General features: G+C 51.1%; 60 protein-coding genes and 1 other annotated feature (1 of these 61 cut by a window edge). Of the genes, 10 read left to right on the top strand and 50 right to left on the bottom strand.

Annotation, left to right across the window (positions count from 1 at the left end; translation table 11 throughout):
• On the top strand, window positions 1-224 hold a 224-nt coding region (locus tag ACTL32_RS16410), incomplete at its 5' end, for a hypothetical protein (protein ID WP_441342476.1).
• 28 nt (window positions 225-252) lie between these two features.
• On the opposite strand, the gene ACTL32_RS16415 is transcribed toward ACTL32_RS16410, so the two are convergent.
• From ACTL32_RS16415 to ACTL32_RS16510, 20 genes are all read right to left on the bottom strand, one after another.
• Complete coding sequence (locus ACTL32_RS16415; protein WP_441342477.1) at window positions 253-453, bottom strand: YwbE family protein; 201 nt, start codon at window positions 451-453, stop codon at window positions 253-255.
• Window positions 454-544: 91 nt separating this feature from the next.
• Window positions 545-1,834, bottom strand: a complete 1,290-nt coding sequence (locus ACTL32_RS16420) for a DUF2382 domain-containing protein (protein WP_441342478.1) — start codon at window positions 1,832-1,834, stop codon at window positions 545-547.
• 196 nt (window positions 1,835-2,030) lie between these two features.
• Window positions 2,031-2,996, bottom strand: coding sequence for a glutaminase (locus ACTL32_RS16425; protein ID WP_441342479.1), 966 nt, complete (start codon window positions 2,994-2,996; stop codon window positions 2,031-2,033).
• Window positions 2,997-3,052: 56 nt separating this feature from the next.
• The gene (locus ACTL32_RS16430) at window positions 3,053-3,658 is read right to left on the bottom strand and encodes an alpha/beta hydrolase (protein ID WP_441342480.1); all 606 of its coding nucleotides are present in this window, start codon (window positions 3,656-3,658) and stop codon (window positions 3,053-3,055) included.
• 169 nt (window positions 3,659-3,827) lie between these two features.
• Window positions 3,828-4,712 (bottom strand): Hsp33 family molecular chaperone HslO, encoded by an 885-nt coding sequence (gene hslO, locus ACTL32_RS16435; protein ID WP_441342481.1) that lies wholly within the window; start codon window positions 4,710-4,712, stop codon window positions 3,828-3,830.
• A 6-nt stretch (window positions 4,713-4,718) separates the two neighbouring features.
• The gene (locus ACTL32_RS16440; protein WP_441342482.1) at window positions 4,719-4,961 is read right to left on the bottom strand and encodes a DUF896 domain-containing protein; all 243 of its coding nucleotides are present in this window, start codon (window positions 4,959-4,961) and stop codon (window positions 4,719-4,721) included.
• A gap of 18 nt (window positions 4,962-4,979) precedes the next feature.
• On the bottom strand, window positions 4,980-5,462 hold the full coding sequence (locus tag ACTL32_RS16445; RefSeq protein ID WP_441342483.1) for an RrF2 family transcriptional regulator: 483 nt from the start codon (window positions 5,460-5,462) through the stop codon (window positions 4,980-4,982).
• Window positions 5,463-5,594: 132 nt separating this feature from the next.
• On the bottom strand, window positions 5,595-6,128 hold the full coding sequence (locus ACTL32_RS16450; RefSeq protein ID WP_441342484.1) for a chromate transporter: 534 nt from the start codon (window positions 6,126-6,128) through the stop codon (window positions 5,595-5,597).
• Window positions 6,125-6,688 carry a chromate transporter gene (locus ACTL32_RS16455; protein ID WP_441342572.1) on the bottom strand — a complete coding sequence of 188 codons (564 nt, stop codon included), beginning with the start codon at window positions 6,686-6,688 and terminating at the stop codon, window positions 6,125-6,127. Before ACTL32_RS16455 ends, ACTL32_RS16450 begins: the two co-directional genes overlap by 4 nt.
• Window positions 6,689-6,717: 29 nt before the next feature.
• Window positions 6,718-8,322 carry a gamma-glutamyltransferase family protein gene (locus ACTL32_RS16460; protein ID WP_441342485.1) on the bottom strand — a complete coding sequence of 535 codons (1,605 nt, stop codon included), beginning with the start codon at window positions 8,320-8,322 and terminating at the stop codon, window positions 6,718-6,720.
• 60 nt (window positions 8,323-8,382) lie between these two features.
• On the bottom strand, window positions 8,383-9,384 hold the full coding sequence (locus tag ACTL32_RS16465; RefSeq protein ID WP_441342486.1) for an ABC transporter ATP-binding protein: 1,002 nt from the start codon (window positions 9,382-9,384) through the stop codon (window positions 8,383-8,385).
• Complete coding sequence (locus ACTL32_RS16470) at window positions 9,350-10,363, bottom strand: ABC transporter ATP-binding protein (RefSeq protein ID WP_204891197.1); 1,014 nt, start codon at window positions 10,361-10,363, stop codon at window positions 9,350-9,352. Before ACTL32_RS16470 ends, ACTL32_RS16465 begins: the two co-directional genes overlap by 35 nt.
• An 8-nt stretch (window positions 10,364-10,371) precedes the next feature.
• Window positions 10,372-11,934, bottom strand: a complete 1,563-nt coding sequence (locus ACTL32_RS16475) for an ABC transporter substrate-binding protein (RefSeq protein WP_441342487.1) — start codon at window positions 11,932-11,934, stop codon at window positions 10,372-10,374.
• Between the two features lie 18 nt (window positions 11,935-11,952).
• Window positions 11,953-12,840, bottom strand: a complete 888-nt coding sequence (locus ACTL32_RS16480) for an ABC transporter permease (RefSeq protein WP_441342488.1) — start codon at window positions 12,838-12,840, stop codon at window positions 11,953-11,955.
• A 15-nt stretch (window positions 12,841-12,855) separates the two neighbouring features.
• Window positions 12,856-13,797, bottom strand: coding sequence for a nickel ABC transporter permease (gene nikB, locus ACTL32_RS16485; RefSeq protein WP_204891200.1), 942 nt, complete (start codon window positions 13,795-13,797; stop codon window positions 12,856-12,858).
• Between the two features lie 473 nt (window positions 13,798-14,270).
• Window positions 14,271-14,720: an Lrp/AsnC family transcriptional regulator gene (locus ACTL32_RS16490; RefSeq protein ID WP_204891201.1), complete on the bottom strand. Its 450-nt coding sequence runs from the start codon at window positions 14,718-14,720 to the stop codon at window positions 14,271-14,273.
• A gap of 106 nt (window positions 14,721-14,826) precedes the next feature.
• The gene (locus tag ACTL32_RS16495) at window positions 14,827-15,273 is read right to left on the bottom strand and encodes a GNAT family N-acetyltransferase (protein ID WP_441342489.1); all 447 of its coding nucleotides are present in this window, start codon (window positions 15,271-15,273) and stop codon (window positions 14,827-14,829) included.
• Window positions 15,274-15,387: 114 nt separating this feature from the next.
• Window positions 15,388-16,236 (bottom strand): patatin-like phospholipase family protein, encoded by an 849-nt coding sequence (locus ACTL32_RS16500; protein ID WP_441342490.1) that lies wholly within the window; start codon window positions 16,234-16,236, stop codon window positions 15,388-15,390.
• A 15-nt stretch (window positions 16,237-16,251) separates the two neighbouring features.
• Entirely contained in the window at window positions 16,252-16,929 is a 678-nt protein-coding gene (locus tag ACTL32_RS16505) for an SOS response-associated peptidase (protein WP_441342491.1), read from the bottom strand.
• Between the two features lie 64 nt (window positions 16,930-16,993).
• A complete protein-coding gene (locus ACTL32_RS16510) occupies window positions 16,994-17,686 on the bottom strand; it encodes an aspartate/glutamate racemase family protein (RefSeq protein ID WP_441342492.1) in 693 nt (230 codons plus the stop codon).
• A gap of 130 nt (window positions 17,687-17,816) precedes the next feature.
• Between ACTL32_RS16510 and ACTL32_RS16515 the strand changes: the two genes are divergently transcribed.
• Both ACTL32_RS16515 and ACTL32_RS16520 read left to right on the top strand, forming a co-directional pair.
• Window positions 17,817-18,248, top strand: a complete 432-nt coding sequence (locus ACTL32_RS16515; RefSeq protein ID WP_441342493.1) for a hypothetical protein — start codon at window positions 17,817-17,819, stop codon at window positions 18,246-18,248.
• A 127-nt stretch (window positions 18,249-18,375) separates the two neighbouring features.
• Complete coding sequence (locus ACTL32_RS16520; protein ID WP_441342494.1) at window positions 18,376-19,575, top strand: MFS transporter; 1,200 nt, start codon at window positions 18,376-18,378, stop codon at window positions 19,573-19,575.
• Window positions 19,576-20,017: 442 nt separating this feature from the next.
• Here the strand turns inward: ACTL32_RS16520 and ACTL32_RS16525 are convergent, their stop codons facing one another.
• Window positions 20,018-20,206 (bottom strand): hypothetical protein, encoded by a 189-nt coding sequence (locus ACTL32_RS16525; protein ID WP_441342495.1) that lies wholly within the window; start codon window positions 20,204-20,206, stop codon window positions 20,018-20,020.
• Between the two features lie 73 nt (window positions 20,207-20,279).
• A complete protein-coding gene (locus ACTL32_RS16530; protein WP_441342496.1) occupies window positions 20,280-20,759 on the bottom strand; it encodes a metal-dependent hydrolase in 480 nt (159 codons plus the stop codon).
• Between the two features lie 95 nt (window positions 20,760-20,854).
• Here ACTL32_RS16530 and ACTL32_RS16535 point away from each other — a divergent pair, with 95 nt between their 5' ends.
• From ACTL32_RS16535 to ACTL32_RS16550, 4 genes are all read left to right on the top strand, one after another.
• A complete protein-coding gene (locus tag ACTL32_RS16535; protein ID WP_441342497.1) occupies window positions 20,855-21,481 on the top strand; it encodes a YfbR-like 5'-deoxynucleotidase in 627 nt (208 codons plus the stop codon).
• Between the two features lie 112 nt (window positions 21,482-21,593).
• Window positions 21,594-22,874, top strand: coding sequence for a hemolysin family protein (locus ACTL32_RS16540; protein WP_441342498.1), 1,281 nt, complete (start codon window positions 21,594-21,596; stop codon window positions 22,872-22,874).
• A gap of 154 nt (window positions 22,875-23,028) precedes the next feature.
• Entirely contained in the window at window positions 23,029-23,388 is a 360-nt protein-coding gene (locus ACTL32_RS16545) for a YolD-like family protein (RefSeq protein WP_441342499.1), read from the top strand.
• A gap of 119 nt (window positions 23,389-23,507) precedes the next feature.
• The gene (locus ACTL32_RS16550) at window positions 23,508-24,356 is read left to right on the top strand and encodes a YihY/virulence factor BrkB family protein (RefSeq protein ID WP_441342500.1); all 849 of its coding nucleotides are present in this window, start codon (window positions 23,508-23,510) and stop codon (window positions 24,354-24,356) included.
• Window positions 24,357-24,404: 48 nt separating this feature from the next.
• On the opposite strand, the gene ACTL32_RS16555 is transcribed toward ACTL32_RS16550, so the two are convergent.
• The 16 genes from ACTL32_RS16555 to ACTL32_RS16630 all read right to left on the bottom strand — a co-directional run bounded on the left by ACTL32_RS16555 (window position 24,405) and on the right by ACTL32_RS16630 (window position 40,470).
• Complete coding sequence (locus ACTL32_RS16555) at window positions 24,405-25,175, bottom strand: class I SAM-dependent methyltransferase (protein ID WP_441342501.1); 771 nt, start codon at window positions 25,173-25,175, stop codon at window positions 24,405-24,407.
• 11 nt (window positions 25,176-25,186) lie between these two features.
• Window positions 25,187-26,146 carry a dipeptidase gene (locus ACTL32_RS16560; protein WP_441342502.1) on the bottom strand — a complete coding sequence of 320 codons (960 nt, stop codon included), beginning with the start codon at window positions 26,144-26,146 and terminating at the stop codon, window positions 25,187-25,189.
• Window positions 26,147-26,869 (bottom strand): gamma-glutamyl-gamma-aminobutyrate hydrolase family protein, encoded by a 723-nt coding sequence (locus tag ACTL32_RS16565; protein WP_441342503.1) that lies wholly within the window; start codon window positions 26,867-26,869, stop codon window positions 26,147-26,149.
• Between the two features lie 148 nt (window positions 26,870-27,017).
• The gene (dacB, locus tag ACTL32_RS16570; RefSeq protein ID WP_441342573.1) at window positions 27,018-28,499 is read right to left on the bottom strand and encodes a D-alanyl-D-alanine carboxypeptidase/D-alanyl-D-alanine endopeptidase; all 1,482 of its coding nucleotides are present in this window, start codon (window positions 28,497-28,499) and stop codon (window positions 27,018-27,020) included.
• A gap of 384 nt (window positions 28,500-28,883) precedes the next feature.
• Entirely contained in the window at window positions 28,884-29,153 is a 270-nt protein-coding gene (locus tag ACTL32_RS16575; protein WP_441342504.1) for a hypothetical protein, read from the bottom strand.
• 148 nt (window positions 29,154-29,301) lie between these two features.
• Window positions 29,302-30,225: a ribose ABC transporter substrate-binding protein RbsB gene (gene rbsB, locus ACTL32_RS16580; RefSeq protein WP_441342505.1), complete on the bottom strand. Its 924-nt coding sequence runs from the start codon at window positions 30,223-30,225 to the stop codon at window positions 29,302-29,304.
• A 13-nt stretch (window positions 30,226-30,238) separates the two neighbouring features.
• A complete protein-coding gene (locus ACTL32_RS16585; protein WP_204891220.1) occupies window positions 30,239-31,183 on the bottom strand; it encodes an ABC transporter permease subunit in 945 nt (314 codons plus the stop codon).
• Window positions 31,164-32,666 carry a sugar ABC transporter ATP-binding protein gene (locus tag ACTL32_RS16590; RefSeq protein ID WP_441342506.1) on the bottom strand — a complete coding sequence of 501 codons (1,503 nt, stop codon included), beginning with the start codon at window positions 32,664-32,666 and terminating at the stop codon, window positions 31,164-31,166. The genes ACTL32_RS16585 and ACTL32_RS16590 overlap by 20 nt, the downstream gene beginning before the upstream one ends.
• Before the next feature lie 18 nt (window positions 32,667-32,684).
• The gene (gene rbsD / locus ACTL32_RS16595; protein ID WP_204891222.1) at window positions 32,685-33,071 is read right to left on the bottom strand and encodes a D-ribose pyranase; all 387 of its coding nucleotides are present in this window, start codon (window positions 33,069-33,071) and stop codon (window positions 32,685-32,687) included.
• On the bottom strand, window positions 33,068-33,949 hold the full coding sequence (rbsK, locus tag ACTL32_RS16600) for a ribokinase (protein WP_441342507.1): 882 nt from the start codon (window positions 33,947-33,949) through the stop codon (window positions 33,068-33,070). Before rbsK ends, rbsD begins: the two co-directional genes overlap by 4 nt.
• A complete protein-coding gene (locus tag ACTL32_RS16605; RefSeq protein WP_441342508.1) occupies window positions 33,946-34,929 on the bottom strand; it encodes a LacI family DNA-binding transcriptional regulator in 984 nt (327 codons plus the stop codon). The genes rbsK and ACTL32_RS16605 overlap by 4 nt, the downstream gene beginning before the upstream one ends.
• A 134-nt stretch (window positions 34,930-35,063) precedes the next feature.
• Complete coding sequence (locus tag ACTL32_RS16610; RefSeq protein WP_441342509.1) at window positions 35,064-35,423, bottom strand: rhodanese-like domain-containing protein; 360 nt, start codon at window positions 35,421-35,423, stop codon at window positions 35,064-35,066.
• A gap of 72 nt (window positions 35,424-35,495) precedes the next feature.
• Complete coding sequence (locus tag ACTL32_RS16615; protein ID WP_441342510.1) at window positions 35,496-36,896, bottom strand: MBL fold metallo-hydrolase; 1,401 nt, start codon at window positions 36,894-36,896, stop codon at window positions 35,496-35,498.
• A 185-nt stretch (window positions 36,897-37,081) separates the two neighbouring features.
• Window positions 37,082-38,326, bottom strand: coding sequence for a dicarboxylate/amino acid:cation symporter (locus ACTL32_RS16620; RefSeq protein ID WP_441342511.1), 1,245 nt, complete (start codon window positions 38,324-38,326; stop codon window positions 37,082-37,084).
• A gap of 218 nt (window positions 38,327-38,544) precedes the next feature.
• Window positions 38,545-39,531, bottom strand: a complete 987-nt coding sequence (locus ACTL32_RS16625; RefSeq protein ID WP_441342512.1) for a quinone oxidoreductase family protein — start codon at window positions 39,529-39,531, stop codon at window positions 38,545-38,547.
• 219 nt (window positions 39,532-39,750) lie between these two features.
• Window positions 39,751-40,470 (bottom strand): YebC/PmpR family DNA-binding transcriptional regulator, encoded by a 720-nt coding sequence (locus ACTL32_RS16630; protein WP_441342513.1) that lies wholly within the window; start codon window positions 40,468-40,470, stop codon window positions 39,751-39,753.
• Window positions 40,471-40,670: 200 nt separating this feature from the next.
• On the opposite strand from ACTL32_RS16630, the gene ACTL32_RS16635 reads away from it, so the two are divergent.
• Window positions 40,671-41,414, top strand: a complete 744-nt coding sequence (locus tag ACTL32_RS16635; RefSeq protein ID WP_441342514.1) for an SDR family NAD(P)-dependent oxidoreductase — start codon at window positions 40,671-40,673, stop codon at window positions 41,412-41,414.
• Between the two features lie 19 nt (window positions 41,415-41,433).
• On the opposite strand, the gene ACTL32_RS16640 is transcribed toward ACTL32_RS16635, so the two are convergent.
• Window positions 41,434-41,673: a hypothetical protein gene (locus tag ACTL32_RS16640; protein WP_441342515.1), complete on the bottom strand. Its 240-nt coding sequence runs from the start codon at window positions 41,671-41,673 to the stop codon at window positions 41,434-41,436.
• A 13-nt stretch (window positions 41,674-41,686) separates the two neighbouring features.
• Window positions 41,687-42,790, bottom strand: a complete 1,104-nt coding sequence (locus tag ACTL32_RS16645) for a nitric oxide synthase oxygenase (protein WP_441342516.1) — start codon at window positions 42,788-42,790, stop codon at window positions 41,687-41,689.
• 138 nt (window positions 42,791-42,928) lie between these two features.
• Between ACTL32_RS16645 and ACTL32_RS16650 the strand changes: the two genes are divergently transcribed.
• The gene (locus ACTL32_RS16650; protein ID WP_441342517.1) at window positions 42,929-43,720 is read left to right on the top strand and encodes an HAD family hydrolase; all 792 of its coding nucleotides are present in this window, start codon (window positions 42,929-42,931) and stop codon (window positions 43,718-43,720) included.
• A 98-nt stretch (window positions 43,721-43,818) separates the two neighbouring features.
• Here the strand turns inward: ACTL32_RS16650 and serA are convergent, their stop codons facing one another.
• Window positions 43,819-45,405, bottom strand: coding sequence for a phosphoglycerate dehydrogenase (gene serA / locus ACTL32_RS16655; protein ID WP_441342518.1), 1,587 nt, complete (start codon window positions 45,403-45,405; stop codon window positions 43,819-43,821).
• Complete coding sequence (locus ACTL32_RS16660; protein WP_441342519.1) at window positions 45,395-46,564, bottom strand: pyridoxal-phosphate-dependent aminotransferase family protein; 1,170 nt, start codon at window positions 46,562-46,564, stop codon at window positions 45,395-45,397. The genes serA and ACTL32_RS16660 overlap by 11 nt, the downstream gene beginning before the upstream one ends.
• Window positions 46,565-46,644: 80 nt before the next feature.
• Window positions 46,645-46,869 (bottom strand) — a binding site (T-box leader).
• Between the two features lie 234 nt (window positions 46,870-47,103).
• Here ACTL32_RS16660 and ACTL32_RS16665 point away from each other — a divergent pair.
• Window positions 47,104-48,537 (top strand): M20 family metallopeptidase, encoded by a 1,434-nt coding sequence (locus tag ACTL32_RS16665; protein WP_441342520.1) that lies wholly within the window; start codon window positions 47,104-47,106, stop codon window positions 48,535-48,537.
• 48 nt (window positions 48,538-48,585) lie between these two features.
• Here the strand turns inward: ACTL32_RS16665 and ACTL32_RS16670 are convergent, their stop codons facing one another.
• The 8 genes from ACTL32_RS16670 to ACTL32_RS16705 form a co-directional block, all read right to left on the bottom strand.
• Complete coding sequence (locus ACTL32_RS16670) at window positions 48,586-49,761, bottom strand: acyl-CoA dehydrogenase family protein (RefSeq protein WP_441342521.1); 1,176 nt, start codon at window positions 49,759-49,761, stop codon at window positions 48,586-48,588.
• Between the two features lie 62 nt (window positions 49,762-49,823).
• Window positions 49,824-51,002 carry a CaiB/BaiF CoA transferase family protein gene (locus ACTL32_RS16675; RefSeq protein WP_441342522.1) on the bottom strand — a complete coding sequence of 393 codons (1,179 nt, stop codon included), beginning with the start codon at window positions 51,000-51,002 and terminating at the stop codon, window positions 49,824-49,826.
• A gap of 30 nt (window positions 51,003-51,032) precedes the next feature.
• Window positions 51,033-52,451 (bottom strand): SLC13 family permease, encoded by a 1,419-nt coding sequence (locus ACTL32_RS16680; RefSeq protein WP_441342523.1) that lies wholly within the window; start codon window positions 52,449-52,451, stop codon window positions 51,033-51,035.
• Window positions 52,452-52,471: 20 nt separating this feature from the next.
• Complete coding sequence (locus ACTL32_RS16685; RefSeq protein WP_441342524.1) at window positions 52,472-53,164, bottom strand: class I SAM-dependent methyltransferase; 693 nt, start codon at window positions 53,162-53,164, stop codon at window positions 52,472-52,474.
• A 304-nt stretch (window positions 53,165-53,468) separates the two neighbouring features.
• The gene (locus ACTL32_RS16690) at window positions 53,469-54,533 is read right to left on the bottom strand and encodes a tartrate dehydrogenase (protein WP_441342525.1); all 1,065 of its coding nucleotides are present in this window, start codon (window positions 54,531-54,533) and stop codon (window positions 53,469-53,471) included.
• A 48-nt stretch (window positions 54,534-54,581) separates the two neighbouring features.
• Window positions 54,582-55,247, bottom strand: coding sequence for a GntR family transcriptional regulator (locus ACTL32_RS16695; RefSeq protein ID WP_441342526.1), 666 nt, complete (start codon window positions 55,245-55,247; stop codon window positions 54,582-54,584).
• An 86-nt stretch (window positions 55,248-55,333) separates the two neighbouring features.
• Entirely contained in the window at window positions 55,334-56,221 is an 888-nt protein-coding gene (locus ACTL32_RS16700; RefSeq protein ID WP_441342527.1) for an NAD(P)-dependent oxidoreductase, read from the bottom strand.
• Between the two features lie 13 nt (window positions 56,222-56,234).
• Window positions 56,235-56,527 carry the 3' portion of a Fe-S-containing hydro-lyase gene (locus ACTL32_RS16705; protein ID WP_441342528.1) on the bottom strand. It continues 259 nt past the right edge of the window, so the window shows 293 of its 552 coding nt (coding positions 260-552); the start codon falls outside the window, past its right edge; it ends in the stop codon at window positions 56,235-56,237.

Consider the following 56,527-nt stretch of genomic DNA (forward strand, 5'->3'; position numbering starts at 1 on the left):
CCGGCGAAGCGGCGCTTTTTGCCGCACAGCCGGGTTGGCTTATGACCCCGAGAATCTGGGCGCCGGAGACTGGACACTTAGAAAAGCGCAAGCGCCCCGGTAGATTCGACGGGCATAAGACGGACCGGCGAAGCGGCGCTTTTTGCCGCACAGCCGGGTTGGCTTATGACCCCGAGAATCTGGGCGCCGGAGACTGGACACAAAGAAAAGGCTCCACTAGGTGAGCCTTTTCAACAATCTCATATCCGCTCTTTATTTATCGCTTAGAATTTCACACACGCGCCCAACTTGCCCGTCTTGAAGACGGACTTTGATGCCGTGCGGATGCGTCGGCGAATTGGTCAATAAATCTTTAACAATTCCGCGGGTTTTCTTGCCGCTCCGCTGGTCCTGTTTCAAGATGACGTTGACCTCGAGACCGGGTTTGACATCGCTTCTTTTCTTGCCATCCATTGCAACTCCTCCAGACTTCCTCTTCTATTATACGCCAGATGCAGAAAAAAAGACGGGGAGATTTCCCCCGTCCCGGTCCTGCTATTACTTATTACAAACGGCCTTTACGGTTGCGGTCCAAATCGTCTAGGTCGTCATCGCGTTTGTTGAAGGTCGTGCCTTCGTCGATATCCGCTTCTTCTTTGCGGACCGTTTCACGCACTGTTTCCGTATCTTGGACTTTTTTCTTGCCGACAACGATTTCTTCGCTGACAACGTCAGTTTTAGAAACTTCCACACGCTCTTCCGTCAATGGAATGTGGATTGTATCGCCTTCCTGATAAGCCGCAGCGTCCGTTCCGCTCACTTCTTCATCAACCGGGCGCCGTTCAACATACACTTCTTCACGTTCTACCGGCACATCAATCGATTGCTCACTTTCTACAACGTGTTTGCCGACGTTCACTTCGCCTGTCTGGACACGGTCCTTGTTGACATGCAGACGCTCTTCATGAAGGCGCAGACGCTCTTCTTCCGTTGCATCACGGTCCAAGTCATTGTCCCGGAAATCATTGTCTCTGAATTCATTGGTTGTACGATCGTCTCTTCTATTCAAACGATCACTCTCCAAGTCATTATCCCGGAAATCATTGTCTCTAAATTCATTTGTTGCATGATCGTCTCTTCTATTCAAACGATCACTCTCCAATTCATTGGTTGCACTAAAGTCATTCACGTCGCGATCACTTCTTCCATCTACAGAAGCACCTGGCCCTAAGCCAAATCCTGTTCCTGTATCACGCCCTACCCCAGCCGTCTCATCCTCGTCCAGACGACGTGATGCCGCTACATCGTCTGAATCGATCATTCCACGGTCGCGGTGGTAGTTGATGTCATTCGATTCGTTTGTGTCCACTGTCAAGCCATCGCGGGCCACTGTTCCCGAATCGCCATAGCTGCGCGGTTCGCCTGAATCGGCTGCACCGACATATCCTGCAGCTCCAGTAGTGTTGTTCAACGGGTCGCCGTAAACTGAGCTGCCCCGCTGCGTATTGTTGTTCGAGTACGTATCGCCGATTTCCTGGTCGACAAACAAGAGGATCTTGCCATTTTGCACATCTTGGTAATAGCGGTCCGCCTCCTGGTCATCTACACCCATGCCGGAGAATGCTTCACGCACGGGTTCATTTCCGGAAAGGAAGCCCATGAACTTGTCCATCCAGCCGCCTTCTGCAGATTTATAATCCACATCCGTCCGGCCGCGGACCATTGAGAGCTGATCCTTGTCGTGCGCCATAACGTACATATGGTCTTCCGAAATCCCTTGCCCTTTTAAGTCTTCGATTTTTCGCAATACTTCGGTTTCGCTGTCAAACGTCCCCATAAACTTATTGTTGGCCATTTTCGATTCCTCCAATTTTTTATGTGTATCGTTGAAAAACCTTGCTACCTTGAAGATACCCGGACCAAAATTCCTTAAACATTTTATTGATTTTTCAGGACTAATGTATTATAATGCATGAACTTGTCATCTCCATGCAACATTTCTTCATTTCCAATAAAAAAACGGCCTGCAATTGCTGGTTGCAGGCCGTCTTCTAAAATATGCTCAAATCCCATTCCTTGGAAATCTGCCGCAGCATCATGGTGCCCGCCGCGCTATTCCCTTGTACATCGATTGCCGGCCCGTAGACGCCGATCCCGGCACCGGCACGAAATTCATTTGTTTGCGAATGAAGCTTCGGTGGCACGGCCGCCATGATTCCACCCGACACTCCGCTCTTTGCCGGAATGCCGACATGCGCCGCGAAATTGCCGGACGAATTGTACATGCCGCACGTCACCATCAAGACTTTTGCCACTTGGGCAATTTCTTCGGAGAAGTGTTTTTCTTTGGTGATCGGATTGAACCCGTCATAGGCGATAATCAGGCCGATCAAAGCCAGATCTTTGACGCTGATTCGGATGGAACATTGCCGGATGTAGATATCCAGCGCCTCTTCGACTTCGATATCGAGAAACTTCGCTTCTTTCAGGTAATAGGCCAGCGCCCGATTGCGGTGGGAGGTCTTCCATTCAGAATCGTAGACTTCCTTGTCCATTTCGAGCGGATGCCCGACCAGGCTTTCCAGAAACTTCAGCAGGTATTCGTATTTCTTCTGGCTTGTGGGCCCCGGCAGCAACGCGGACACCGTAATGGCTCCGGCATTGATGAATGGATTGAACGGCTTGTTCGGCCGATGGATTTCAAATGGGATGATCGAATTGAATGCTTCCCCGGTCGGTTCGACATCGACACGTTCCAAAACAAATTCCAATCCGTAATGGCAGCTGAGGGCAATGAATGTCAGCGCTTTTGAAATGCTCTGCAGCGTGAATTCCTTGTCTGTATCCCCTGCACAGTAATAATGGCCATCTTCGTCCACCATGCAGATGCCGAGAAGGCTCGGGTCCACTTTGCCAAGCGCCGGAATATACTGCGCAGTTGTCCCAAGCACCGCATGACCTTTGTTTTCCTTGACCCACGCTTCCAATTGTTGTTGGATATGCACATTCTCCTGCATCTTATCCCTCCTCTGAAAAGTTGAAAGGCCCCTCTAACAGAAGGGGCCTTTAATTTTTATAGATTACTGTCATACCAGCGTTTTGCCGCTTCCACTTCCGGCATCGTCAATTGATGGCCGTAGTTTTCCCAATGAAGGTCCACTTTCGCTCCTGCTGTTGCCAGAAGCTGCTGCAGGTCCGTGGATTCCTCCGCCGGACAGATCGGATCATTGGTTCCAGCTGCGATAAACACAGGAGTCCCCCCTAAATCGGGCAGTTGTGCTTCGCGGTTTGGCACCATCGGATGGTGAAGAATCGCGCCTTTCAAGGCATCCTCATGGGTGAACAGGAGATTGGCTGCAATATTCGCACCATTGGAATAGCCGACCGCTACAACGTTTCTACGGTCAAATCCATGCTCTTCTGCCGCTTTCCCGATGAAGTCATACAGCTCTTTTGTCCGGAACTTCAGGTCTTCCATGTCGAATACGCCTTCAGCCAGCCGCTTGAAAAAGCGCGGCATGCCGTTTTCAGAGACATTGCCCCGCACGCTCAGTACCGAAGCTTCGGGATCGATATGGGCTGCGAGCGGCAGCAGATCCTGCTCGTTCCCTCCGGTGCCGTGCAGCACCAAAAAGACCGGTTTTTCTTTATTTGAACCTTGTTTGAATAAATGCTTCATTTTGTTACCTCCCACGTAATCAGGTCGCCCTGTTGGTTACTTTCCCTTTTTGGACTAAGATAAACTTATCTTGAATTCGAGATAATAATAGCATATCGCCTCCCAAATTCCAACCCATCCGCATTCTTAGACAAACAAAAAATCACCTCCGCAGCAGCGGAGGCGCCCTTTAAATGATGGTTTCTTCAAGCATGTCTTCAAGGTTTTCTTTCGTAAACAAGTACTTTTCATTGCAGAAATGGCATTGGGCTTCGGCTTGGCCGTCTGTCACGATCATGTCCTGGATTTCTTCCGATCCGAGGCCGACAATGGCGTTGGAAATCCGGTCTCGCGAGCATTGGCATTGGAAGTTCACAGGCATGGTTTCCAGGAATTTGACGTTCCCCGAGCCTAGCACTTCTTCCAGGATTTCTTCCGGCGTCAAGTCGTCGCGGACCATATTCGAAATCGTCGGGATTTCCGACAGGCGTTTTTCAATACCTGAAATCACTTCTTCGGATGTACCCGGCATCAACTGGATAATAAAGCCGCCAGATGCCTGGATGGTGTTGTCGGGGTTGACAATTACGCCGACACCGACAGAAGAAGGCACCTGCTCTGAAGTAACGATGTAATGGGTGAAGTCTTCGCCCAGTTCGCCGGAGACAAGCGGCACTTGGCCGACAAACGGCTGAAGCAGCCCGATGTCTTTTGAAACCGATAGCGTGCCTTCGGTTCCTACCGCTCTTCTTACATCCAATTTCCCTTTTTCATTCAAATCGAAATGGGTCTGCGGATTGGAAACATAGCCGCGGACTTCCCCTTTGGCATTAGCATCTACCAGAATTGTTCCCAGCGGACCGTTGCCGTTGATCTTGATCGTCAATTTCTCTTCGCCTTTCATCATGGCACCGAGCATGACGCTGGCCGTCATGGAACGCCCGAGTGCTGCTGATGCTGTAGGCCATGTATAATGGCGGCGTTGGGCTTCGCCCACTGCAAGAGTTGTCCGGGTTGCATAAGCACGGATTTGGCCGTCATAAGCCAAAGCTTTTACTAAGTAGTCATTTTTCATTTATTTTCACGTTCTTTCTATTAGAGTGTAGGATTTTGCATTCTTTACGTTTTTAGCTTTTTTAGGAGTTACGTCTTTGCCGAGCGGATCGATGACAGTCATGTTCGTGACCGTGCTTTCGACCTGCCCGCGGATCTCCCGCAAATAATCCTCGCGAAGCACTTGCTGCTCCACTTTTTCCGCATTGGTCAATCCGGTTTCTTTCGCTTTTTTCGAAAGTTCATTTATTCTGGCCAAACTGGCGATCATCTCTTTCCGCCCCTTTCTTTAACATACCATTTTATCTTTCAGCCATTGCTCAAGCATTTCAGTCTGCTGGAGGAACCGCTGTTCCTTCATCTTTTCCGCAAGCAAGGCAATGGTTTCACGCTGCATGACCTTAGTCCAGGCCGTTTCTGCCTCTTCCATCAAACCGGCTAACAGGCAGCTATCCTCTTTTGTTTCCAGATTCAGCATATCGCCCAGAATCCCGCTTGGCGAGTAAAGCGATTGCTGACCTTCCACTGCAAGGTAGACGTCATATACACAGATCTCTTCGGGCCGCTTCTGCAGCTTGAATCCGCCTTTGGCGCCCGGCACTGATGCGATGAGGCCGGCGCTTACCAGCTTTCTCAATAGTTTCTGGAAATAAGTCGGCGATGCATTCAATTGCTGGCTGATGGCTTCGCCCGGCAGCACGGCTTTGCTTGGCAGCATATTCAGCAGAAGAATCGCATATACCGATTGTTCCACTCCCGTTTTCATGTGCAATAGTTCCACCTCAATCCCATGCTAACGCGGATACTGTTTGTCCGCTTTGGATATCATAATTTATCTCGAAACAATAGTAAAATAATCTGCTCAACATAAAAACCACCTGCAGGATACAGGTGGTTCTGCTCATTATATGAGCCCGGAAATGCCTCCGTAAGCGAGGGCGAGCAGTATGACGAATGCCGGATGGATTTTCCGGATTTCGAGCATCCAGTAACTGACGGCTATGAGCACGATGGTCTGCACACTTCCTGAAGTTTCATAGGAAGCCAGGAAGAACTGGAGCGTCATTGCGCCCAGCAGCACAGCGATGATCGGCCGGATCATTTTGGTGATGTTTTTGACTTTCGGTGAATCTTTATACTTCATCAATGTCATCATCAGGCCGATCATAAGGATCAAAGACGGTGCCACGGAAGCGAACAAACCGATCATTGACCCGAGAATGCCGCCTTCCATATAACCGATGTATCCCGCCATTTTAGTGGCAATCGGGCCAGGCAGCGCATTGCCGAGCGCCAGCACTTCCCCGAATTCCTGTGTCGTCATCCAGCCATAGCGGTCGACGACTTCTTTTTCCACCAACGGGATCGATGCCGGTCCGCCCCCATACCCCAGAATGCCCGGAATGAAAAAAGCGAGAAAAATGGACCAATAAATCATTTGGCTGCGCCTCCCTTCCTGAATCCGATCAACACAAGGAGAAGCACGCCGACAATCAGAATGACCGGATGGACGTGCAGTACTTCCATCAGAAGAACGGATACAGCGAGCAGGAACAACGCCCTTGGCCAGCCGAGCGACTGGCCGGATTTTTTGATGAAGTCCCAGGTCATGACCGCGAGCATGACGCCGACAACAGGCACCACTGCTGCAGACATACTGTTCACCCATTCAACGCCTTTGAATTGCTGCAAAGCGCCCAAGAGCAAGATCATCAATAATACAGTCGGCACGGCGACGGCAACCAAGGCGATGATGCAGCCGATGATTCCGCCGACCCGGTAGCCGATATAGCCTGCCATCTTGGTGGCAATCGGTCCGGGCATGGTATTTCCCAGCGCCAGCGTGTCCCCGAATTCGTCTTCCGACATCCATTTATACTTCTTGACCGCTTCTGCATGGAAAAGGGGAATGGCCGAGGGCCCGCCTCCGAAACCCAGCATACCGACACGGAAAAAGGCGGCGAACAAGTCGGTATTCGTTTTCAGTCCAGCGCCCATGCCCGGTTTCACCCGGTTTTTCCCTTCGGTTACCAAACAGCCACTGCTCCGTCCGTACGAGATTCTGTGCCGCCTGCCAGAATGCCCGTTTCAGGATTTCGCCAAATGATCTGGCCGCGGCCGAATGCGCCGCCGTCGGTAGCTACTTGAATCGCATGGCCTTTGCGGGCAAGGGCCTGCGCCAAGTAATTCGGGAAGTTTGGTTCCACCAAAATCGTCTTGTCCCCCATCCATTGCCATCTCGGCATATCAAGCGCTGCCTGCGGATTCAATAAATAGTCGATCGTATTGGTGACCACCTGGAAATGCCCTTGCGGCTGCATATAGCCGCCCATGACACCAAACGGGCCGACTGCTTTCCCGTCTTTTGTCAGGAATCCTGGAATAATCGTGTGGTAAGTACGTTTCCCACCTTTTAAAACATTTGGGTGCTGTTCTTCAAGCGAGAAATCAGCGCCCCGGTTCTGAAGGCCGATGCCTGTTCCAGGGATGACGATTCCAGAACCGAAGCCCATATAATTGCTCTGGATATAGGAGATCATATTGCCTTCTTCATCAGCAGCCGACAAATACACCGTTCCGCCTTTCGGCAATTCGTAAGGAACCGGCTGTGCCGCTTCTTCCCCGATAGTTCCCGCACGCTCTTTCGCATATTCTTCCGACAGCAAATGCTCCACACTAACCGGCATCGCTTCCGGCTCTGTGATAAATTCTTTGCCGTCTGTAAAGGCGAGTTTCATCGCTTCAATCTGCTCATGGTATGTCTCGGCATTTTGCCATTTCGGCTCACTGAGGTTTTTAAAGATGTTCAGGGCCATCAACGCTACCATCCCTTGCCCATTCGGCGGGATTTCCCAAACGTCATAGCCGCGGTAATTGGCTGACACCGGCTCAACCCATTCCGGCTTGAACGCAGCTAGATCCTCTTTTGCCAAGAAGCCATGATGCTGTTTCATGAAAGCATCGATCTTGTCGGCAAGCGGTCCTTCATAAAAGGATCGGCCATCGGTTTCGCCAATCTCACGCAGCGTAGAAGCATGGCCAGGCGATGACCAGACCTCCCCGATTTCCGGCGCCTTCCCATTCGGCGCAAACGTATCGAACCAAGCTTGGTATTCTTCCGTTGTGAATGAGGTCTTGAACTTCTCATAAGCAGCTTTCCAGTATTTCCCGAGAATCGGCGTCAATGGATATCCTTCTTCTGCGTATCGGATTGCCGGTTTCAAAGCTTCTGACAACGGAAGCTTCCCGAACTTGCTCGATAATTCCGCCCAGGCCGCTGGAACACCAGGAACCGTTACAGGAACCACGCCATGTACGGGCATCTTATCATGGCCTAGCGATTTCACCGCTTCTACTGAAATGCCTCCAGGTGCAGGTCCTGAACTATTCAATCCATGAAGCTTGTCCTTCACCCAAACCAAGGCAAATGCATCGCCCCCAATTCCATTGGATGTCGGTTCTACGACTGTCAATGCTGCCGCTGTGGCAATTGCCGCGTCGATTGCATTGCCTCCGTTTTGCAGGATTTCAATGCCGGCTTGAGCTGCAAGCGGCTGTGAAGTTGCTACCATGCCTTTTTTAGAGAATACCGTATGCCTTTTTGATTCGAAAGGGTGCTGTAAATAGTCCATTGAAATTCCTCCAGTTTCAGAATAAAAGCCAGCTGCCAGGGGTTTTCCCCAGCACCCGGCTCATAGTTTGCCTGCGAAATGGCATGCTGCAAAATGACCTTCTTCATGTTCCACAAAAGCCGGTTTGTCCACCCGGCAAACTTCCTGCGCAATCGGGCAGCGTGTATGGAAAGGGCAGCCCGAAGGCGGATTTGCCGGGTTCGGCATATCTCCGACCAGGCGGATGCGCTCCCGTTTGGCGTTGACTGTCGGCCTTGGAATCGCGGACAGCAGCGCTACAGTATAGGGGTGAAGCGGGTTATTGAATATCTTTGATACATCGCTCATTTCCACGGTATTCCCCAGGTACATGACCAGCACCCGGTCACAGAAGTAGCGGACGACGCCCAAATCATGGGAAATGAACATATACGATAGATTATACTTTTCCTGTATCGTTTTCAGCAACTTCAAGACTTGCGCTTGCACCGAAACGTCCAGCGCTGACACCGCTTCATCACAAATGATGAAGGAGGGATTCAAGGCAATCGCCCTTGCAATCCCGATGCGCTGGCGCTGCCCGCCGCTGAATTCATGCGGGTAGCGGTCGTAATGCTCCGGCTTCAGCCCCACTTCCCTTAACAGGCTCAGGACGGCATCTTTGCGCTCTCCTGCTGACATATCCGTATGCATCTTGAACACTTCATCAAGTGCATGGCCGATCCGCTGGCGCGGATTGAGTGAGGCGTACGGATCCTGGAAAATCATCTGCATTTCCTTGACGAACTTCTTCTTTTCTTTTCGGCTCAGATCTTGGATTTCCTGATGATCGAAACTGATTTTGCCATCTGTCAGCTCTTCAAGCCCCAAGATTGTACGGCCGAGCGTCGATTTACCGCAGCCGGATTCACCGACGACACCCAAGCTTTCGCCCTTATACAATTGGAGGGAAACAGATTCAACAGCTTTGACGTTTCCTACCACGCGTTTCAGCACGCCGCCTTTGATCGGAAAATACTTTTTGACGTTTTCCAATTCCAGCAGGACTTCAGGCTTCGACGGCAACTCTTCCACTGTTTTCATCTTTTTCACCCTCCTTTTCGTTCAGCCAACATTTTGCCGAATGGCCTTTGGATATTTCGAAATCAGGTGGTGACACCACCTTGCATTTGTCCATTGCAAATTTGCAGCGCGGATGGAACCGGCATCCTGAAATCTGTTCATTCAAGCCAGGCATATTGCCTGGGATCGGTTCAAGTTCGAATTCCGGATCGTCGACATTCGGAACAGAATTCAGCAAGCCGATTGTGTACGGATGGCTCGGATTGTTGAAAATCTCTTCTACCGGCCCTTCTTCAATCTTTTTGCCGGCATACATGACCATTACACGGTCCGCAACTTCCGCCACGACGCCCATGTCATGTGTGATCATCAGAACGCCCATGTCCAATTTTTCTTTCAAATCGTTAATCAAATCGAGAATCTGCGCCTGGATCGTCACATCGAGAGCCGTTGTCGGCTCGTCTGCGATCAGCAGGGTCGGATGGCAAGCGAGGGCCATGGCAATCATGACCCGCTGGCGCATGCCTCCGCTCAACTCATGGGGGTATTGGTTCAAGCGCTTTTCTGCATTCGGAATGCCGACTTGCTTCAGCAATTCGATGCTTTGTTTCGACGCCTGGGATTTTGAAACTTTATGGTGCAGCATCAGCGGCTCCCGCAATTGGTAGCCGATTGTCAGCACCGGATTCAGGGCCGTCATCGGCTCCTGAAAAATCATAGACATTTTATTTCCGCGGATTTTCCGCATTTGTTCATTAGAGAGATTCTGGAGAGGTTCGTTGTTCAACAGAATCTCTCCGCTTTCAATTGAACCGTTCGAAGGCAACAAGCGCATCACAGATAACGAAGTAATACTTTTTCCGCATCCGGACTCTCCGACGATGCAAAGCGTCTCCCCTTTATCCACATGGAAAGAAACATCTCTGACCGCTTGCAATGTGCCTTCGGAAGTGCGGAACGACGTCACCAGATTATTTACTTCAAGCAGTCTCTGTGCCATATTCTTCCCTACTCTCTTGTTACGTCTTTCAAGCTCCATTGGCCGTTCGGATCCACTTTCAAGCCTTTGATCGATTTGTCTGTCGCAGATGTCACCAATCCGTGGTACATCACTACAGCTACGTCATTGTTGAGCATGTACATATTCGCATCGTGCAAATGTTTTTCGCGTTCTGCCTGATCAACTGTTGTACGGGATGCTTCCACCAATTTATCGAATTCAGCATCGCTGTATTGTGCACGGTTCGAGTTGCCGACGTTGTCGGAATGGAAGTTCGGGTACAGCATTTCAGAACCGTCGCTTGTTACGTTCGACCAGCTAAGGAATGTCAGGTCATACTGTCCTCCGCGGGCTGTATCAAGGAATGTCGCCCATTCCATCATTTCGATTTCAACGTTGAAGCCGGCTTCTGTCAATTGCGATTGAACAATCTCAGCCATCAAGACAAAGTTGTCGCGGTTTGCAGCAAGCAATTTGATCGGCTCATCGCCGAATCCGTTTTCTTCAACCAGTTGCTTCGCCAATTCCGGATCGTATGGTGTACCTGCTTTGTCTGCCTCTTCGTTATAGCCGAATACTTTCGGTCCAAGGACGCTGTCGCTTCTTACGCCCAAGCCGTTCAATTTTTCAACGAATGCATCACGGTCGATTGCACTCGCAACCGCTTTGCGGAAATCAGGGTTCTGGTTGCGCTCTTGTGAATGGTTGAACGTCAAGTAGTAGACTGGCGTTCCTTCCTGCTTTGTCACTTCTACGTTTTCAAGGCCTTCAATGCGTGAAATCTGTTCCGGCGGCAATGCATCAAGGAAAGAAACTTCCCCTGTCTGGAGCATTGAAATCGCGGTTGAAATTTCAGGGACGATTTTGAATGTCACTTTATCCAAGCCGACTTCGCCATCCCAGTAATCTGCATTCTTTTCAAGTACGATCTGGTTTCCTTGTTCCCAGCTTACGAATTTGAATGGGCCTGTTCCTACCGGGTTCTGCATCAAATCCTGCTTTTCGTCAGCTGTCGGGCTGATGATCGCTGCGTTCGAGTGGGAAAGGGCTGCAAGCAATGGTCCGTACGGGTATTTCGTTTTGATTTCTACTGTTGTTTCATCAACTGCCGTAACCGTATCCACCGGCTCTAAAAGAGAAGCACGCGGTGCGCCGGTTGCCGGGTCCCGCAATTTATCGAATGAGTATTTTACCGCTTCAGCATTGAAAGGAGTGCCATCCTGGAATTTGATGCCTTCTTTCAATTTGATGACCCATGTCAGTTCATCCGTGTTTTCATAGGATTCTGCGAGTTTAGGCTCCAATTCCATTGTTTCAGGATTGCGCTCAAACAGGTTTTCATAAATCTGCGTCATAACGTTCGAAGAAACGGAATCGTTCGTCATCGTCGGAGATAATCCGACTGCATCCGATGTGGAGGCATAAATGATTTCATTTTCTCCGCTGCTTGCAGAAGGTTCAGCATTTGAATCCGAACCTTGCTCGCCTTCCGGAATCGTGCTTCCGCCGGAACATGCGCTTAAAATCAGTACGCCGATCAATGTCAATAAAAGCAGCCAGTGTTTTTTCATTTAAATTCCCCCAATAGTTTATTGTTGTAAATCCATGTTCGGGTCTAGCGCGTCGCGCAAGCCATCACCAAGGACGTTGAATGCAAAAACCGTCAGCATGATGGCAATACCAGGGACGATCGTCAAATGCGGAGACGACCACATGAAATCTTGCCCCTGGGAAATCATTGCGCCCCACTCCGGCGTCGGCGGCTGTGCGCCAAGCCCAAGATAGCTGAGTGAAGCTGTCGAAAGAATGGCGGTCGCCATCCGCATTGTCGCAAAAACAATGATGGGTGCAGTGGCATTCGGCAGAATATGGCGTGCCATGATCCGCAGGTCGGATGCCCCCATCGAGCGCATCGCCATGATGTACTCCTTTTCCTTGATCGAGAGGACCGAGCCCCTGACAATGCGGGCACAGGTCGGAATCGACCATATGCTGATGGCGATCGCCACGTTCACCAAGCTAGTTCCAAGGATTGCAATGATCAGCATTGCAAGCAGAATGCCCGGGAACGAGAACAGCAAATCAACGATGCGCATGATGACGGCATCCAGTTTCGGATAGAACCCTGCAAGCATTCCGAGAACCACTCCGCCTATCAGGCCCAGCGAAACTGCTACAATCCCTACGACTAGTGAAATCCGGGCGCCGTATACGATGCGGCTCCAAACGTCCCGCCCGTAATTGTCAGTTCCGAGCCAATGCCCTTCGCTGAAGACCGGCAGCTCGCTGTTGGCCAAGTTCTGCTTGATCGGATCGTGTATCGTGATCATCGGCGCGAATATCGCCATCAGTATTTGCAGGATGACGATGATCAGCCCGGCTACTGCCAGCTTATTTTTGAACAAGCGCCGAATCGTCGTGACATAATATTTCTCGCGCTTTTTTTCTTTTACTGTAACTGTTTCAGCGGTTGCCATTGGGTTCCCCCCTTTTTAATCGTATTTGATCCGCGGATCAATATAGGTGTAGATGATGTCGACCAGCAAGTTGACGACCACGAATAAAGTCGCGACGAGCAGGACCGACCCTTGGACCATCGGGAAGTCGCGTGCTGCAATCGCATCGATCATCAAACGGCCTACGCCGTTGATCGCAAACACTTTTTCCGTGATGATCGTGCCGCCGAGAAGAAAGCCGAAGTTCAAACCGATTACAGTGATGATCGGGATCATCGCATTTTTCAATGTATGGATCCAGATTACATCTCTTTCTTTAACGCCTTTGGCGCGTGCAGTCCGTACATAATCAGCGCGGATGACTTCAAGCATCGAGGAGCGGGTCATCCGGGCAATCATGGCAGCTGAACCGGTCCCGAGTGTGATTGCAGGCAAAATCAATTGCTTGATTCCCTCAATTGTATAGAAGGGACTCGAAAGGCCGCCGACCGGCAGCCATTGAAGATTGACCGCGAAAATCAGGATCAGCAATGCTCCTAGCCAGAAGTTCGGGATGGAAATGCCGGCTAAGGCGAATGTCGTAGCCGAAGCATCCAGCCAGGAATTCTGCCGCAGTGCGGATATCAGCCCGGTAATGATTCCTATGATGACGGCGACCACCATGCTTGCAATGGCCAGCTTCAATGTATTTGGAAACCGCACTGCGATAGCTTCAGCTACCGGCTGGGATGTCTGGTACGAATAGCCGAAATCTCCCTGTACGGCATTGGAGACATAGCGGACATACTGTGTAAGAAACGGATCGTCCAAGCCCAAATTCGCTTCGATTGCTGCGATGTCGGATGCAGTTGCCGTGGGCCCTCCGATTATAGCTGCCGGATTTCCGGGCGCTATATACATCGAAGAGAAAACCAGAAACGATATTCCGAATAGCAGAAAAGCCAATTGGAAGATCCGGCGGATAATTAAAGCAACCATTTTTCCTCCCCCTTTATCATTTGTTAAGAGAAAACTTTAAATCGATTAACAAATGCAAACTTTTTAATAAATCTGATTATAGAACATCTAATTCCAAAAAGCTACATGAATTTTCAAAAAAGTACTATTTTCTTAGTTTAGCGATACAAAAAACTAGAAAACAGGGACTTCCTCTTTCTTTTTGTCTATTTTTAAATGTATAAGCGTTCTTTTCGAAACCCTTGGTTCTTCCAATTACCAATATTTCGGAAGACAAAAAGAAAAGCCCGCAGCGTCATGCTGCAAGCTTTAGATTATTGGAAAGATATAAAACACTTGTTTCTTAAACGATATTCCGCAAAACAGCTGCAAAGCTATTGTCTTTGTTCTGCCCAAAGCGCCGAAGCAAAATAAGAAGTTTAATTTGTTTATTAACTTATCTTTAGACATTTTCTCAACAACCTGAAAAGCCTGCAGCGTCATGCTGCAGGCTTTCAAAGCTTCAGTCCCGCACGGCTCTTGAAGCGCCGCAATAGGATATGGCTCTCTACCCGGGTAATCCCTTCAAGGGCATATAATTCTTCATTGATGAACTTTTCCAAATCGGTGAAGTCATCCACCAAAACATGCATATGGAGCGTCGACGGCCCTGTCATCTGATAGCAGCTCGCCACACTTGGGTTGTCCGCTAATGCTTCCGCCACTTCTACCAAGGATGACGGTTCGCAATCCACTTCAAAAAATCCGGATACTTTCTTTCCTACTTTTTCGCTGTTGATCACTACAGTGAACTTTTCGATCACGCCGGCTTCTGTCAGCTGATGGACCCGTTCTCGGACGGCCACACGCGAAAGATTCAACTCTTTGCCGATGTCGACATAGGACAGCCGCCCGTTGACCGTCAGCAGCTCCAATATCCTTTTATCTGTTTCATCCATTTTCATTCCAACACCTCGAAACTATATTTTTGATTATGATTATATGACTTTTGATTACGTTTTGAAAGTAAAAATTTATAAAATACGCCATATCGGAATCAAATGATTCTTATTATCTACTTTTCATAAACTCCGTACACCATATCCCCGGTTCCGGTTCGAATACCCGCAGCTCTTCAAATCCGTATTTCCGGTACAGTTTTTTCGCAGGTTCATTTGCCGAACCGGTACTCACTAAAAAATCCCGCCCCTCAAATTGCCGGAAAAGGCCTTCCAATAAATCTGAAGCGATGCCTTGCCGGAAGTACTCCGGTGCGACAGCCAGCCGGTGGATGTCAATCAAGTGGCCAACTTCTTTATAGGAAAGGAATCCTTTTAGCGGATTTCCGGTGTGGCCAAGGAAGGTTTCGTCCGCGTTCTGAATTTCCAGCACCGACTCTTTCAATTGCGGTATTCCTTCAAACCCCATCAATTCCGCTTCGATCCGGTAAGCAGATTGCTGGATTTTCCGGATTTCTTTCGCGTTTTTTTCCAGGCGGTGATTCAAAGCAATGATCATATGCATGCACCTCAATCAAATAGTAGCATAATTCCATCTATTGCAGGCGCCAAGCTTTGTCCAAAATAAAAAGAAACTGCCGGCATTCGGCAGTTTCTTCTGAATGTTCAGCTATCATTTTTCGATAAATCGCCGAATATCGTCCATCTTCAAATCTACGTCCTGATAGCCCTGGTTATAGAGCTGCGTAAGCTTTTTGGGATCCCGCTCCATACCGTTCACTTTGAAATGTACGGAAGGCTGGATCACCAGCACTTTCCCTTCCGCTTCCAGCCCTTCGATCATTTCCATCGTCTCGTTATAGCGGTCCGCCCAATTCTCCAGGCTCGCAATAATTCCGGGAAATTGCCGGTAAAAGGCTGGCACGATCCGGGCGAAGGAATTTCGTTTTTTGCGGTACCCTTTTTCCTTCGTCAAGATGATGATCGGTTTGGTCACCCCGTCCGAGAGCGCTTTTCGGATCGGCAAGGGATCTGCCAGCCCGCCGTCCATCAGCAGGCGCCCATGATATTCTACGGGCTGAGCCATCAGCGGAATGGAACTGGACGCACGGACGATGGTCAAAAAGTTTTCTGTATGGCCATGTTTTTCAAAATACACGGCTTCCCCGGTCATGCAATCTGTCGTGCCGACGAAAAATTCTTCAGTGGCGTGATGAAAATTCGAATAATCGAACGGCTCCAGCAAGTTCGGTATCTCATCAAAAATCAAGTTCATGCCGAAGAGCTCGCGCTTCAGCAAAAGGTTCTTTACCGAAATATAATCTGGATGATGGACATAGCCGATGGTCACTTTGTGGTTCCGCCCATTCTGCCGCGATACGTATGAAGAAGCATTGCACGCCCCTGCAGACACCCCGACGATATAATCGACAAACAGTTTTTCTTCGAGCAGCTTTTCAAGTACGCCGCCGGTGTAGACGCCGCGCATGCCTCCCCCTTCCAAGACCAAGCCGCTTTTCATCTGGAATCCCCCCTGTCATCCCACTTTCTTGATCAGTTCCGGTCCATTATGCTTTGGCGAATTGACAGCATCCGATACTTCATAAGCTTCCATTTCAGTGGAATCAAACGGTTTCAGCAACTTCCCAAGAACTTCAGGGTCCTCGATCCGAGGGTCCAGCCATATCTTTTCTCCTTCTTTTGATAAGACCACGGGCATCCGGTCATGGATTGTCCCCATCAATTCGTTCGCTCCGGTCGTCAAAATCGTGCAAGTGTTGACCGTTTTTCCATCCGGCGACTTCCAGGATTCCCACAGCCCCGCAAAAGCGAACGGTTCCCCCGATTTCAGTTTGACGAGCATGGGGATTTTCCCTTCATCTGTCCTCTGCCATTCATAAAAGGAATCCGCCAGAATAATGCAGCGTTTTTTCTTGAAGGCGTGGCGGAAGCTCGGTTTTTCCGCTGCGGTTTCCGCCCTTGCATTGATCATCTTATAGCCGATTTTTTCATCTTTGGCCCATGGCGGGACCAGCCCCCATTTCAGAAAGCCAAGCCTGTTTTTCGTTCCATCGTTCACGACTGCCAGCACTTCCTGGGAAGGCGCTATATTATAGCTGGCTGTGTAATCCGTTTCTTCGATTGAACTTTCCTCGATGCCGAAGCGGTCGAGTAGCGTCCGGTAATCCGTATATAACGAATATCTGCCGCACATATCGGTCACCTCCTCTATAAAGCTCCTTACATATAATATAACAGAATTTTCGAACTATGGTCTGTTATTTGCCCAGCGCTTTTTCCATGGCAGCCAAGGCGTGGATAGCTGTCGTATCAAAGAGCAGGGCGTCCGTATCTTCCGATTTGACCAGCAAGCCGATTTCCGTACAGCCGAGGATTACACCTTCTGCCCCTCTCTTTTCCAAATTGCTGATGGCTTTTAAATAGTACGCTTTCGATGTCTCCCTGATTTCGCCCAGGCATAATTCTTCGAAGATGATCCGGTTGATTTCCTGCCTTTCGCCTTCTTCCGGGATTATAGCTTCCAGACCGTGCGCCTCGAGCCGCGACTTATAGAAATCCATCTCCATGGTATAACGGGTGCCCAAAAGCCCGATTTTGCGGATGCCTGCGCCTTTCACTTTCACAGCGGTGGCGTCTCCAATATGCAAAAGGGGAATTCCGACATTCTGTTCAATGGTTCCCGCTGCTTTGTGCATCGTATTCGTACAGATGACAATGAATTCAGCCCCCGCCCGTTCGAGCGACTCCGCAGCTGCGCCCAGCACCTCTCCGGCTTCCTGCCATTTCCCCTGAACCTGCAGGGCTTCAATCTCTTCAAAATCCAGGCTGTACAAGATGCACTTGGCTGAATGCAAGCCGCCCAGCTGCCGCTTTGCTTCCTCGTTCAAGATCCGGTAATACTCGGCGGACGATTCCCAGCTCATGCCGCCGATCAAGCCGATTGTTTTCATAAATGCCCCTCCCTTCATTTTATCTTTCCTTCCTTCTTACGGCCCTTTGGCCCCCTGGGCCGCCATTCCCCCATTTTTGCGGAAAGAATGGTATACTTAAAGGACAACGAGCTTTACAAGGAGGAATTACATGGCTACTGCACGAGAAATGAGTCTGGTTAACAAGGATTTCCTGGTAGATGAATTAGGTCTGAAACAGCAAGGCAACTCTTCGGTATTCACGAGTGAAGATTGTTTTGTCCTGTCTCCATCAGTCCAACGGTATGAAAAAGGTTTCGATATCAGTGAATTCAGTTTGGCGAAATTCGACCCGGAGCGTCAGCAAGGCTTTTTGATCGTACGGTATATGGATACCTTTTTGATGGCCAAACTCGAAAGTTTCAAAGAAAAAATGATGCCGCCTGAACTTCAGATCAAAAAGAAAAACACCAAGCCGCATTGGAAGTTCACGGTTGCCGAAAATCCGGCTTACCATCTGGTGAACACGCAGAACAAAGAACTGCGTTACCGGCTTCAAGAACCATCCAAAAAACAGATCATTTCTTTTTTCAATAAAATATAGAACGGGCCCGCAATGGATTGATTGCGGGTTTTTTTCACGCTTTTTTCTTTCGGCATTCCAGCCTGGAGACGTTTTTTCCAGTTTAGTGGTAGACTATTGGTAATAAAATGAGAACGGAAGTGATCCCTTGGAGCCGAGACCCTATACTTCCAAAGACCGTGCGTTTTGGAAGATCATCTTCAGTTTGCTGCTTGCTTCGCTTTTTATATTTTCCAATCTGTATGCCGTCCAGCCGCTGCTGCCGTTGTTCGTCTCTGAATTCGGGGTGTCCGTTTCGGAGTCGAGCCTGTCGCTGTCGCTGGCGATTATCGGGCTGATCATCGGCCTGGTCGTCCTGGGCTTTTTTTCCGACCGCAACGGCAGAAGATCCTACATCATCTATTCTCTGCTCGGCTCGGCACTTCCTTTTTTTCTGATTCCGCTTTTCGAATCGTTCACGTGGCTGTTGGTGCTGCGTTTTATCCAAGGGTTTGCCCTTGCCGGAGTTCCGGCAGCTGCGCTCGCCTACATCAGCGAAGAAATCGACCGAAAAAACATCGGCTTTGCCACCGCTCTCTACATATCCAGCAATGCGCTCGGCGGAATGGCCGGCCGGGTGCTCTCCGGCTATTTGACGGACCATTTTTCCTGGCAGGTTACGTTTATCGTATTCGGTGCAGCCGGCTTGCTGTTGTTCGGCGCCGTTTACATGCTGCTCCCAAAATCCCGCCGTTTCGAGCCGTCGAATGCCAGTTTCCAAAAAGACCTCACCGGCTTCTTCTATCACTTGAAAAACCCGGCATTACTTGTGGTCTTCGGCCTCGGCGCCATTCTCCAGATTTCCTTCACAGGCGTCTGGACCTATTTGCCGTTCCACCTCGAGGCGCCGCCGTATTCGCTGCGGCTCCAGACGATTTCCTATTTCTTCTTCGCCTACGGCATCGGCATTATCGGCTCGCCGCTTGCCGGACGTGCAGCTGAAAGATTCGGCCTGCGCCCGGTCCGGCGGGCAGGCGTGTTCATCCTGTCGGCTGGCATCCTGCTGACGTTAAGTTCTTCTGTTTGGCTGATCGCCGCCGGGCTCTGCACAGCCTGTCTCGGATTTTTTATTGCCCACTCGCTGACTGCGGCTTCTGTCAGCCAGCAGGCGGAGCACCATAAAGGCAGCGCCTCCAGCCTCTATCTGGTCGCCTATTATATCGGAGTCGCCGCCGGCAGCTCGCTGCTCAGCCCGCTGTGGGGCGCCGGCGGTTGGACAGGGTTGGTGCTCACGACCGCCCTCCTCCCGGTCCTCTACTTGGCGGGATTGTCCATTTACCGGAAAAATGCCGCCTCGGCTTCTCGCTGAGGCGGCATTTTTTTGGCTGTCGAGAAACTTTCTAGAAAGTGAGTTCATAAAAGAAATGAACTGTTTACACCGCTTCGGTCGCTTGGGGCATGGCTTCCGCCATGAGCCGAGAAAGGCACTCGTCTCATAGCTTCGCCCAGCCCACGGACGCGCCGGCGCTGGATAAACTCTCTAGAAGAGAGAGGTACTTAATATCCTCTTGGTTCATTAGCTTCTCTTAGATATGGAGCAAAACAGCGGAGACACCTTCGGGAGCAGCGTAGCGACGAAGTGACGAGATCCACTCGGGCTGATAGCCCGAGTTAGCTCGGCGCGAGCCCGCGGTAAGCGTAGCTGTTTTGCGGAATATCGGCTTTTCATTTTAAAAGAAATAAAATTAATACTTTTCTCAACAAGTTGAAAAATGCCGCCTCGGCTTCTCGCTGAGGCGGCATTCTTTTAATTATTCTTCTTCTTTTTCCCTAATCGTATTCTGTTCATCGCCGATGCCCAAATTGCTGTGGGCGCTGTCATGTTCCATCTCGATTCCGTCTTCCTGCGACTCCTGCTGGATGCTCTCGAACTCTTCCCGCTCCCTGCGGTTTTGCTGCGGGGAAGAATTCCGGCGATTAGAAAAATCATCTTTTCCCATCGTTTTCGCCTCCTTAAAAGACTCTATGTGGAAGCTATTCCCCACTCTGCAGAAACAAAACACGGAATTGCCTTTAAAAATAGATGGAGAAGGCGCTGTAGCCATAATAGACCGCCAGCACAGAAAGCGCGGCAAAGACGGCGTGTTCCGATAAACCGCCTGTTGTGGCAGTCACGGGAAACCGTACAGTCACCCGCAGCGGGAAAAACAATTTGATGCCATTTTTGGTCGCCATATCCAAGATCAAATGGCTTGCCATCCCGACCAGAATGCCTGCAGCTGCTGCTTCGTTTATAGAAAGGGCATTCAGCAGGACGCCGGCCAGCAAAAGGAACAGCAGGCTATGGGTGAATGTCCGGTGGCCGAACAGCGTATTGATGATTTTGGACAACGCCGGGAACGACCTGCCTATTTTGCTTCCTCCATGGCAGATATCCGGCAGCAATGCGCCGATTGTCCCTGCGCACAGCAAGATGACCGGGTCATAGTTGGTGATCTGGGCAAATGCAAGGCTTGCTGCAATGCCGCCTGTGATGTGAGTTTTTCCAGTCATGATACGAGTTCTCCTTTTTTCGTGGTTCGCCTTTAATTATACGCAAAAATGGGTATGATGAGGGTAGAGAAATATAATTAAAGGAGTCGAGGGATTTGGGAATACATAAATTTTTCACCTCATTGAATGATTTGGAGCGGATCATCCGTGCTCCAGGCAGATTTAAATTCGAGGAACACAATGTCGCTGCCCATTCATGGAAGGTCAGCCAGTACGCCATGTTCTTTGCAACGATCGAAGAGAGAGCGGGCAAGAAAGTGGACTGGAAATCACTATATGAGAAAACCATTAATCATGATTTCGCGGAGGTTTTCATCGGCGACATCAAAACGCCGGTCAAACATTCCTCCCCTGAATTGAAAGAGATGATCGCCCGCGTCGAAGAAGGGATGATGGAGAAATTCATCTACCGGGAAATTCCCGAGGAATTCCAGGAAGTCTTTTTCGACCGGATGAAAGAAGGCAAAGATGCCACGACGGAAGGACGGCTGCTCGAAATGGCTGATAAGCTCGACCAGTTCTATGAGTCCTTTGCCGAATTGAAGCGGGGCAATTCCGATAAGGAATTTGTCGCTATGTACCGCATTGCACTGAAGAAGCTGCTTGCCATTCCACTCAAGGCAAGCGTCACCTATTTCCGCGATGAAATCCTCGAAGACGTCATGAACGAAGATTCAATCACCGATATCCGGAAAATCACCCGGCAGGTGCTCGCCGACTGACGAGAGCTTGTTATATGTTTTAGGCATAATTTATGGTAAATTTATAATAATACCAAAAAAACCCGGAGGTGAATCCCTTATTTAAGGGAATTTATTGGACCCCATACTCTTATTGAATTTAGCTTTACTCATCTTATTAATCGCGTTGACCGCTTTTTTTGTCGGCGCAGAATTCGCCGTTGTCAAAGTGCGCATGTCACGCATCGACCAATTGATCGAAGAAGGCAATAAAAAAGCCGTCCTGGTCAAAAAAGTGGTCGGCGACCTGGATTATTACCTGTCCGCCTGCCAACTCGGCATCACAGTCACTGCGCTCGGCCTCGGCTGGCTCGGTGAACCAACAGTCGAGCGGCTCTTGCATCCTTTGTTCGACACGCTTGGCGTTCCGTCTTCCGCGTCTTCGATCATTTCGTTCGTCCTTGCCTTTTCCCTTGTGACGTTCCTTCATGTAGTCGTAGGTGAAATGGCGCCGAAATCACTGGCGCTTCAGTTTGCCGAACGCATGACGCTCCTTTTGACGCCGCCCCTCTACTGGTTCGGCAAGATCATGGCGCCGTTTATCTACACCCTGAACGGGTCCGCCCGCATCATCCTGCGCATTTTCGGCGTGCAGCCGGCTTCAGAAGAGCAGGCGCATTCGGAGGATGAATTGAAGATCATCATGGCCCAAAGTTTCCAAAGCGGCGAAATCAATCAAACCGAATTGTCGTTCATGCAGAACATCTTTGCATTCGATGAACGGAGCGCCAAGGACGTCATGGTGCCGCGCACCCAGATCATCGCTTTCCCTCAGGACCTGAGCAGCGACGATTTGCTGGGAGAACTCCGCGAACACCGCTATACGCGCTATCCGATTGCCAATAATGGCGACAAGGATGATTTGATCGGCTTTATCAACGCCAAGGAAGTGCTGACCCATTATGCCATGGAAGGCGATGTGCAGATGCGTGACTTGATCCACGACTTGCCTTACTTCCATGAGACGACCCCGCTCCAGACGGCGCTCATGAAGATGCAGAAAGACCGCACCCACATCGCTCTGGTGATTGATGAATACGGCGGGACTTCCGGCATCATTACGATGGAGGATATCTTGGAGGAGATCGTCGGCGAGATCCGCGATGAATTTGATGATGAAGAAGAAGCTGAAATTATAAAAGAAAGCGATGACCACTACATCCTCAACGGCCGTGTGCTGTTGAAGGATCTGGAAGAACGCTTTAATTTGGAGTTCGAAGACAGCGACGACATCGATACGATTGCCGGCTGGGTCCAGCATCAGCTGATCGAAGCGGAAACGGGCGATATCGTCGCGAAAGAAGGACATCGCTGGACCATACTCGAAATGGAGAATCACCATATCGTCAAAGTGGCACTGGAGATCATCCGCTAATAAGGGAAATAGGCTTATCCAATTGCAGTTGGATGGGCCTATTTTTTTGTTGCTGCGCTTTAATTTTTCCGATTCGATTTGACCAATCTCCTTCTCTTCTATAAAATGAGAACAAATGTTCTTATAAATAAAATTTGAAGGGGAGGGATTTGCAGTGAAACTGAACAAATACTTGAAAGCAAAAGGGCAAATCAAGGACAGGGGGCGCATCAAATGGACAGCGATGATGCTGCCGGAGCATGTGCAGATGCTCCGGGAATGGCAGCAGGAAGACCGCTATAACGTGAAGCCGGATCTGGATGAATTCGATCTGGAGGCGGTGCATGAAGAAATCGGGCTGGCATATAAGCGACAATGTTCGGTGGAAGTCCGGATCTGGCAAGATGGAATCCGGAGCTTTTCAGGGATTGTAGCGGCTATCGACCTGCAGCATGGGCTGCTCCGCCTTGATACCGGCTCCGGCATTGAAACGCTCTTTTTCAAGGACATCGTAGGAGCAAAAACATTGGAATAACGCATCGAAAAGAGGGGCTGTTCTATGAGAATGGCCCCCTCTTTTCGATTTTTAAGGTTAAACAACCTTTATTTTGGGGATATAAAGAATAACCAAGTCTAACTATGGAGGTTGAGTATATGAGCAAAGCTGTATCATACGCCAAGGAAGTTGTTGGCGAAATCAAAAAAGACAGTGCAACGACACTTGCTGCTGCACAAGCTTATTATTATCTGCTGGCGATTGTTCCTTTACTGATTTTGTTATTATCAATCCTGCCTTATTTGCAGATCGACCCGCAGCGTGCTGTCGATTTTATCGGCACCATCCTTCCGGGAGAAGTCGCGAGCACTTTCGAGGAAACGATTGTCAGCGTGGTTACGACACCATCAGGCGGCCTATTGACATTCGGTATTCTCGGGACGCTTTGGTCCGCTTCAAATGCGATGAGCGCATTTATCGAAGCGACCAACCAGGCATACGACGTAGAAGAGACACGTTCGTTCTTCGTCAAGAAAGGGATGGCGATCGTCCTGACGCTATTCATGCTGGTAGCCGTCATCGTCGCGTTGGTACTGCCGATATTCGGCGGCGCCATCATCGATACCATCAGTTCGTTCCTGAACCTCCCGCAGCAGACGGAAATCATCTTCCAGGTACTGCGCTGGGTCATTTCAATCGCGGTTATGAGCATTGTCTTGGCGTTCCTTTACAAGTTTGCGCCGAACAAGAGTTTCCCGTTCAAAGAAGTTATCATCGGCGCATTGATCGCCACTGTCTTGTGGCAGCTCGTTTCCCTCGGCTTCTCGTTCTATGTGGCGAATTTCGGAAGCTATTCCGCTACGTACGGTAGCCTGGGCGGATTGATCGTCCTGATGCTCTGGTTCTTCCTAACAGGTCTGATCCTTGTGATAGGCGCCGAAATCAATGCAGTCTTGCACAAGCGGAAACACACTAAAAATGCACCAGCTCAAGTTTACGAAGAATAAGACAACACACGAAAGCACCGGACCGATCCCAAGGATCAGCCCGGTGCTTTATTTTTCGTATAACGCCATCCATTCATCAATCACAAAGCTTTCGATATGCCCGTCATGCGTTTTCAATTGGAAATACGCCGCAGTGCTTTCGTCCGCGTCTAAAAGATGCTGTTCCACCTTGACCTTCTGCGCTTCGCTTTCTGCGGTGCGCGCTACCCAGGATGGGAATTGGAACGTCTTTTTGCGGTCCAGTGCAGCCAGCTCTGAAAGGCCGTTCTCCTTGAAAAGAGCTTGCCATTCGCTTTTCGGCAGGCAGCGCGCATGGCTTGTGTCCCGCAACTTTTCCGTCGTGTTCATGAACCGGCCAAGCTCCGGGTCTTCCGGCGCTACGTTGTCGATGAGCACAAATTTGCCGCCCGGCTTCAACACACGGGCCGCTTCTGCCACGAAAGCTTCCGGATGCGGGAAATGGTGAGGCGCAATCCGGCATACTGCTGCATCAAACGTGCCGGCTAAAAACGGTAGGTCTTCCGCATCCGCAATGACATAGAGGATATTGTTGTGCTCGGGCTTCAAGTGCCTTGCGGTGTTCTCGAGCATTTCTTCGGTTAAATCGGTGGAAATAACGGTGCCGGCATGCGGCGCGAGCGCCTTTGACACATGCCCGCCGCCGGTCGCAATATCGAGCACCAGCCAGCCCTCTTCCGGCTTGAGCCAGTCGACCAGCAGCGGAAGGTCATCGCCTTTTGCGTGGATCGGGCTGCTGACATACTCCTCCGCATTTTTCCCGAATACTTCTTTCACTTTCTCCTTCAGATTCTCTTCCATGGAATTCCTCCTTATTTCCGCATGCCAGGACGGTGGTTTAGGAAGTTCCGGTATGCGAAGCCTTCGACTTCCTCTTCCGAGAACTGCTTTTGGAGTTCATTAATCAAGTTCTGGAACTTCGAAGCATTTTCCAGGTTTTTGATGTGCGCGGAAATTCCGTCGAAATCCGAACCGATCCCGATTTGCTTGACGCCGCCGAGGCTGCAGAAATGATCGATGTGCCTGATCAGGTCTGGAATGACAACTTCTTTCGGATCCGCTTTGATAAAGTCCAGGCAGAACACCACATCGATCATGCCTCCCTTTCGGAACATCGCTTTCGCCTGGCCGTCATCCAGGTTTCTCGGATGCTCGCGCAGCGCCCGGGCGTTCGAATGGCTGGCAATGGGATAATCGGCAAGTTCCATGACGTCCCAGAAGCCTTTCACCGACAAATGGGAAACGTCCGTGAACACCCGGTGTTCGTTGTTGAGCCGCACCACGTCCTTGCCGAGCAGCGTCAGCCCTCCGCCTCTCGGTTCCCCGGCGCCATCTGCGCAGAGATTGGCATTGTTCCATGTCAGGCCGATGGACAGGACGCCCAGCCGGTACAATTGGCGAAGTTTCATCAAATCGTTGCCGAATGCATCCGCCCCTTCCAGCGTCAAGACTGCACCGATCTCACCTTCCTTCAGTGCATCGATGTCTTCCCACCGTTTGATGTGCTTCATTGCCGGATTTTTGCCGATGATTTCGGTATAGAACAAATCCACCTGTTCCAGGGCATGCTGCCATTTTTCATCAGACGGCAAGTCCGGATAGAGGAAAACCGCAAAAAACTGCACTTTTACACCGCCGGCCTGCAGCCGGGCGAAATTCGTTTCGATTTCTTCAGCGCTGGAGAAATCGAGCGGCTCCTGCTTGTAGAAAGCGCCTCTTTTGGCCAATTGCAGTTTCAACAGCGCGTCGCAATGCGTATCGATGATCTGCATTTATTCATCCCCTTCTTCCGTGCACGCTTCGATAAACCCTTTGAAAATGCCGAGGGAAGGTTCGTCTCCGGCAATCGCCATGTTTTCCGGATGCCATTGCACGCCGAGAACAAATTGGTGGCTCTTGCTTTCGATCGCTTCAATCACGCCGTCGCTTGCAGTCCCGCACACCAGGTAGGTTTCCGGCACATGGCGGTTGGCCTGATGGTGGCGGCTGTTGACCCGCAGCTTCATGGTTCCTGTCAGGCGGTGCAGCAGCGAACCTTCCGGAATATGCACAAAATGCGATCCGTGGGATTTAGGGGCTTGCTGCTTATGCTGCAATAACGGCCCTTCCATTTGTGTATTGATGTCCTGGTACATATCTCCGCCTATAGCAATGTTCAGAATCTGTGCGCCGCGGCAAACAGCCAGAATCGGCTTGCCGAGTTCCAGGACTTTCCGGATCAGTGCAAGCTCGAACGCGTCGCGCGAAGGAATGATAACGCCCAGGTTCGGATGCGGCTCTTCACCGAACAATGTCGGATCGATATCGTACCCACCCGCTGCAAACAGCCCGTCAATCCGATTGGCGATTTGGTCGATATCCTTGTCTTCCAGCAAATGCGGCAGCATAATCGGCAAACCGCCAGCTTGCAGGATAGCTTCCGTATCCGCCATTTCAATTGCATATTCTTCCCGCCCCAGTTCTTTGGATGCAGTGATTCCGATAATAGGTTTCATAATCATTTCCCCCAGTTCTCTATTTTTTACTGAATACATTAAACATACAGAATTGAACGTGAAATTGCCAGGACCCTTTTTCAACTTTGCAGACGCCATCCAGCCAAGAAAAATTCCGGCAAGCGCAGCGGCCACCGGAACTAAGGGATTATTCTTTTTCGTATTCCGCAATTGCCGTGGCAATCGCATCTTCCACAGGCGTCACGGTAGCCAAGTCATTGTTGATGACGATTGAGAAAATCAGTTTTTCCCCGTCGCCTGTCTCCGCATAGCCGGACAATGAAGAGACGCCCGTCAACGAGCCGGTCTTTGCCGTCACATTGCCCGCAGCCGCACTGTTTTTCATGCGGTTCCGGAGGGTGCCGCCGACAAAGCGCTCAGGCGCGCCAGCAACAGGAAGCGAATTGACGAAAGCGCCGTGCCATTCCTCCTCTTGTCCGCCATACAGCAGCGCTGAAATTTCATTTGCCGGAACCATATTGACGTGCGACATGCCGGAGCCGTCGCGGAGCAAAATTGTGCCCGTATTCACACCAAGGTCGGCCGCCAACTCCTCGACTACTTCGAGCCCTGCTTCCCAGCTGCCTTCATCTGAAACCACACGCCCCATCTCTTTGACAAGAACTTCTGCGTGGCCGTTGTTGCTGAGCTTCATGAACGGGATGTAAAGCTCCCGCAGCGGCATGGACTGGCGTTCTGCAAGCAGCGTGGTGCCTTCAGGCGCAGCGCCCATCTTCAGCTCTGAATCGCCGATCAATTGAATGCCTTCGGCAATCAATGCGTTCTCGAAAAGATCGAGTGCATAACCCGATGGCTCCGTCACTGCAATCCACTCCCGAGACCGCGATCCGCCAAGCGGCATTTCCCCTTCAATGATGATGTCGTTCGAACCGTGTGCGCGGATGATGGAAACGGTCTTCTTGCTTCCTGCTGCCACTGTTGTCGTATTGTTGATGACATTGACATAATCCGTATGCGGTGCAAGTGTCACTTTCGTCTCCGCACCTGCCGCGTCGCCCGGGTTCACTTCGACGATGACGGAGCCGGCATCGTAATCTTCGTTCGGCGACGCCGTCAATGCTGAAACTTCCGCCCCGTAATAATAGCGCTCGTCTTTCCAGGTGATGTCTTCTGACAGGCGTTCATCGTCGTACCAGGTATCATCGCCGACCAGGTCGCCCTTCACTTTATGGATTCCCTGGTTCTTCAGCTCGGCTGCGAATGCTTCGAAGTCCTTTTGGAGAAGCGTCGGATCGCCTTTGCCTTTCAAATAGAGGTTCCCTTGCAGCACTTCACCGTTGATGCGGCCATCCGTATGTACTTCGGTGCTGAAGCGGTAGTCTTCGCCCAATGTATCGAGTGCTGCCATGCCGCTGAACAGCTTCATATTGGAAGCCGGCGTCAGGCGAGAATCCCCAAAATGGTCATAGATCAATTCCCCCGTATCCGCTTTCCGGATGCTTACGCCTGTGGTAGCGCCTTTAATGCGCTCATCCTGTAAAATCTTGTTGATGTCATTTGCCAGGGCTGCGTATTCGCCGTCCGCTCCCGCCGACTGTCCGGCATCATTCAATTGCACCGGTGATATTACGAGTGCAGCTGCCAGCAGCAAAGGTACCCCCCACTTGATCGACTGTTTCTTTTCCACTTTCCCATCACCCTTTTCCTTTAGATGAAAAAAGCATAGCATAGCGGGAGAAAGAATTTTCTGATTTTTTAACAAATGATTCCAAAAGCATAGATTGATTTTCAATAATAGGAAATTTATCCATTAATTTTTTATTTAATTCTAGCGAAATCTCTGTTCTGCCATCCTAAAGCACCCATCTGCGTTCGTGAAGGGAGTCGACTTTTGGCGAACGCAAATAAATCTTTTTAAACGCAAATAAAATCTGCTAAACGCAAATAACATTCTCCATTTACCACAATACTCTTATTAAGGCTGTAAAAAAGAGGCTTTCCGTGAGCGGAAAGCCTCTGCTTTATTCTCTTAATATCCATTCCCCCGCAGCAGCTACATGTCCCATTGCAGGTCGGTCGAATACATCAGCTGCTCCCCGATGAAAATGCGGGCGCGGGTGTTCGGGCATCCCGGCGCGAGCGAAACTTTGATGTCTTCGAATTCGCCGTCATCGTTTTGCAGCTTGCCCAGCAGCCGTGAGCTCAGGTGGAAACCAACTTGTTCGTCCTGCAGCACCCCGTCGACATAAAGCTTATCGCTCATCCAGGAGTTCTCCACTTGTATGCTGTGCGATCCGTACTTCAGCTTCCAGACATTTCTCATTCCTTCGCCTCCGTTCCCTCGATTACCCAAAGTATAGCAGAAATCGGGAAAAGACCGGGAGCGGAACGTGCTGCCCTGCGAACCAAATGCTCTTGGCAGCTCCATCAAAAAACCGGCATCATAGAAGCGTGATGCCGGCCGTCCAAAATTATTGTTTGATCAATTCCAATTCAACCGGAATCGATGCTTCCACTTCTTCGCCTTCCAGCGACTTCACTGCTGTTTCGACTGCCATTTCACCGATCATTTCCGGCTTCTGTGCAACCGTTCCGGCCATGCGCCCTTCTTCTACCGCTTTGACGGCATCTTCCGTAGCGTCAAACCCGACTACCGTAATGTCTTTTCCGGCAGCTTCGATCGCTTCAAGCGCTCCAAGGGCCATTTCGTCGTTGTGTGCGAACACGCCTGTGATATCCGGATTGGATTGCAGGATGTTCTCCATGACAGTCAACCCTTCCCCACGGTTAAAGTTGGCTGTCTGTTTTGCAACGATGTCCAGTTGGCCTTCTGCCACGTTATTAAAACCTTCGCCGCGTTCATTGGCTGCGGAAGAACCAGGTACGCCTTCAAGCTCAGCCACTTTCGCGCCTTCACCAACCAATGATACTAGAAGCTCCCCTGCCATTTCACCGCCGGCCACGTTATCAGACGCGATGTGAGAAACCACTTCGCCGCCTGAAGCGCTGCGGTCAACTGTGATGACTGGAATGTTTGCTGCATTTGCTGATTCGACTGCCGCTGCAACCGCTTCAGAATCGACTGGATTGATCATGATCAAGTCAACGCCTTGCTGGATCAAATCTTCAACATCGCTTGCCTGTTTTGCTGCATCGTCCTGTGCATCTACTACAGAAACCGTAGCGCCGAGCTCTTCAGCTTTCGCTTCTGCCCCTTCGCTAAGCGTTACGAAGAACGGGTTGTTCAATGTGGAAATCGAAAAACCGATGGTGTAGTCGCCGCCTGCTTCGCCTCCGCTTTCAGCTTCCTCATCCCCTGAACCTGGTGCTTCCATTGAACATGCCGCCAAAATCATCATGGCCAACAATACCAACAACAATTGAATCTTCTTCATTTCTCAACACTCCCTATGCTGTTTTTTTACGGTCCAACAGAACCGCGAATAATATAACTGCACCTTTGACCACTTGCTGGAAAAAGGATGAAACCCCGATCAAATTCAAACCGTTGTTCAATACCCCGATGATCAACGCACCGATCAGCGTGCCGACAATCCATCCGCGTCCGCCGGTAAGGCTTGTCCCGCCTAGCACAACTGCCGCAATGGCATCGAGCTCGAACATTTCCCCGGCAGTCGGCTGGGCCGAGTTCAACCGGGAAGTCAGAATCAGCGACGCCAATCCTGCCAGCAAACCGACCAGTGAATAGACGTAGATTTTGATGCGGTCCGCATTGATCCCTGAGAGGATTGATGCTTCTTCATTGCCGCCCACCGCGTAGACACGGCGGCCGAATGTCGTCTTTTTCAGAATGAAATATAAAATGGCAAAGCTGATGATCATTGTTACGACCGGAACCGGAATCCCAAGGAAATATCCTTTTCCGAGCATCTGGAAAGCGACGCTGTCGCCTAAGCCCGAAATCGGCCGGCCTTCCGTATATACGAGCGTCAGCCCGCGGTAGATCGTCATCGTTGCAAGCGTCGCGATAAACGGCGCCACTTTCCCTTTCGCAATGATGACGCCGTTGATGGCACCGAGGATGGCGCCGAGCAGCAAGCCGACCAGCATTGCCAGGACCGGATCCATGCCGCCGGACATCAACCCTGCCGTAACGGCACCTGTCAGTGCCAAAATCGAACCGACCGATAAATCGATGCCTCCGGTCAGAATGACGAACGTCATTCCGAAGGCGATCAGCGCGTTAATGGAAACTTGGCGGAACACATTCAGCAAGTTATTTACCGATAGAAAACTCGGATTCAAAATCGTAATGATGACAACAATAGCAATCAAACCGATGAACGGCCCGATTTTTTGGAGCAGCGATTGGTTACTGGCCTTCAACTGCATGTTTTCCACCTCCTGTAGCAAAATGCATGATCTTTTCTTGTGTAAGTTCATTTTTCGGCAAGTCTGCCGTCAATTTCCCTTCGTGCATCACCAGCACACGGTCCGCCATGCCAATGACTTCCGGCAGCTCCGACGAAATCATCAGGATGGCCACGCCGCGGCTGGCAAGTTCGTTGATGATCGAGTAAATCTCTTTTTTCGCGCCGACATCCACGCCGCGGGTCGGCTCATCCAAAATAAGCAATTCCGGTTCAATTCCCAGCCATTTGGCGATGACCACTTTCTGCTGGTTGCCGCCGCTGAGCGATTTGGCGGTCTGGGTCGGCCCCGAGGTCCGGATGCCGAGCCGTTTGACCATGCGGTCATAAAGCGACCGCTCCTTATCCCGTGAAATCAACCCGTTCTTGGAGATCGACGAGAAATTGGTCATGCTGACGTTTTCTTCGACCGTAAAGTCGACAATCAGCCCTTCCGACTTTCGGTCTTCTGTGACATAGCCGATGCCAAGTTCTTTGGCCGCTTTCGGGCTGTCGATCTTCACCGGCCGGCCATCGACCTGGACCGTTCCGGCGTCCGCTTTCTTATAGCCGAACAGCGACTGGGCCACTTCGGTCCGCCCGGCGCCCATCAAGCCCGCAATGGCCAGCACTTCGCCTTTCCGGAGATCAAAGGATACATCTTCAAAGCAATCTTTCCGCGTAAGCCCTTTGACGGACAGCTTCACATCTCCAATTGCCGAACTGCGTACCGGGAAGCGTTCACCCAATTCGCGCCCGACCATCATCTGGACGATTTCCTCAAATGATGTTTCCGAAATCCGCTTATCGCCTACATATTCGCCGTCCCGCAGGATGGTGATGCGGTCGCACAGCGAGAAAATCTCTTCCATGCGGTGAGAGATGTAGATGAACGATACGCCGCGCGCCTGCAATTCGCGTATGGTGGCGAACAGCGTATCGATTTCACGGTCGGTCAGTGCCGCGGTCGGTTCGTCCATGACGATCACTTCCGCCTCCACCGCAAGCGCTTTCGCAATCTCGACAATCTGTTGCTGGCCGACAGAAAGCGAGCTTGCCGGTGCGGCAGGGTCGATGTCCAAGCCAAGATCCAGCAGCGCTTTTTTCGTCTTCTGCTCCATCTGTTTGGTCTTGATGATTCCTGTGCGCCCGAACGTCTCTTCGTTGCCTAAAAACATATTGTCCGTAATCGACAAATGGGGCAGGATGTTCAGTTCTTGGTGGATTACTGCAATTCCGGCCTCTTCCGCCTGCTTCGGCGAAGTGAAATGGACTTCCTTGCCTTTCACTTCCACCGTTCCGTTGTCGCGTGAATAAATGCCCGTCAGAATTTTCATCAATGTCGACTTGCCGGCTCCGTTTTCGCCCATCAATGCATGGATTTCTCCCCGTTCCAACGAAAACTGGACATTTTTCAATACCTGGTTGCCGCTGAACGACTTGGATATATTGGTCATTTTGATCATTGGGGTTCACCTGCCTTTTTAAAAGATCACTCCAGAACGGAGGACGATATTGGCGTATGGCGTCGCTTCACCCGTCCGGATGATCAGCTTCGCTTCTTTGCTCATTTTCTTCAGTTCGTCATGCGTTACGTAAGCGGCATTCACTTGTTCGAGGATACCTGCTTCGACTTCCGGGTTCTCTTCGGATATTTCCCGGGCAATAAACCCGGCTTCCGCCTGAAAATCTTCCAGAATTGCCTGAAGCACCGTTAGAAATGAAGGTTCGCCGATACGGTAGGATAAATCAATGCACTGGACCCCTTTTGGTACCGGCAAGCCGCAATCAGCGATGACGAGAAGATCCGTATGGCCGAATGCAGCCAACGCTGCCGCTATGTCACGGTTGATCATGCCATGCTTTTTCATTTTCCGTCATCTCCCATGCGCTGCAGCACTTCCTGCCGAGACGGCATTCCGCCCTGGGCGCCAAATTTCTCAACTGACAACGAAGCCGCCGCATTGGCAAAGCGCACCGCTTCTTCAAACGGCATCGCTTCTTCTAGCGCGACAGCGATTGCTCCGTTGAATGTATCGCCTGCGCCTGTCGTGTCCATCGCTTGCGTTTTAAACCCTTCCACTAAGACGTGCTTTTGGCCGTCGAAGTAGCGGGCCCCTTTGCTGCCGAGCGTCACAACGAGGCGGTTCGGGTATTTTTCAAGCATGTGTTCCCAATCAGGCCCGAACAGCTCTTCTGCTTCGGTTTCATTCGGCGTCATGTATGTAGCATAGGGGAGGAATTCTTCAATAAACCCGTCTGCCGGCGCCGGATTCAAAATTACCGGCACGCCGTGCTGATGGCAAATTTCCAACGTCCGCTGGACAACCGGGATCGGCATTTCCAATTGCATGACGACGATGCCGCTTTCCTTCAGCCCTTTCTCAAATGCAGCCATTTCCTCGGCTTTCAGGCTATGGTTGGCGCCGGGCACCACGATAATGCGGTTGTCTCCGTCCGACAAAAGGATGTTCGCGATTCCGCTTGTGCCTTCTGCCCGTTTAATAGAAGCTGTTCCGACGGATTCCGCCTCCAGATTCCGGAGCAGTTCGTCGCCGAATGCATCGGTTCCGACTGCGCCGATCATGTTTACTGAACCGCCAAGCCGGGCGGCCGCTACCGCCTGATTCGCACCTTTTCCGCCTGGCACTGTCGTATACAGGTCGCCGAGTGCTGTTTCCCCCTGCTTGGGAAAACGGGCGGTCCGTACAACAAGATCCATATTGATGCTGCCTACTACTGTTATCATTTTTCCACACTCCTTGTCGTTCCCCGAAGTTTCAGCTGCACCGGCACTTCGTAGAAATGCTGTTCAATTTCCTGGTGTTCAATCCGTTTGATGAGAACCCGGGTGGCGATCGCCCCCATTTTATATACGTCCTGGGCGATGGTCGTCAAGCCCGGAGACAGCATCTCGCCCATTGCGATGCCGTCAAACCCGACAATCTGCAATTCTTCTGGCACCTGGATGCCAAGGGTCACTGCCGCTTTTAACGCCCCTGCCGCCGAGACATCGCTGCTGGCAAAAATGCCGTCGATTTCTTTATGTTCTTTCAAAAATCCCTCGACAATCTTTTCCGAGTCCGCAAAGTGGAACGGACATGTCACGACGTGATAGTTTACGCCAGAATCCGTAATCGCTTCCATAAATCCTTCGAAGCGGTCATTGGCCGGGTTCAACTCTTCCGGCCCTCTTAGGAAGAGGATGTTCTTGCACCCTCTTTCCAATAGCGCCTGCGTTCCCATCACGGCCCCTTCGCGGTTATTGGAAGAAACCGTCGGGATCCTGTCATTGATCGCACGGTCCAAGGCGACAATCGGCAGCGCCATATTCGCATAATGCGGCGCGTCGAGCTGATTCGACGTTACGATAAAGCCGGCAATATATTTTTTCTTCAGCGTTTCCAGGTAATTTCTCTCTTTTTCCGGATTTTCATCCGAGTTGCACAGGATGACGGTATACCCGTAAGTCAATGCGACATCTTCCACGGCACGGGCAAGTTCCGGGAAGAACGGGTTGGTGATGTCCGGGACGATCAAGCCGATCAAATGCGATTGTTTCGTATTGAGCGACCGGGCCACCGGGTTCAGTTCGTACTTCAATTCATCCACGGCATCCGTTACAGCTTTGGCAGCGTCTGCACTCACGTAGCCGCTTCCGTTGAGGAAACGGGACACTGTCGCCACTGATACGCCTGCTTTTTTCGCTACATCTCTGATGGTGGTCATATAAGCAGCTCCGTTCTCGGTAAATGTGTAACCGGTTACACAAAATATACATGGCTGTTTCTTTGTTGTCAATGTGAAGATTTTCCAGAACGAAAAAAGAGGCCATCGCTACCCGACGGACTCTTCTCATACTATTAATTGCACGGGACGTGCATATCGCCATTGTCTTTTTCCACTAAGCTGTAGCTGACTACTTCAAAACCTTTTCTTTGCAAAAAGCGTGCGCCCAGATTTTTTTCCAATGCATCTGACGCCATCAGGTGGATCGGCTGATCCGGTATTTCCTTATAGTTCCGCATCAGGTAAGCATACGGCAGGTTCATAGCGCCAGACACTTCTTCGTTTGAAATATTGTAAGGACGGACGTCCAGAATTGTAATAGCTCCGGCATCCACGTGTTCGAGGCATCGTTTTTCCATGCCGTGCATCGGCATGAATCTTCGGTAGCTGCTGCCTGCAAGCAACAGCGCCAATAAAGTCATCGGTATTGCCATATTTATTCACCTGCTCCTTTTCATCTGAAAACTACCGGAACAAGATTCCGGCGGTTCATTGAAATGTGCGAGTTACGCTTTTACTTCAGTCGACCATTTTGAAAATCCGCCCGGCATGTTGACGATGTTATCGATCCCGTTCGCTTTCAGCAGGCTCGCAGCAATTGCTGAACGTGCGCCTCCTTGGCAATGGACGATGACCGTCTTGCTGGCATCGACTTCTTCGAGACGGTTTTTCAATGTCCCGACCATGATGTGGTCTGCATTTTCAATATGCCCTTCATCAAACTCGGTCTGGTTCCGGACGTCGAGTACGTTGGCTTCATCATTATTGATCATTTCTTTCGCTTCTTCTACCGTTACGTTATCGTATTTATCAAGCTTGTCTGCTTCGCCGATGATTGCCTCTGCATCCGCATAGCCAAGGACCTGGTCGATGCCGATTGAATGCAGAGCGGTGATCACTTCATCAAGCGAATCAGGATCTACAAGAATGTAAACCGGCTTTTTATAATCAACGACCCATCCTGCCCAGTTTGTGAAGGATTTATTGAACGGGATGTTGAGGGTTCCCGGGATAAAGCCTTGGCTGAATGCATCCGCCGGGCGCAAGTCGAGGACTTGTTCGCCAGTTTCCAGCAAGCTCTTAATATCAGCAAACCGATCGATTGGCTTGAGCTCCGGCAAATTGGCAATCAGTTCCGGACCGATTTTATTGACGGATTTCATGACTGCGAAATAATAAGGCGGTTCCGGCTGCCCTGCAAGCAGCTCGTCCATGAACGATTTTTCATCTTTGAACTGCATTGCCCAGTTGAACAGCTTTTCATATCCGACAGTCGTTGACGGCACTGCACCCAACGATTTTCCGCATACGCTTCCCGCGCCGTGCGCCGGCCAGACCTGCAAATAATCCGGAAGTTCTTTGAAGCGTTCGATCGATTGGAACATCGCTTTCGCTCCGGATTCCGAAGTTCCCTGGATGCCCGCCGCTTTTTCAAGCAAGTCCGGACGGCCGACATCACCCACAAAGACAAAGTCGCCTGTGAAGATGCCAAGCGGCAGATCGGCCGCTTTTGTATCCGTCAAGATGAACGAGATGCTCTCAGGTGTGTGGCCAGGTGTATGCACCACTTCGAAGATCAAATTGCCGATATTGAATTTGTCGCCTTCTTTCAGCAACTGGTGGCTGACATTCTCCAGGTTCTGGTATTTCCAATCTTTATCGCCTTCATCTGAAAGATACAGCTTTGTTCCGAAACGTTCAGCCAGTTCGCGTGAACCGGAGACGAAATCAGCATGGATATGGGTTTCAAGCGCCCCTACAATTTTCAAGTTTTCTTTTTTAGCAAGTTCAACGTACGGGAGAATATTGCGCATCGGGTCTACCACTACCGCTTCCCCGGTAGCCTGGCAGCCTACGACGTAAGATGCGTGCGCCAATTTATCATCATAGAAATATCGTAATAACATAGAATGATTCCCCTTTTCGTGTGGTTTGTTGTTGTTGTTAACCACAATATACCCTAAGGGGTATAAAAAGTAAACTAATCTGCTTCATTTTTTTCTATTCCTTTTATCTTTCGTTCTGATATGAAAAAACCCCGCTTTTTCCTGGCCGGGCCGGCAAGGAAAAAGCGGGGTTTTACTATTGATCATTACGCTTCTTGTTCTTGTAATGCTTCGGTGCGATTTTTCTCGGTTTCCGCTACATATACCGCACAAGCGGCATCGCCGGAAATATTGATGGCTGTCCGTGTCATATCAAGCAAACGATCGATTCCGAGCACAAGCCCGATTCCTGCTACCGGCAGACTTACACTGCTAAGGACCATTGCCAGCATAATCAGGCCGACACCCGGTACGCCAGCAGTCCCGATGCTTGCAAGTACCGCCGTCAGGACGACCGTCATCAATTGCGTCATTGTAAGATCCACGCCGTATGCTTGAGCGATAAACATGGTTGCCACGCCCTGCATGATGGCGGTGCCGTCCATATTGATGGTGGCGCCAAGCGGCTGGACAAATGAGCTGATCGATTTCGGAACGCCCAGGTCTTTTTGTGCGACGTCCATCGATACAGGCAAGGTGGCTGTACTGCTTGATGTACTGAATGCCACACTCATGGCCGGTGCAAATTTCTTGAAGAACCAGACCGGATTTTTCTTAGCCAATAGCCCAATGGTTCCGCCATAAGTGAACGCGGCATGGATGAAGAGCGCCGCGACGACAACGACCATATACGCTCCCATCGCTTTGATTGCAGAGAGTCCTTGCGAGCCGATCGCAGTCGCAATCAACCCGAAAGTTCCGTACGGGGCGAATTTCATGACGATGCCGACCAGATACATCATGACTTCGTTCCCCTGCTCCACCAGGTTCAGAATGCCTTTCGTCTTTTCCCCCAAGGCAGTGAGCGCCAAGCCGATGAACACGGCAAACACGATGATCTGCAGCATATTGCCGCTCGTCAATGCTTCAAGCGGATTTTTCGGGATGATATTCAGCAGCGTTTCTGCAACTGACGGCGCTTCGTCCGCTTCGAAAGTTGCGCTTTCTAGATCAAAATCACCCGCCAGCCCCGGCTGGATGACAGCCGCCAAACTCAAACCGATGGCGATTGCTATCGTTGTGGTGATCAGGAAATATGAAATCGTTTTCAATCCGATCCGCCCCAATTTCGCCGGATCCCCCAGCCCTGCGGTTCCAAGAATGATGGACAGGAATACGAGCGGGACGACCAGCATGCTGATCAGACTTAAAAATAGTTGGCCAAGCGGCACAAATAAATATGTATTTATAGGATCAAATGCTTCCGGTGCCAGTAAATTGATGAGCAAGCCTACAACAGCACCCAGGAGAAGCCCGGTAATTACTTTCACAGTCAAACTTTTTTTCTTCATGTATCTCATCCTTTCATGTGACATAAACAATAGTTTAACTGAAAAGGCTGAAGATTTATAGCATTTAGTGAGCTGCACAGACACAGCCATTAAATATACTGAAATAGCATCAGAAGCTGCTTTAGGAAATTGGAATCAGTTTTTTCCCTTTTTATTCGGACGTGTAAACATCTAAAAACCGGCGCTCTCCTATTGAAAGGAGAGCGCCGGCAGAAAGCTCATGGAAGCAGCAGAACCTTTCCGAAACTCTTGCGGCTTTCAATATGGGCATGCGCTTTCGCTGCCGCAGCCAGCGGATACCGTTTCGAGATGACGATATTCAAGGATCCTTCGAGCATCAATTTGGTAATTTCCTCCGCTGCTTCGTGGAGGAATTCCGGACGGTGTTTGCGGTAGGTGCCAGTGCTGTAGCCGATGACTGAGCGGCAGCTCGAGTGGAGCTCGGTCGTTTTGACCCGGCCTGGTACTGAACCTTCATTGGCATGGCCAAAAGAGATGATCCGGCCGAAAGGAGCCAAGCAGTCCATGCTTTTTTCGAAATTCTCCCCACCTACCGTATCGAGGATGACATCGGCGCCTCTGCCATCCGTCAAATCGTTCACGATGGCCGCAAAATCCTGCGTCCGGTAATTGATGGCGTGGTCAGCGCCGAACTCTTTCGCCATGATCGTCTTTTCGCTACTCCCCGCAGTGCCGATAATTGTCCCTGCCCCGAAATACCGGGCGAGCTGAATGGCTGTAGACCCAACACCGCCGGCAGCAGCATGGATCAGGATCGTCTCACCGGGTTCAAGCTGCGCCATTTTGCGGATGACGTTATAAGCTGTGATTCCCACTGTCAGAGAGGCCGCCGCCGTTTCAATCGGCAATTCATTTGGTACCGGAAACGTCAACACTTCATCCGCTTTGACGAATTCTGCATACGATCCTTCTTTCGGAAATGCCATAACCCGCTGCCCTTTCCGGAAACGGGTGACTTCACTTCCAATTTCGGCGATTTCTCCGGCACAGTCAAGCCCTGGCGTAAATGCCTCTCCCGATACAGTGCCGTGGTACTGCCCCTGCCTCGACTTGATATCTGCAAAATTCACACTGATTGCCTGGACGCGGATCAATACTTGATGCGGTGCAATTTCAGGAACCGCAGTTTCCTGAAGCTTCAATACATCCGGAGCTCCTAGCTCGCTTACAATTATCGCTTTCATCGGCACGCCTCTTTTCTACTTGGAATGTGGTCCGTTTCCTGGGAGAACCGGTCAGCTGCTATTCTCCGATTCAGAACAACCACTTCCAAATCAGTATAGATTTTATTGTACCGCCAGACAAGCGAGTTGTCGGACTAATGAAAAATTTCGTCGGATGCGTTCTCATTGAAAAAATAAAAGCCTTCGCCAACCGGCAAAGGCTTCTCGTATCCATTTGTTTTATTCGCCTAGATCGACGTTGTGATAGACCTGCTGCACATCTTCCAAATCCTCGATTGCATCGATCATCTTCTCGAACTGCGCCTGCGCGTCTTCCGGCAGCTCCAATTCGTTCTGTGCGAGCATCGTCAATTCCGCTACAGTGAATTCCGTGATTCCGGCATTCTTGAATGCTTCCTGGACAACGTGGAACTGGTCCGGTTCTGCATAAACGATCACCGAATCTTCTTCTTCGGTTATGTCACGGACATCGACATCCTCTTCCATCAGCAATTCAAGCACTTCATCCGCTGTCTTGCCTTCGACCCCGAAAACAGCAGTGTGGTCGAACATATACGAAACCGATCCGCTGACGCCCATATTGCCGCCGTTTTTGCCGAAAGCTGCACGGACATCCGAAGCCGTCCGGTTGACGTTGTTCGTCAGCGTATCGACGATGACCATCGATCCGTTCGGCCCAAAGCCTTCATAGCGAAGCTCATCAAAGCTTTCTTCAGAACCGCCTTTTGCCTTGTCGATTGCCCGGTCGATGATAGCTCTTGGCACGCTGTATGTCTTCGCACGTTCAAGCACGACTTTCAGCGCCTGGTTCGACTCCGGATCCGGCTCGCCCTGCTTTGCCGCCACATAGATCTCCCGCCCGAATTTTGCATAGATCCGGCTTGTATTGGCATCTTTGGATGCTTTTTTTTCTTTGATATTATTCCACTTGCGTCCCATAGGGTTTCCCACTTTCTCTCAACTTTGAATGTGAAGAACGTTCACTATCTACTATTATATAATAACTTCCCCGTTTCTATCGACTGCCAGCCGGAAAAAATTCATATCCTGTCAGAAGCTAATATCTTTAATTCGAGATAAAAGAGGTGTATGCTTAAATTGTAGCAATAATTCCAAATAATCTTGAGGAGGAACTTAATATGGCAGAAAACAAAGCAATTATCATCACCGGCGGAGCGAGTGGGATTGGCCGGGAAGCGGCTTATCAATTGGCTGAGGCCGGCAATGCGATTGTTGTCGCTGATTTCAATGAAGAAGGCGCAAAAGAGACAGTCTCCGCCATCGAAGCAAAAGGAGGCAAAGCAGCAGCTTTCAAAGTCGATGTTTCCAAAGCCGAAGAAGTGGAAGCCATGGTCGATTTTGCAGTTGAGACCTTCGGAACTTTGAACGGCATTTTCAATAACGCAGGCATCGGACTCGTAAAACCGCTGCTTGAGATGGACCCGGCATCTTATCATAAAGTTATTGACGTCGATCAGCACAGCGTCTACTACGGCATCTATTACGGAGCCAAGAAAATGGTGGAGCTCGGCACTAAAGGAACTATCGTCAATACTGCTTCCATCTATGGTTCAATGGCTGCAAAAGGAAGCTTTAATTATAATGCGGCCAAAGCAGCTGTTGTGATGATGTCCAAGTCCGGCGCACTTGAGCTTGCTGACTACGGCATCCGCGTTGTCGGCGTTGCCCCAGGGTTTATCGACACGCCGATCCTTGGCAACGATCCGGAAATGAAAAAAGCGTTGTCCGCACTCCATATGCATAACCAATTGATCCAGCCTGAAAAAGTGGCCAGCGTCGTGAAATTCCTGTTCTCCGAAGAAGCTGCAGCCATCAACGGTTCAACGGTTGCAGTTGACGACGGTTTCCTAAGCTTTAAATAAATCCGAATAAAAGCCGCCTTCAGTCGAAGGCGGCTTTTTTTGGTCTCTGCTTATCCACACGGAAATATTCGGATAGTTGGACCACCCGCACATTCCGTGTATGGAGTTCATGGTAGATGCCTCTGCTGTCGGTGAACGAAATGTATTGATCCCGCTCACTGCGGACCAGCGCTTCCGCTTCTTCCTGCGACTCCACATGGATAAACCTGCGGATATAATGCTCCTCGTCAAAGAAATACGTGATTTTGAATTCTTTCATATCCATCCACCCCTTACGTAAGATAGGGAGCCTTCTGGTAAAAGTAATTCGGCTTCACCAGACTGTTATTATACGGTTTATGGAATATATGCGTCGTTGCCGGCGACAGCGGCGGAATGAGCCAGGCCCAATTGCCGGTGACAGCCCGGTCGGCCGCGGCTTCCTTTTTCTCGAAACTGCTGAACTGCTTGGCGGCGGTGTGGTGGTCGACAATCGTCACGCCTGCTTCCTGGAACGATTCCAAAACGGCGATGTTCAGTTCCACAAGCGCTTTGTCCTTCCACAGCGACCGGTTCGATGCCGTATTCAGCCCCATCATTTCCGCCACTTCCGGCAACAGGTTGTAGCGGTCTTCATCGGCCAGGTTGCGTGCCCCGATTTCCGTGCCCATATACCAGCCGTTAAAAGGCGCCAGCGGGTAGTGGATGCCTCCGATTTCCAGCTTCATCTCCGAAATGATCGGCACGGCATACCACTTCGCGCCCAAGTCCTTGAATTCCGGCCATTCCGGATGGCCAATTTCCACTTCCAGCGCCTCTTCTTTCGGCAATTCGAAAAAGCGCGGCGCCTCCCCTTTTACTTCAATGACAATCGGCAGCACATCGTAATGCGTGCCGGCCCCTTTCCAACCGAGCTTTTCACATGCCTTCGTGAATTGGAGCGAAGAAGAGTCCCCAATGACCTTCCCTTCCTGCTCATAGCCGGCATAACGCACCAATTGATGGTTCCATACCCGCACCGGTTCTGAACTTTCAAATGCAGGAGGGAATACCGTGATGGCTGGCCGGATCTTTCCGCCATTCGTCGCAAAGCGGATATGGTCCACCAGCCGTTCGAATACGCTCTCTGCTGTGGGCGTTTCCCGTTCATCAAAGACGGCAAGCGTATTCCAGAACAGGCGCCCGATGCAGCGGTTGTTGTTGCGCCAGGCCATCCTGGCACCATGTTCCAGTTCTTCGAATGTATGTGAATAACTGCCCGTTTCTTCTATCACCTGGGCAACGTCCATTAATCTTTTATTCAATTCCTGTTCACTTTTCCCCAATTCCTTGTAGCATTCCGTCAAAAACTCCGTGGCTTCCCTAAGCAAGGTGCTTGGCGCGCTGGCAGCATTCAATTTTTTCACTCCTCGTGAACATTCTAACACCGTCCGGCTGCTCCTTTCATGCGAAAAGCGGCTGGCTGCTATGCTTTTTGTGGCGATTCAAGTACACTTGGAAAAAGAGGATATTTAGGCATAAGGAGACGCGAAAAGATGGTAAAAGCGATTTTTTTCGATTTGGACGACACCCTGTTATGGGACAAGAAAAGTATAGCGACAGCTTTCCAAAAAACATGCGAATTGGCCGAACAGGCAAGCGGGAAAGATTGCAGCAGCCTTGAAGAAGCTGTACGCCTTGAAGCAACCGAACTTTATGCTTCCTACCCTACATTTCCGTTCACGCAAATGATCGGCATCAACCCGTTTGAAGGGTTATGGGGCACATTCGACGATGAAGGGCCGGATTTTCAGAAACTGAAGACCTTGGCTCCCTTGTACCGGCAGAAAGCATGGACTCAGGGCCTCCGGAGAATTGGCATCGACAATCCCGCACTCGGGCAGAAATTAGCGGACTTTTTTCCGGAGGCCCGCAAGCAGCATCCAATTCTCTATGACGAGACGCTGCGCGTTCTTGACCAATTGAAGGGCCGCTACGAACTGCTCTTATTGACGAATGGCTCGCCTGGCCTGCAGCGGAACAAGCTGGAGATTACGCCGGAAATCGCGCCTTACTTCGACCATATCGTCATTTCAGGCGATTTCGGAAAGGGCAAGCCGGATGCCGGCATCTTCGAGCACGCCCTGGCCCGTTTCGGCTACGGGCCGCAGGATGCGCTGATGGTCGGCGATAATCTCCTGACCGACATCCTCGGCGCGGAACGGGCAGGCATCCGCTCGGTCTGGATCAACCGCGAAGAAAAAGCGCCGCATGAATCCATCATTCCAACCTATGAAATCCAACACCTCGAAGAACTGCTGCAAATCCTGGAGCAGGAACAGCTTTAATGAAACAAACGGCGCACCGGATTCATCCCCGGTGCGCCGTTTGTTTTTCTTCTATATCAACAGAGTGGACCAAAACTCTTCCCCATGCCTTTTGTGCCTTACAAGCTGATGGCTTTCACCTTTTCGATTTCCGTAAGCTTTTCGAGCTGATCGAGGCTTCCCTGCTCTGCCGCTTTATCGATTGTCAGCAGCATGATGGCGTCTCCGCCGGCGTTTGAGCGCCCGACCTGCATTGTTGCGATGTTGACGTTTTCTTCTCCGAGCAATGTGCCGACCCGGCCGATAACACCCGGCCGGTCATTATGGCGGATAAAGAGGATATTGCCTTTCGGCGCCACATCGACCAGGTAATCGTCGACTTTGACGATGCGTGCGCCTTGGCCGTTCAACAGCGTCCCTGCCGCTTTCCGGACGCCCTTGGCTGTCTTGATTTCGACTGTGATCAGATTGGTGAATCCTTTGGTCGCAGTGGACTTGCTTTCAGTCACGGTGACGCCTTTCAGCTCTGCAAAATAAGCTGCGTTCACGTCATTGACGATTTCCCCGAGATAGCGTTTCAAAAGCCCTTTCAGCATATTGCGCGTCAGCGGACTGACTTCGATATTGGCAAGTTCCCCTGCATATTGGATGTTCACTTCTTCTGCGGTGCCGTCTGCCAGATCGGCCAGAAAAATGCCAAGCCGTTCGGCGAGATCGAAATACGGTTCGATCTTTGCCATGACCTCTTTCGGAACCGACGGCAAGTTGACCGAGTTTCGGACGGTACCGGTCGTGAAATAGCTGATGACGTCATTGCTGACATCCACTGCTACTATTTCCTGAGCCTCGACGGTGCTTGCCCCGAGATGTGGCGTGGCGACCACTTGCGGCAGGTCCAGCAGCCGGAAATCGACCATCGGCTCCTGCTCGAAAACATCGAGCGCCGCCCCTGCCACTTTCCCGGACTGGATGGCATCAAACAAGGCATTTTCATCGATGATGCCGCCCCGTGCGCAGTTGACGATCTGGACGCCCGGTTTCATCAGGCGGAAAGCTTCCGCGTTGATCAAATGCCGCGTCTCCTTCAGGAGTGGAGTATGGACCGTAATAAAATCAGCGGCCTTCACCACATCTTCGACACTTCCGAAATCCACACCCATCTTCTCCGCTTTTTCCGGTGTCAGGAACGGGTCATATGCGATGACGTTCATGCGCTGCCCTTTTGCACGCGCCGCAACTTCCGCCCCGATACGGCCAAGGCCGATGACGCCGAGCGTCTTGTTCTTCAGTTCCACGCCGACAAACGATTTGCGGTCCCAGTTCCGGTTGCGCAGCGCATAATATGCCTGCGGGATCTTCCGCGCCATCGACATCAGCATTGCCATGGTATGCTCGGCTGCCGAGTTCGTATTGCCGTCCGGCGCATTGACGACGATGATGCCGTGCTCAGTCGCCGCTTCAAGATCGATGTTGTCGACCCCCACACCGGCGCGGCCGATGATTTTCAAGTGCTTGGCCTTCTCGATGATTGCACGCGTCACCTGGGTCTGGCTTCTGACAAGCAGGGCGTCGAATTCGCCAATCCGCTCCCCCAGTTCATCCGGCGTCATTTTGGTTTCCATCGTAATTTCAAAGCCGTCTGCCTGGCGCAGCGGGTAGATGCCATCTTCGCTTAACGGGTCGCTGATGAGGATTTTATAAGTCATTCTGCGTCTCTCCTTCGCTTAAGTAGATTTTCTGAGCGGCTCCTACACCCTTGCCGAGTTCAATGTCTTTTCCGGATTTGATGATTCCGATTTCCATCGCAGCAATCGCCTGCAGCATATCCGCCGGCGAGCAATACCCCATGTGGCCGATGCGGAAAATCTTCTTTGCCAATTCCTGCTGGCCGCCGGCGAGTTCCATCGCGAATTCCTTTTTCATCACTTTCCGGAAAGCTTCCGGATTAAAATCATCCGGCCGGACAGCGGTGACAGTCGGCGACGCCGCAGCGTCCTCCGTCAATAGCGGAATTCCGTGCGCCTTGAACGCCGCACGCGTCATCTTCATCATCAAATTGTGGCGTGCGTATACATTTTCCAGCCCTTCTTCTTCCATCAGTGCGAGCACCTGCTGCAATCCGAATAAAATAGATAATGCCGGAGTGAACGGCGTGGTGTCTTTCTCGATGTTGTCCCGGTGCTTGATCAGATCCAGGTAGAAGCGCGGCTGCGGATTCGCTTCGATTTTCTTCCAAGCCCGTTCGCTTGCTGCGATAAATGCCAGTCCTGCCGGCAGCATGAACGCTTTTTGGGAACCGGTCACCATCACATCGATTCCCCAGTCGTCCATCCGCGTCTCTACCCCTGCCACACAGGATACGCCATCGACAATGATGAGCGCATCGGATACATTCCGCACAACCCGGGCCAGTTCTTCAACGGGGTTCAGGACGCCTGTCGACGTTTCGCAATACGTGGCAAATACGGCTTTGATGCTGCCATGCTCTTCCAGGAAAGCCTTCACCGCTTCCGGATCGAGCGCTTTGCCCCATTCCACGTCAAGCACATGAGTCTCCAGCCCGTAAGCTTTGCAGATTTTCACGAACCGGTCGCCGAACGCGCCGGTCACAACGACCGCCACTTCTTCACCCGGTGCTACCGTATTGACGACAGCTGTCTCCAGCCCTGCTGTTCCGCTTCCTGTCAGAATCATCACTTCCTGTTCAGTTCCGAACACTTTCTTCAATTTCGGCCGGATATCGGCGATCATATCCGAAGTGCTCTGGCCACGGTGGCCAATCATCGGCTGGCTCATGGCCCGCGCAACGCTCGGCGGTATCGGTGATGGTCCCGGAATCCTCAAAATTTGTTGGTCTGTCAGCATATCGTCATTCTCCTCTCTGAATTGGAAACAAATTAAAGCAAAGAAATGCAAAAAGGCCCTTCACTCCCTACATTAGAAATGTAAGGGGCGAAGAGCCTTCGATTCGCGGTACCACCCTAATTCGCTGTTTCGCAAAAAACAGCCTCATAGATCCACATGCGTAACGGACACGAACCGGATTGGCCTACTGGATTTCAGCCGCTCTATTCAGGAGTGCTGCCAACTGCCGGAACCGCTGATTTGCACCACCCATCAGCTCTCTGAAGATTCCTATGCCGTTCACTTGTCTCCGTCAAAATAGTTTGTCGAATTTTTAATTGAATTCATCATAACAAATCAAAAACAGTTGTCAATATAGAATAAATTTTCAAGTTAATTTGCAACCGTTTTCATTCTTCTAAAAGCCTTAAGCTTTGCGGCTCTAAGAAGGAGAAAAAATTTTTTATTATTTTTTCCGGTCTTTGCCTTTAGGGTATCGGCAAATAGCACCGCATTTTTTTGTTATAATGGATTTATTAATAGTGAAAGGGGCGAATTGCATGATTACAGCTTTTTCATTGAATGAATATTTGGCATCCAACCGAAACCGTTTCGAAGAGATCAGCAAGTTTATCTGGGAACATCCGGAAACCCGCTACCAGGAGTTTGAGTCCGCCCGTTTTTTGGCGGATGAACTTGAAAAGGAAGGCTTTCGGGTCGAGCGCGGCGTTGGCGGCATCGAAACCGCATTTACCGCTTCATTCGGCGAAGGAAAACCGGTCATCGGCTTTCTCGGGGAATTCGATGCCTTGTCCGGCCTGAGCCAGAAAGCGGACAGCACTGTGAAAGAACCTTTAGTTGCGGGCGGTACAGGCCATGGCTGCGGGCATAACCTGCTTGGCACCGGCGCGCTGGCGGCAGCCTATGCTGTTAAAGCTTATTTTGAGGAAAACGGCATAAAAGGAACAGTGAAATTTTTCGGCTGTCCGGCTGAAGAAGGCGGCTCCGGAAAGACATTCTTGGTGCGCGAAGGGGTATTTGACGGTCTAGATGCCGCATTCACCTGGCATCCTTCTTACGTCAATGCCATCATGGGCTTATCAAGCCTGGCGAATTACCAGGTCTACTTCCGCTTCCAGGGCATCGCTTCCCATGCGGCAAATTCGCCGCATCTCGGACGGAGTGCGCTTGATGCGGTGGAATTGATGAACGTCGGCGTCAACTACCTGCGGGAGCACGTCATTCCCGAAGCACGCATGCATTATGCCATAACCAACAGCGGCGGCATTTCGCCGAACGTCGTCCAGTCCGAAGCGGAGGTCCTGTACTTGATCCGGGCTCCGAAAGTGGCGCAAGTTGACGAAATCTACAAGCGCGTCGTGAAAATCGCCCAAGGTGCAGCATTGATGACTGAAACCGAGATGACCATTGTCTTTGATAAAGCCTGCTCGAATTATGAACCGAACCGCGTGCTTGAAAACCTGCTCTACAGCAAATTGCAGGAAGCCGGCCCGATCCAGCCGACGGCAGAAGAAAAGGCGTTTGCAGAAGGCATTTGGAACACCTTGTCCGAAGGCGAGAAAAAGAACTTTGTCGGCGGCATGGAAAGCTTCGGCTACAGCGGAGACGGCAGCGAATTTGAAGGGAAATTCCTGGCAGACATCATCGCCGCCTATGAGCCGTCCGATAAGATCATGCCGGGTTCAACCGACGTTTCGGATGTCAGCTGGGTTGTGCCGACCGCACAAGTGACCACTGCCACCAGCGCCATCGGCACTCCGCTCCACACTTGGCAGATGGTGACACAAGGCCTCAGCTCATACGCCCACAGCGGGATGCTGCTTGCGGCGCAATCGATGGCCGCTGCTGCCATCCACCTGTTTGAAAACGAAGAGGACCTGGCCGCTGCGAAAGCGGAGCATGAAAAGAAGCGAGCGAAAGAACCTTATTTCAATCCAATCCCGGAAGGCGTCAAACCTTCCGCAGTCAAATAACAAAAAAACCGGCCGCCCCCTTTTGGGATCTGCCGGTTTTTCTGTTTATTAATAAGAGCGCGGCATGCCGAGGACGTTCTGTCCGAGGAAAGCCAAAATCATGTTGTTGCTGACCGGGGCGACCTGGTACATCCTCGTCTCCCGGAATTTCCGCTCGATATCGTACTGGTCGACAAACCCATAGCCGCCGTAGGTGTCGAGGCAGACATTCGCCGCGAGCCAGCTGGCTTCGCTCGACAAGTATTTAGCGAGGTTGGCCTGTTCGCCGTACTTTTCGCCTTCGTCGTATTTCCGCGCGGCTTCATAGCGCATGAGGTCCGCGGCCTTTACAGCAGCGTAAGCTTTGGCGATCGGGAATTGGATGCCCTGGTTGGTTCCGATTTTCCGGTCGAACACGACCCGGCTGTTGGCGTATTCCGTCGCTTTATCGATGAAAAAATACCCGTCGCCGATTGCTTCCGCGGCAAGCAGCGTGCGTTCCGCGTTCATGCCGTCGAGAACATAGCGGAACCCTTTGCCTTCCTCGCCAATCAGGCAATCGAACGGGATTTTCATGTTTTTATACCAGACTTGGTTGGTTGCATAATTGAACATCGCACGGACCGGTTCTGTGACGAACGCTTCCGGCTGCTGTTCCCGGATTTCCCGCAAGTCGACGAGGAACAGGCTCAGGCCTTCGGTTTTCTTTTCCCCTACTTGTTCAGATGGCGTGGTGCGCGCCAAGAGCATCAGCAAATCCGACTGGAGCACGCGGCTCGTCCAGTTTTTATGCCCGTTGACGATATAGCCGTCCCCTGTCTTTTCAGCAAATGTCTTGATGGCCGTCGTGTTTGATCCCGCTGCTTCTTCTGTGACAGAAAATGCCTGGAAACGGATGCTGCCGTCCGCGATCCCCGGGAGGTATTTTTGCTTCTGCTCTTCGCTTCCGTGCTTAAGCAGCGCCCCCATTGTGTACATCTGCGCATGGCATCCGGCTGCATGGCCGCCTGACCGGTTGATCTCTTCAAGGACGATGGTCGCTTCTGTCATGCCGTAGCCTTTGCCGCCGTATTCTTCAGGAATCAGTGCAGACAAGTAGCCGCTTTTCGTCAACGCGTCTACAAATTCATACGGATATTCCCGTTCAAGGTCGAGCTTCCGCCAATATTCATTCGGAAAATCAGCACACAGCTTCCGTACTTCCGCACGCAATTGCTCTCGTTCCTGGACACCTAACTTCGCCATTCTCTTCTCCATCCTTTCGGTTATGCATTCTGGTTTTTTGCGGGCAGAAATCCATCGATGGGTCAGCCGCTGCCTGGTTCGGTGTAGGGCTTCAATTGGCTGTAATCAAATCCGAATTCCTTCAAGATCGCTTCAGTGTGCTCCCCTACTGCAGGAATCGGATTCATGACACTTCCGATTTGGTCTGATGTCACCGGCGGAATCAGCGCTCTGAGCTTCCCGGCCGGCGAATCTACTTCGGCCCAGCGGTTTCTCGCTTCGAGCTGTGGATGATTCCCCAACTCCCTCATCGTATTCAGCCGCGCATTGGCAATTTTCGCCTCTTCCAGGAGATCGATGATGTCCGAAGACTCCATTTCCTTGAAGACGTCCTCGATAATTGCTTTCAACGCTTCTTTATTGGCGACGCGCTTGGAATTGCTGTCGAACCGGACATCCGCTGCTAGGCCGGCATCTTTCAGCACTTCTTCACAGAACCGCGCCCATTCGCGTTCGTTCTGGATGCCCAGAAAGACCATTTTTTCGTCGCCTGCCTTGAACGGGCCATATGGATAGATTGTCGCATGGCTTGCGCCGGTCCGCTTCGGCTCCGCCTCTCCGTAGACGGAGTAATATAGCGGAAAACCCATCCACTCTGCGAGCGCTTCGAGCATGGATACTTCGATGATGGCGCCTTTTCCGGTCTTGTACCTTTGGATGATGGCTGTCAGGACGCCGGTATATGTGTACATGCCCGCTGCGATATCCGCAATCGAAATCCCCGCTTTTGACGGCGTGTCTTCGGTTCCGGTGACCGACACGAGCCCTGCTTCGCATTGGATCAGCAGGTCGTATGCTTTTTTATTGGTATAGGGACCGAATGTGCCGTAACCCGAAATCGAACAGATAATTAGCTGCGGGTATCGCTCATGGAGTTCGGCTGCACTGAAGCCGAGCCGGTCCACTGCGCCCGGTGCCAAGTTATGGATAAAGACATCCGCTTCAGACAAGAGCTTGTCCAGCACCTTCTTTGATTCCTCATGCTTCAGGTCAAGCGTGATCGATTCTTTCGAACGGTTCGTCCACACAAAGTGGCTCGACAAGCCCTTGACCGTTTCGTCATAGCCGCGGGCGAAATCCCCGGGTCCCGGCCTTTCCACTTTGATGACGCGGGCTCCTAAATCCGCGAGCTGTCTCGTGGCAAAAGGCGCGGCAACCGCCTGTTCCAAAGAAACCACGGTAATTCCTTCTAATGGCAACATATGAAAACCTCCTTTGAATATTTTTAGGTTCTAGACCAGCCCGATCCATTGCCACCAAGTGGCGGCGACAAGTATAGTGGCTGCCACTGAAATGAGGGTGGCGAAGAATCCCGGTTTCAGAAAATCTTTCTGCGTAATCATTCCGGTGCTATGTGCCAATAAATTCGGCATCGATTCCACGATGAGCATGAAGCCGAACAGGCAGGTGAGCCCTGTCGTAAAGCCGATCGCCAACGGATCGATGTTTCCTTTTTGCGCGACGCTGATGAGGATCGGCACCAGGATCACCACCGCTGTCGCCACATTCGAAATGAGCTTATGGAAAATCTGCGCCAACAGGATCACCATAATCACTGAAAGGAGCGGATTCCCGAGCATGCCCGCGAACCAGCCGGCGCTCAGGTAGTCGCTGATGGTCTCAGCGGCCCCTGTATCGGCGAAAGCATATCCCATCGATAAAGTGATGCTGATAACCAGCACCGTGTTGTAATTGATGCGAACGACCTTGTCCCATTCAGCGACGCCGATTTTCGGCAGCGTCATCAACACGACGCCAATCAGTGCCGGCAAGCTCGGATGCATGCCATGGACCGGTTCGCTGAGCCATAGGACCACGATGAACAGCAGGATCAGCAAGCTCCGGATTTCCGGTGCGCTGACCGGTCCGAGCGCCGCCATTTTCGATGCCATCTCCTGCTGGATTTCCGGGAAAAACCGGTGCTCTTCCGGCAGCGGGAAAACCTTCAGCAGCATCAGCCAGATGGAAGGCACCAGGATGATCCAAAGCGGCAGCGTATAATAAAACCATTGGAAATACGTAATCTGGATATCTGCAAAGCGGTCCAGCAATTCGACAGTGAGGATATTGCCAATTGCCGCTGTCATGACGGACGTGCCGCTGATGATGCCGCCGAACGCCACGCCCAGCATGATCATTTTCCGGAGATTGCTCCCCGGCCCCGCCTTCGTCGTCTCGATGATCATCGAGGAGACCGGCAGGATCAATGCCGAGCGGACAGCTGTTGAAGGGATGAAAAAAGCTTGGATCTGCTGGATGATGATGATGCTTCCGAGCAGCCCTTTTGCATGCCCGCCCCAGCGCTCGAGAATCCAATAGGTCATGCGCCTGATAAGGGCCGTTTCGTTGACCGCCGTTGCCAGCATCATGCCGGCCACGATCAAATATGTGGCAGGGGAAGCGAAGCCGCTGAAGACGACGGCTGCATCCCCTACTTTAAAAATGAGCATGGCGAGCAGGATGATCAATGCGGTTAGCCCGATCGGCACCGGCTCGAGCGCCCAAAGCACAACGCCTGCCACGATGATGCCGGTCATGAGCTTCGCCTGGTGGGAAAACGTATCCGGCAGCCCGTAAAAGAGAAGGAGAAACAAAGCGGCAGCCAGCGCAAAGAACGCCAGCTTTCTTACATCATCTTGCCGGTCCTTCATGTTTCCCACCACCTTCTCTTTTATTTGGCGTAGCAGAGCCAGCCGCCGAAATGGTTGGTCTTGAAAAACTTCGCAATCTTATGGAATCCTGCTTCCGCCAGCAGTTCCCTGACGGTTTCCTCAGGGACTGAAGCATCCACCAGCGTGCTTTTCATCAACGCCTCCACCTTTTCTTCCGGCAGATCGGTCATGTCGAGCCAGTAGTTTTTCCAAAGCCCGACAAGAGCTTGGAATTCTTCGTCTTCCGGATCCCCGTATTTGCTGACGAGCACAAAAGGCGCCCCCGTTTCCAGATGCGACCGCAGCTTTTTCAAGAGCGCCAGCTTGTCTGCGATTTCCGGAACGAAATGCAGCACCAGGATGCACGTCGCGCCGTCGAAGACCGCTCCTTCCGGCACATCCGCTACAGTCCCATGGATCAGCTCGACGCGGCTTTCCATCCCTTCGGCCCGGGCTTTCATCTGTGCGGCGCCGAGCATTGCCTTGGACGGGTCGACGGCAGTGAACGTCCAGCCGGGGTTTCTCGGCCCGAAAGCCTTCAATTCATTGCCGCCCCCTCCGCCTATCACAAGAACTGACGAGTTCTCGTCCAGATTCGACCGCAGAAACGTCTGGGCGAGCCGAAGCATCGGGTCATATGTAGGCAGCGTCCGCCTTACGCCTTTGTCGTATTCATTTGCAATATCGCTGTCAAACGCCATCTTGTCCGCCATTTTGCCGCTCCTTTGCATTTCTTATTTCCCGCTTCCTGACAAGGTGCGCAGCTGCCTTGCTCATGGAATATTTGAATAGCCGAAATAGTGGCAACGAGTTGAAACCGCTTACCTTTTTTCTTATGATTGGGCATTTACGGAAATAATTCCGTCACTCTATTTCGGATATTGGATACAATATTATTATTAACACCAATACTACTAAAAATTCCGACAATTGTAAACGAAGAAAAAACAGGAAATCGGAGAATGGATCTATCGCTTTTGCTGATAAATGAGTCTGCCGGTTTCCTGCTGCTTATGGTCATTTTGCGTGTTTCTGAATGGATGCAATAATGGCATCGGTCACTTCAGCCGTATTCGAACTGCCTCCGATATCGCCGGTCTTGATGCCGGACTCCAGCGTTTCTTCGATGGCGGCCAAAACGATTGCGCCCATCTCCATCTCGCCCAAGTGATCGAGCATCATTTTCGCCGTCCAGATTTGCCCAATCGGATTGGCAATGCCTTTGCCGTAAATATCCGGGGCAGAACCATGGACCGGTTCGAACATGGACGGAAATTTGCCGTTCAAGTTGATGTTTCCTGCAGGGGCGATCCCAATGCTGCCCATGATGGCCGCTCCGATATCGCTAAGGATGTCCCCGAACAGGTTGCTCGCCACAACCACGTCCAGTGTTTCCGGTTTGGTCACGAAAAACGCCGAAAGCGCGTCGATATGCTCACTTCTGGTCCGGATGTCCGGATAATTTTCAGCCATTTCCATGAACACTTCATCCCAGAACGGCATGGAATGGGCGATGCCGTTCGACTTTGTGGCGCTTGTCAGATGGCCGCCCCTTTTGCCGGCAATGTCAAAACCGTATTCCATGACACGGGAAACGCCTCTTTTCGTGAAGACGGCATTTTGGACGACAACTTCGTCCATTCCACTATGTACACGGCCGCCGATGCTGCTGTATTCACCTTCGCTGTTTTCCCGGACAATCATGATATCAAAGTCTTTCGGATCCCTGAGCGGGGAAACAAGCCCTTTGAGCATCTTTGCCGGCCGAACGTTGATCACTTGTTCAAACCCGCGGCGGATTTTCAGCAGCAATCCGCCAAGCGACACGTGATCGGGGACAAGTGTTGGGTCCCCGACCGCTCCGAGGAAAATCGCATCATAGGAGCTGAGTTGCTCAAGCCCGTCATCGGGCATCATTTTGCCGGTTTCGATATAGTACTCGCAGCTCCACGGGTAATGAGTGTAGTTGAATTTCAGTCCGCCATGCACCTGTTCGATTGCATCCAAAACGCGGAGCGCTTCAGGTACGACTTCTTTTCCAATGCCATCGCCTGGGATGACTGCAATATCCAATGTTTTCATGAATGTTTCCCCTTTTCCCTTAGCATTAATCGGCCGGCTCTTGGCCGCCTATTTTTCCGAAATCATCTGAATCAGGTTTTCCTTGGTGCGCAGAATATGCCGGATGGTCACTTCACGAAGTTTTTCCGCATCTTTTTCTTTGATAAACTGCAGCATCAGGCCATGCTCCCGGTGCGATTCCGATAAATGATTGGCAAGCAGGCTCGGCGTATACGGCGGAATCCCTTTCCAAAGCGTTTCTATGAACCCCTGGATCCTTCTCCACGGGCACCCTTCGCGGATGATCTGGTGAAAATCCGCATTCAGCTTCATGAACGTTTCCATATCATTCTCATCAGCATTCAGCTCGAGCATCTTTTTATGGATGCATTCCAGCTCCTCGATGTCTTCGCTTTCAAGGAACGGCAATGCACGGACCACTGCTTCGCCTTCAAGCATGGCCCGCAGCTGGTAGATTTCCTCGATATCGTCAACCGATACCGGCGTCACCACTGCGCCTCTTCTCGGCTCGATGCGCACCAAGCCTTCCACTTCCAGCTGACGCAGCGCTTCACGGAGCGGCATTCGGCTGACGCCGAGTTTCTGCGCCCATTCCTCCTGCATCAAGCGCTCTCCCATCTTGAATTCGCCTTTTAAGATCAATTCCCTTAATTTCGTAGTCACTTTGAATTGCAATGTCGCTCTGTCTTGTTCGGTCAATTTGAATTTCTCCATAATGGCACCCCTTAGATCTTTTCTCGTTAAAAGAAAGCATGAGGCAATTTTAGCATTTGTTCATGGTTCAGCGCATAAGGGGATTTTCAGCCTTTGATCTCAACATTGAACATTTCTTCGATGCTTTTGACGATGGCCGTATGGTCCTCGCCTCCGCGGCCTTCAGCCATCGCGCGCTTCCACAATTGGAACGAGGCACTTGAAATGAACATCGGTGCGCTTTCTTCCTCCGCCATGCTCATTGCGATTTTCAGATCCTTGACCATCAAATCGAGTGTGAAGCCCACTTCGAACTTTCTTGTCAGCACCTGGTTCGGGAATTTAAAATCGCTGGAAAAGCTGCGGCCGGTGCTCGTATTGATGACAGCCAGCATCTTCTCGGGCTCAAGCCCCAGCTTGACGCCGAGGGCCATCGCTTCGGCCGTGGCAGCAAGCGTCGTTGCCGAAATCATATTGTTCAAGGCTTTGATCGTATGGCCCGCACCTGCGTCCCCGACATGATTGATGTTTTGGCCAAGCATCGCAAGGAGCGGACGCGCTTCTTCGAAATCGCCTTCTTCCCCGCCGACCATGATCGACAACGTGCCGGCCTCCGCTCCTTTTACGCCGCCCGACACCGGGGCATCGATCATGCGGAAACCTTCCGCTTTGACCAATGCATTCAGTTCCTTGGTGACGGAAGGGATCGAAGTAGTCATCTCGATCAGCAGGCTGTCCGGCTTCATGCCTTTCAGCAGCCCTTGTTCGCCGACAAGCGTTTCTTTGACGATATAGACATTCGGCAGCACCGTAATGATGTACTGGAATTTCGAAGCCAAATCAGCGGGGCTGTCCGCCTTTTCTGCGCCCAATCCGACAAGTGCGTTCACTGCTTCTTCGTTCAAATCGTATAAGCCGACTTCCGCGCCTTGCCCAAGCAGCCGTTTCGCCATGCGGCCGCCCATATTCCCAAGTCCGATAATCCCAACTCTCATCTTTGTTCAACTCCTAGGATTCCCTGAATTTTTCAATGCCTTCCTGGTAAATATCGCCTCCGTACGCATCGTTGATCACGAATACGGGAAAATCCTCGATTTCCAATTTCCGGATTGCTTCCGGCCCTAAATCTTCATAGGCAATCACTTCAACCGATTTGATGGACCGTGAAATCAGCGCTGCCGCCCCGCCTACCGCACCGAAATAAACCGCTTTGTGCTTTTGGATGGCCTCTTTCACTTCTTCGTTCCGGTAGCCTTTGCCGATCATGCCTTTCAGCCCTTTTTCCAGAAGCCGCGGCGTGT

The sequence above is a fragment of the Planococcus sp. FY231025 genome, assembly GCF_052078085.1.
Taxonomy (GTDB): domain Bacteria; phylum Bacillota; class Bacilli; order Bacillales_A; family Planococcaceae; genus Planococcus.

Excerpts from the sequence above, each read along its gene's own strand:
- ACTL32_RS16415 (WP_441342477.1), bottom strand. The coding sequence starts at position 453 with ATGGATGGCAAGAAAAGAAGCGATGTCAAACCCGGTCTCGAGGTCAAC.
- ACTL32_RS16420 (WP_441342478.1), bottom strand. The coding sequence starts at position 1,834 with ATGGCCAACAATAAGTTTATGGGGACGTTTGACAGCGAAACCGAAGTA.
- ACTL32_RS16425 (WP_441342479.1), bottom strand. The coding sequence starts at position 2,996 with ATGCAGGAGAATGTGCATATCCAACAACAATTGGAAGCGTGGGTCAAG.
- ACTL32_RS16430 (WP_441342480.1), bottom strand. The coding sequence starts at position 3,658 with ATGAAGCATTTATTCAAACAAGGTTCAAATAAAGAAAAACCGGTCTTT.
- hslO (WP_441342481.1), bottom strand. The coding sequence starts at position 4,712 with ATGAAAAATGACTACTTAGTAAAAGCTTTGGCTTATGACGGCCAAATC.
- ACTL32_RS16440 (WP_441342482.1), bottom strand. The coding sequence starts at position 4,961 with ATGATCGCCAGTTTGGCCAGAATAAATGAACTTTCGAAAAAAGCGAAA.
- ACTL32_RS16450 (WP_441342484.1), bottom strand. The coding sequence starts at position 6,128 with ATGATTTATTGGTCCATTTTTCTCGCTTTTTTCATTCCGGGCATTCTG.
- ACTL32_RS16455 (WP_441342572.1), bottom strand. The coding sequence starts at position 6,688 with ATGGGCGCTGGACTGAAAACGAATACCGACTTGTTCGCCGCCTTTTTC.
- ACTL32_RS16460 (WP_441342485.1), bottom strand. The coding sequence starts at position 8,322 with ATGGACTATTTACAGCACCCTTTCGAATCAAAAAGGCATACGGTATTC.
- ACTL32_RS16465 (WP_441342486.1), bottom strand. The coding sequence starts at position 9,384 with ATGAAAACAGTGGAAGAGTTGCCGTCGAAGCCTGAAGTCCTGCTGGAA.
- ACTL32_RS16470 (WP_204891197.1), bottom strand. The coding sequence starts at position 10,363 with ATGGCACAGAGACTGCTTGAAGTAAATAATCTGGTGACGTCGTTCCGC.
- ACTL32_RS16475 (WP_441342487.1), bottom strand. The coding sequence starts at position 11,934 with ATGAAAAAACACTGGCTGCTTTTATTGACATTGATCGGCGTACTGATT.
- ACTL32_RS16480 (WP_441342488.1), bottom strand. The coding sequence starts at position 12,840 with ATGGCAACCGCTGAAACAGTTACAGTAAAAGAAAAAAAGCGCGAGAAA.
- nikB (WP_204891200.1), bottom strand. The coding sequence starts at position 13,797 with ATGGTTGCTTTAATTATCCGCCGGATCTTCCAATTGGCTTTTCTGCTA.
- ACTL32_RS16490 (WP_204891201.1), bottom strand. The coding sequence starts at position 14,720 with ATGAAAATGGATGAAACAGATAAAAGGATATTGGAGCTGCTGACGGTC.
- ACTL32_RS16495 (WP_441342489.1), bottom strand. The coding sequence starts at position 15,273 with ATGATCATTGCTTTGAATCACCGCCTGGAAAAAAACGCGAAAGAAATC.
- ACTL32_RS16500 (WP_441342490.1), bottom strand. The coding sequence starts at position 16,236 with ATGAAAAGCGGCTTGGTCTTGGAAGGGGGAGGCATGCGCGGCGTCTAC.
- ACTL32_RS16505 (WP_441342491.1), bottom strand. The coding sequence starts at position 16,929 with ATGTGCGGCAGATATTCGTTATATACGGATTACCGGACGCTACTCGAC.
- ACTL32_RS16510 (WP_441342492.1), bottom strand. The coding sequence starts at position 17,686 with ATGAAAACAATCGGCTTGATCGGCGGCATGAGCTGGGAATCGTCCGCC.
- ACTL32_RS16515 (WP_441342493.1), top strand. The coding sequence starts at position 17,817 with ATGGCTACTGCACGAGAAATGAGTCTGGTTAACAAGGATTTCCTGGTA.
- ACTL32_RS16525 (WP_441342495.1), bottom strand. The coding sequence starts at position 20,206 with ATGGGAAAAGATGATTTTTCTAATCGCCGGAATTCTTCCCCGCAGCAA.
- ACTL32_RS16530 (WP_441342496.1), bottom strand. The coding sequence starts at position 20,759 with ATGACTGGAAAAACTCACATCACAGGCGGCATTGCAGCAAGCCTTGCA.
- ACTL32_RS16550 (WP_441342500.1), top strand. The coding sequence starts at position 23,508 with ATGAGCAAAGCTGTATCATACGCCAAGGAAGTTGTTGGCGAAATCAAA.
- ACTL32_RS16555 (WP_441342501.1), bottom strand. The coding sequence starts at position 25,175 with ATGGAAGAGAATCTGAAGGAGAAAGTGAAAGAAGTATTCGGGAAAAAT.
- ACTL32_RS16560 (WP_441342502.1), bottom strand. The coding sequence starts at position 26,146 with ATGCAGATCATCGATACGCATTGCGACGCGCTGTTGAAACTGCAATTG.
- ACTL32_RS16565 (WP_441342503.1), bottom strand. The coding sequence starts at position 26,869 with ATGAAACCTATTATCGGAATCACTGCATCCAAAGAACTGGGGCGGGAA.
- ACTL32_RS16575 (WP_441342504.1), bottom strand. The coding sequence starts at position 29,153 with ATGAGAAATGTCTGGAAGCTGAAGTACGGATCGCACAGCATACAAGTG.
- rbsB (WP_441342505.1), bottom strand. The coding sequence starts at position 30,225 with ATGAAGAAGATTCAATTGTTGTTGGTATTGTTGGCCATGATGATTTTG.
- ACTL32_RS16585 (WP_204891220.1), bottom strand. The coding sequence starts at position 31,183 with ATGCAGTTGAAGGCCAGTAACCAATCGCTGCTCCAAAAAATCGGGCCG.
- ACTL32_RS16590 (WP_441342506.1), bottom strand. The coding sequence starts at position 32,666 with ATGATCAAAATGACCAATATATCCAAGTCGTTCAGCGGCAACCAGGTA.
- rbsD (WP_204891222.1), bottom strand. The coding sequence starts at position 33,071 with ATGAAAAAGCATGGCATGATCAACCGTGACATAGCGGCAGCGTTGGCT.
- rbsK (WP_441342507.1), bottom strand. The coding sequence starts at position 33,949 with ATGATAACAGTAGTAGGCAGCATCAATATGGATCTTGTTGTACGGACC.
- ACTL32_RS16605 (WP_441342508.1), bottom strand. The coding sequence starts at position 34,929 with ATGACCACCATCAGAGATGTAGCGAAAAAAGCAGGCGTATCAGTGGCG.
- ACTL32_RS16610 (WP_441342509.1), bottom strand. The coding sequence starts at position 35,423 with ATGGCAATACCGATGACTTTATTGGCGCTGTTGCTTGCAGGCAGCAGC.
- ACTL32_RS16615 (WP_441342510.1), bottom strand. The coding sequence starts at position 36,896 with ATGTTATTACGATATTTCTATGATGATAAATTGGCGCACGCATCTTAC.
- ACTL32_RS16620 (WP_441342511.1), bottom strand. The coding sequence starts at position 38,326 with ATGAAGAAAAAAAGTTTGACTGTGAAAGTAATTACCGGGCTTCTCCTG.
- ACTL32_RS16625 (WP_441342512.1), bottom strand. The coding sequence starts at position 39,531 with ATGAAAGCGATAATTGTAAGCGAGCTAGGAGCTCCGGATGTATTGAAG.
- ACTL32_RS16630 (WP_441342513.1), bottom strand. The coding sequence starts at position 40,470 with ATGGGACGCAAGTGGAATAATATCAAAGAAAAAAAAGCATCCAAAGAT.
- ACTL32_RS16635 (WP_441342514.1), top strand. The coding sequence starts at position 40,671 with ATGGCAGAAAACAAAGCAATTATCATCACCGGCGGAGCGAGTGGGATT.
- ACTL32_RS16640 (WP_441342515.1), bottom strand. The coding sequence starts at position 41,673 with ATGAAAGAATTCAAAATCACGTATTTCTTTGACGAGGAGCATTATATC.
- ACTL32_RS16650 (WP_441342517.1), top strand. The coding sequence starts at position 42,929 with ATGGTAAAAGCGATTTTTTTCGATTTGGACGACACCCTGTTATGGGAC.
- serA (WP_441342518.1), bottom strand. The coding sequence starts at position 45,405 with ATGACTTATAAAATCCTCATCAGCGACCCGTTAAGCGAAGATGGCATC.
- ACTL32_RS16660 (WP_441342519.1), bottom strand. The coding sequence starts at position 46,564 with ATGCTGACAGACCAACAAATTTTGAGGATTCCGGGACCATCACCGATA.
- ACTL32_RS16665 (WP_441342520.1), top strand. The coding sequence starts at position 47,104 with ATGATTACAGCTTTTTCATTGAATGAATATTTGGCATCCAACCGAAAC.
- ACTL32_RS16670 (WP_441342521.1), bottom strand. The coding sequence starts at position 49,761 with ATGGCGAAGTTAGGTGTCCAGGAACGAGAGCAATTGCGTGCGGAAGTA.
- ACTL32_RS16675 (WP_441342522.1), bottom strand. The coding sequence starts at position 51,002 with ATGTTGCCATTAGAAGGAATTACCGTGGTTTCTTTGGAACAGGCGGTT.
- ACTL32_RS16680 (WP_441342523.1), bottom strand. The coding sequence starts at position 52,451 with ATGAAGGACCGGCAAGATGATGTAAGAAAGCTGGCGTTCTTTGCGCTG.
- ACTL32_RS16685 (WP_441342524.1), bottom strand. The coding sequence starts at position 53,164 with ATGGCGGACAAGATGGCGTTTGACAGCGATATTGCAAATGAATACGAC.
- ACTL32_RS16690 (WP_441342525.1), bottom strand. The coding sequence starts at position 54,533 with ATGAAAACATTGGATATTGCAGTCATCCCAGGCGATGGCATTGGAAAA.
- ACTL32_RS16695 (WP_441342526.1), bottom strand. The coding sequence starts at position 55,247 with ATGGAGAAATTCAAATTGACCGAACAAGACAGAGCGACATTGCAATTC.
- ACTL32_RS16700 (WP_441342527.1), bottom strand. The coding sequence starts at position 56,221 with ATGAGAGTTGGGATTATCGGACTTGGGAATATGGGCGGCCGCATGGCG.